General features: G+C 69.6%; 53 protein-coding genes and 1 tRNA gene (2 of these 54 running past the window's edge). 42 read left to right on the forward strand and 12 right to left on the reverse strand.

What is annotated here, in order from left to right:
• A protein-coding gene (locus tag ACGFU7_RS14020) for an SCO7613 C-terminal domain-containing membrane protein (protein WP_393695440.1) crosses the window boundary here: on the reverse strand, positions 1-1,503 show its 5' portion. It extends 1,053 nt beyond the left edge of the window; only the first 1,503 of its 2,556 coding nucleotides appear in the window; the start codon lies at positions 1,501-1,503; the stop codon falls past the left edge of the window.
• Between the two features lie 83 nt (positions 1,504-1,586).
• On the opposite strand from ACGFU7_RS14020, the gene ACGFU7_RS14025 reads away from it, so the two are divergent.
• Positions 1,587-2,033 (forward strand): SRPBCC family protein, encoded by a 447-nt coding sequence (locus ACGFU7_RS14025; RefSeq protein ID WP_393695442.1) that lies wholly within the window; start codon positions 1,587-1,589, stop codon positions 2,031-2,033.
• Between the two features lie 39 nt (positions 2,034-2,072).
• A tRNA-Val gene (locus tag ACGFU7_RS14030) sits at positions 2,073-2,144 on the forward strand.
• A 79-nt stretch (positions 2,145-2,223) separates the two neighbouring features.
• On the opposite strand, the gene ACGFU7_RS14035 is transcribed toward ACGFU7_RS14030, so the two are convergent.
• Complete coding sequence (locus ACGFU7_RS14035; RefSeq protein ID WP_393695444.1) at positions 2,224-2,949, reverse strand: 3'-5' exonuclease; 726 nt, start codon at positions 2,947-2,949, stop codon at positions 2,224-2,226.
• A gap of 192 nt (positions 2,950-3,141) precedes the next feature.
• Between ACGFU7_RS14035 and ACGFU7_RS14040 the strand changes: the two genes are divergently transcribed.
• The 3 genes from ACGFU7_RS14040 to thrS all read left to right on the forward strand — a co-directional run bounded on the left by ACGFU7_RS14040 (position 3,142) and on the right by thrS (position 7,119).
• Positions 3,142-3,708, forward strand: a complete 567-nt coding sequence (locus ACGFU7_RS14040) for a DUF4365 domain-containing protein (RefSeq protein ID WP_393695446.1) — start codon at positions 3,142-3,144, stop codon at positions 3,706-3,708.
• Positions 3,708-4,982, forward strand: a complete 1,275-nt coding sequence (locus ACGFU7_RS14045) for a hypothetical protein (protein WP_393695448.1) — start codon at positions 3,708-3,710, stop codon at positions 4,980-4,982. Before ACGFU7_RS14040 ends, ACGFU7_RS14045 begins: the two co-directional genes overlap by 1 nt.
• 160 nt (positions 4,983-5,142) lie before the next feature.
• Complete coding sequence (gene thrS, locus ACGFU7_RS14050) at positions 5,143-7,119, forward strand: threonine--tRNA ligase (protein WP_393695450.1); 1,977 nt, start codon at positions 5,143-5,145, stop codon at positions 7,117-7,119.
• Between the two features lie 29 nt (positions 7,120-7,148).
• Here thrS and ACGFU7_RS14055 read toward each other — a convergent pair whose 3' ends face one another.
• On the reverse strand, positions 7,149-7,826 hold the full coding sequence (locus ACGFU7_RS14055) for a potassium channel family protein (RefSeq protein ID WP_393695452.1): 678 nt from the start codon (positions 7,824-7,826) through the stop codon (positions 7,149-7,151).
• Positions 7,827-7,892: 66 nt separating this feature from the next.
• Here ACGFU7_RS14055 and ACGFU7_RS14060 point away from each other — a divergent pair, with 66 nt between their 5' ends.
• Positions 7,893-8,453: an HIT family protein gene (locus ACGFU7_RS14060; RefSeq protein WP_393695454.1), complete on the forward strand. Its 561-nt coding sequence runs from the start codon at positions 7,893-7,895 to the stop codon at positions 8,451-8,453.
• Between the two features lie 64 nt (positions 8,454-8,517).
• Here the strand turns inward: ACGFU7_RS14060 and ACGFU7_RS14065 are convergent, their stop codons facing one another.
• Both ACGFU7_RS14065 and ACGFU7_RS14070 read right to left on the reverse strand, forming a co-directional pair.
• Positions 8,518-10,188, reverse strand: coding sequence for a hypothetical protein (locus tag ACGFU7_RS14065; protein ID WP_393695456.1), 1,671 nt, complete (start codon positions 10,186-10,188; stop codon positions 8,518-8,520).
• Between the two features lie 147 nt (positions 10,189-10,335).
• Complete coding sequence (locus tag ACGFU7_RS14070) at positions 10,336-12,561, reverse strand: elongation factor G-like protein EF-G2 (RefSeq protein ID WP_393695458.1); 2,226 nt, start codon at positions 12,559-12,561, stop codon at positions 10,336-10,338.
• Between the two features lie 267 nt (positions 12,562-12,828).
• On the opposite strand from ACGFU7_RS14070, the gene pgsA reads away from it, so the two are divergent.
• The 15 genes from pgsA to ACGFU7_RS14145 all read left to right on the forward strand — a co-directional run bounded on the left by pgsA (position 12,829) and on the right by ACGFU7_RS14145 (position 28,284).
• Entirely contained in the window at positions 12,829-13,503 is a 675-nt protein-coding gene (gene pgsA / locus ACGFU7_RS14075) for a phosphatidylinositol phosphate synthase (RefSeq protein ID WP_393695460.1), read from the forward strand.
• On the forward strand, positions 13,500-14,435 hold the full coding sequence (locus tag ACGFU7_RS14080) for a phosphatidylinositol mannoside acyltransferase (protein ID WP_393695462.1): 936 nt from the start codon (positions 13,500-13,502) through the stop codon (positions 14,433-14,435). The genes pgsA and ACGFU7_RS14080 overlap by 4 nt, the downstream gene beginning before the upstream one ends.
• Positions 14,432-15,592: a glycosyltransferase family 4 protein gene (locus ACGFU7_RS14085; protein ID WP_393695464.1), complete on the forward strand. Its 1,161-nt coding sequence runs from the start codon at positions 14,432-14,434 to the stop codon at positions 15,590-15,592. The genes ACGFU7_RS14080 and ACGFU7_RS14085 overlap by 4 nt, the downstream gene beginning before the upstream one ends.
• A gap of 281 nt (positions 15,593-15,873) precedes the next feature.
• Complete coding sequence (locus ACGFU7_RS14090; protein WP_382901677.1) at positions 15,874-16,371, forward strand: hypothetical protein; 498 nt, start codon at positions 15,874-15,876, stop codon at positions 16,369-16,371.
• A 169-nt stretch (positions 16,372-16,540) separates the two neighbouring features.
• The gene (gene pdxS, locus ACGFU7_RS14095) at positions 16,541-17,461 is read left to right on the forward strand and encodes a pyridoxal 5'-phosphate synthase lyase subunit PdxS (protein WP_393695466.1); all 921 of its coding nucleotides are present in this window, start codon (positions 16,541-16,543) and stop codon (positions 17,459-17,461) included.
• A 6-nt stretch (positions 17,462-17,467) separates the two neighbouring features.
• Positions 17,468-18,061 carry a pyridoxal 5'-phosphate synthase glutaminase subunit PdxT gene (pdxT, locus tag ACGFU7_RS14100; protein WP_326764560.1) on the forward strand — a complete coding sequence of 198 codons (594 nt, stop codon included), beginning with the start codon at positions 17,468-17,470 and terminating at the stop codon, positions 18,059-18,061.
• 61 nt (positions 18,062-18,122) lie between these two features.
• On the forward strand, positions 18,123-18,875 hold the full coding sequence (locus ACGFU7_RS14105; protein ID WP_393695468.1) for a YebC/PmpR family DNA-binding transcriptional regulator: 753 nt from the start codon (positions 18,123-18,125) through the stop codon (positions 18,873-18,875).
• Positions 18,876-18,999: 124 nt separating this feature from the next.
• Positions 19,000-19,578 (forward strand): crossover junction endodeoxyribonuclease RuvC, encoded by a 579-nt coding sequence (ruvC, locus tag ACGFU7_RS14110; RefSeq protein ID WP_393695470.1) that lies wholly within the window; start codon positions 19,000-19,002, stop codon positions 19,576-19,578.
• Entirely contained in the window at positions 19,575-20,201 is a 627-nt protein-coding gene (ruvA, locus tag ACGFU7_RS14115) for a Holliday junction branch migration protein RuvA (protein ID WP_393695472.1), read from the forward strand. Before ruvC ends, ruvA begins: the two co-directional genes overlap by 4 nt.
• Before the next feature lie 83 nt (positions 20,202-20,284).
• The gene (ruvB, locus tag ACGFU7_RS14120; protein WP_393695474.1) at positions 20,285-21,346 is read left to right on the forward strand and encodes a Holliday junction branch migration DNA helicase RuvB; all 1,062 of its coding nucleotides are present in this window, start codon (positions 20,285-20,287) and stop codon (positions 21,344-21,346) included.
• A 164-nt stretch (positions 21,347-21,510) separates the two neighbouring features.
• The gene (gene yajC / locus ACGFU7_RS14125) at positions 21,511-22,002 is read left to right on the forward strand and encodes a preprotein translocase subunit YajC (protein ID WP_393695476.1); all 492 of its coding nucleotides are present in this window, start codon (positions 21,511-21,513) and stop codon (positions 22,000-22,002) included.
• 146 nt (positions 22,003-22,148) lie between these two features.
• Entirely contained in the window at positions 22,149-23,885 is a 1,737-nt protein-coding gene (secD, locus tag ACGFU7_RS14130; RefSeq protein WP_393695477.1) for a protein translocase subunit SecD, read from the forward strand.
• A gap of 1 nt (position 23,886) precedes the next feature.
• Positions 23,887-24,990: a protein translocase subunit SecF gene (gene secF, locus ACGFU7_RS14135; protein WP_393695479.1), complete on the forward strand. Its 1,104-nt coding sequence runs from the start codon at positions 23,887-23,889 to the stop codon at positions 24,988-24,990.
• Positions 24,987-25,541, forward strand: a complete 555-nt coding sequence (locus ACGFU7_RS14140; protein ID WP_393695481.1) for an adenine phosphoribosyltransferase — start codon at positions 24,987-24,989, stop codon at positions 25,539-25,541. Before secF ends, ACGFU7_RS14140 begins: the two co-directional genes overlap by 4 nt.
• 169 nt (positions 25,542-25,710) lie before the next feature.
• Positions 25,711-28,284, forward strand: coding sequence for a RelA/SpoT family protein (locus tag ACGFU7_RS14145; protein ID WP_393695482.1), 2,574 nt, complete (start codon positions 25,711-25,713; stop codon positions 28,282-28,284).
• An 85-nt stretch (positions 28,285-28,369) separates the two neighbouring features.
• Here ACGFU7_RS14145 and ACGFU7_RS14150 read toward each other — a convergent pair whose 3' ends face one another.
• Together ACGFU7_RS14150 and ACGFU7_RS14155 are read right to left on the reverse strand one after the other, a co-directional pair.
• Positions 28,370-29,599, reverse strand: coding sequence for a DUF349 domain-containing protein (locus ACGFU7_RS14150; protein ID WP_393695484.1), 1,230 nt, complete (start codon positions 29,597-29,599; stop codon positions 28,370-28,372).
• Positions 29,600-29,802: 203 nt separating this feature from the next.
• The gene (locus ACGFU7_RS14155; protein WP_393695486.1) at positions 29,803-30,585 is read right to left on the reverse strand and encodes a peptidylprolyl isomerase; all 783 of its coding nucleotides are present in this window, start codon (positions 30,583-30,585) and stop codon (positions 29,803-29,805) included.
• A gap of 149 nt (positions 30,586-30,734) precedes the next feature.
• Between ACGFU7_RS14155 and ACGFU7_RS14160 the strand changes: the two genes are divergently transcribed.
• On the forward strand, positions 30,735-31,421 hold the full coding sequence (locus ACGFU7_RS14160) for an MBL fold metallo-hydrolase (protein WP_393695488.1): 687 nt from the start codon (positions 30,735-30,737) through the stop codon (positions 31,419-31,421).
• A 13-nt stretch (positions 31,422-31,434) separates the two neighbouring features.
• Positions 31,435-32,697: a histidine--tRNA ligase gene (gene hisS / locus ACGFU7_RS14165; protein ID WP_393695490.1), complete on the forward strand. Its 1,263-nt coding sequence runs from the start codon at positions 31,435-31,437 to the stop codon at positions 32,695-32,697.
• A gap of 77 nt (positions 32,698-32,774) precedes the next feature.
• Here the strand turns inward: hisS and ACGFU7_RS14170 are convergent, their stop codons facing one another.
• Positions 32,775-33,248 carry an ABC transporter permease gene (locus ACGFU7_RS14170; RefSeq protein ID WP_393695621.1) on the reverse strand — a complete coding sequence of 158 codons (474 nt, stop codon included), beginning with the start codon at positions 33,246-33,248 and terminating at the stop codon, positions 32,775-32,777.
• Entirely contained in the window at positions 33,149-33,838 is a 690-nt protein-coding gene (locus ACGFU7_RS14175; protein ID WP_393695492.1) for an ABC transporter ATP-binding protein, read from the reverse strand. The genes ACGFU7_RS14170 and ACGFU7_RS14175 overlap by 100 nt, the downstream gene beginning before the upstream one ends.
• A gap of 148 nt (positions 33,839-33,986) precedes the next feature.
• On the opposite strand from ACGFU7_RS14175, the gene ACGFU7_RS14180 reads away from it, so the two are divergent.
• Together ACGFU7_RS14180 and ACGFU7_RS14185 are read left to right on the forward strand one after the other, a co-directional pair.
• Positions 33,987-34,622, forward strand: coding sequence for a vitamin K epoxide reductase family protein (locus tag ACGFU7_RS14180; protein WP_383975832.1), 636 nt, complete (start codon positions 33,987-33,989; stop codon positions 34,620-34,622).
• Between the two features lie 69 nt (positions 34,623-34,691).
• Positions 34,692-36,050 carry a replication-associated recombination protein A gene (locus tag ACGFU7_RS14185; protein ID WP_393695494.1) on the forward strand — a complete coding sequence of 453 codons (1,359 nt, stop codon included), beginning with the start codon at positions 34,692-34,694 and terminating at the stop codon, positions 36,048-36,050.
• Between the two features lie 28 nt (positions 36,051-36,078).
• Here the strand turns inward: ACGFU7_RS14185 and ACGFU7_RS14190 are convergent, their stop codons facing one another.
• Complete coding sequence (locus tag ACGFU7_RS14190; protein ID WP_393695495.1) at positions 36,079-36,780, reverse strand: DUF2470 domain-containing protein; 702 nt, start codon at positions 36,778-36,780, stop codon at positions 36,079-36,081.
• A gap of 188 nt (positions 36,781-36,968) precedes the next feature.
• Here ACGFU7_RS14190 and rpsD point away from each other — a divergent pair, with 188 nt between their 5' ends.
• Entirely contained in the window at positions 36,969-37,583 is a 615-nt protein-coding gene (gene rpsD, locus ACGFU7_RS14195; protein WP_389974217.1) for a 30S ribosomal protein S4, read from the forward strand.
• A gap of 17 nt (positions 37,584-37,600) precedes the next feature.
• Here the strand turns inward: rpsD and ACGFU7_RS14200 are convergent, their stop codons facing one another.
• Positions 37,601-39,802: an ATP-binding protein gene (locus ACGFU7_RS14200; protein WP_393695497.1), complete on the reverse strand. Its 2,202-nt coding sequence runs from the start codon at positions 39,800-39,802 to the stop codon at positions 37,601-37,603.
• A 218-nt stretch (positions 39,803-40,020) separates the two neighbouring features.
• Between ACGFU7_RS14200 and ACGFU7_RS14205 the strand changes: the two genes are divergently transcribed.
• The 13 genes from ACGFU7_RS14205 (at position 40,021) to nusB (ending at position 53,293) form a co-directional block, all read left to right on the forward strand.
• Entirely contained in the window at positions 40,021-40,470 is a 450-nt protein-coding gene (locus tag ACGFU7_RS14205) for a DUF948 domain-containing protein (RefSeq protein ID WP_393695499.1), read from the forward strand.
• Between the two features lie 7 nt (positions 40,471-40,477).
• On the forward strand, positions 40,478-40,840 hold the full coding sequence (locus ACGFU7_RS14210) for a DUF6167 family protein (RefSeq protein WP_393695501.1): 363 nt from the start codon (positions 40,478-40,480) through the stop codon (positions 40,838-40,840).
• Entirely contained in the window at positions 40,840-43,509 is a 2,670-nt protein-coding gene (gene alaS, locus ACGFU7_RS14215) for an alanine--tRNA ligase (RefSeq protein ID WP_393695503.1), read from the forward strand. The genes ACGFU7_RS14210 and alaS overlap by 1 nt, the downstream gene beginning before the upstream one ends.
• 8 nt (positions 43,510-43,517) lie before the next feature.
• Entirely contained in the window at positions 43,518-43,991 is a 474-nt protein-coding gene (ruvX, locus tag ACGFU7_RS14220) for a Holliday junction resolvase RuvX (protein WP_326769964.1), read from the forward strand.
• A 95-nt stretch (positions 43,992-44,086) separates the two neighbouring features.
• A complete protein-coding gene (gene mltG / locus ACGFU7_RS14225) occupies positions 44,087-45,844 on the forward strand; it encodes an endolytic transglycosylase MltG (RefSeq protein ID WP_393695505.1) in 1,758 nt (585 codons plus the stop codon).
• On the forward strand, positions 45,831-46,667 hold the full coding sequence (locus ACGFU7_RS14230) for a shikimate dehydrogenase (RefSeq protein ID WP_393695507.1): 837 nt from the start codon (positions 45,831-45,833) through the stop codon (positions 46,665-46,667). Before mltG ends, ACGFU7_RS14230 begins: the two co-directional genes overlap by 14 nt.
• 147 nt (positions 46,668-46,814) lie before the next feature.
• Positions 46,815-47,999: a chorismate synthase gene (aroC, locus tag ACGFU7_RS14235; protein WP_393695509.1), complete on the forward strand. Its 1,185-nt coding sequence runs from the start codon at positions 46,815-46,817 to the stop codon at positions 47,997-47,999.
• Positions 47,996-49,642 (forward strand): 3-dehydroquinate synthase, encoded by a 1,647-nt coding sequence (aroB, locus tag ACGFU7_RS14240; protein WP_393695511.1) that lies wholly within the window; start codon positions 47,996-47,998, stop codon positions 49,640-49,642. The genes aroC and aroB overlap by 4 nt, the downstream gene beginning before the upstream one ends.
• Positions 49,639-50,079: a type II 3-dehydroquinate dehydratase gene (gene aroQ / locus ACGFU7_RS14245; protein WP_393695513.1), complete on the forward strand. Its 441-nt coding sequence runs from the start codon at positions 49,639-49,641 to the stop codon at positions 50,077-50,079. Before aroB ends, aroQ begins: the two co-directional genes overlap by 4 nt.
• Before the next feature lie 138 nt (positions 50,080-50,217).
• Positions 50,218-51,030 carry a Pro-rich N-terminal domain-containing protein gene (locus ACGFU7_RS14250; protein ID WP_393695514.1) on the forward strand — a complete coding sequence of 271 codons (813 nt, stop codon included), beginning with the start codon at positions 50,218-50,220 and terminating at the stop codon, positions 51,028-51,030.
• A gap of 105 nt (positions 51,031-51,135) precedes the next feature.
• Positions 51,136-52,242: an aminopeptidase P family protein gene (locus tag ACGFU7_RS14255; protein WP_393695516.1), complete on the forward strand. Its 1,107-nt coding sequence runs from the start codon at positions 51,136-51,138 to the stop codon at positions 52,240-52,242.
• A 50-nt stretch (positions 52,243-52,292) separates the two neighbouring features.
• Positions 52,293-52,859, forward strand: a complete 567-nt coding sequence (gene efp / locus ACGFU7_RS14260) for an elongation factor P (RefSeq protein ID WP_393695517.1) — start codon at positions 52,293-52,295, stop codon at positions 52,857-52,859.
• Positions 52,860-52,861: 2 nt separating this feature from the next.
• Positions 52,862-53,293, forward strand: a complete 432-nt coding sequence (nusB, locus tag ACGFU7_RS14265; protein WP_393695518.1) for a transcription antitermination factor NusB — start codon at positions 52,862-52,864, stop codon at positions 53,291-53,293.
• A gap of 155 nt (positions 53,294-53,448) precedes the next feature.
• Here nusB and bldD read toward each other — a convergent pair whose 3' ends face one another.
• Positions 53,449-53,949 carry a transcriptional regulator BldD gene (bldD, locus tag ACGFU7_RS14270; protein WP_014157378.1) on the reverse strand — a complete coding sequence of 167 codons (501 nt, stop codon included), beginning with the start codon at positions 53,947-53,949 and terminating at the stop codon, positions 53,449-53,451.
• Between the two features lie 222 nt (positions 53,950-54,171).
• Here bldD and pyrR point away from each other — a divergent pair, with 222 nt between their 5' ends.
• The 3 genes from pyrR to ACGFU7_RS14285 form a co-directional block, all read left to right on the forward strand.
• A complete protein-coding gene (gene pyrR / locus ACGFU7_RS14275) occupies positions 54,172-54,756 on the forward strand; it encodes a bifunctional pyr operon transcriptional regulator/uracil phosphoribosyltransferase PyrR (RefSeq protein ID WP_393695520.1) in 585 nt (194 codons plus the stop codon).
• Between the two features lie 94 nt (positions 54,757-54,850).
• Positions 54,851-55,855 carry an aspartate carbamoyltransferase catalytic subunit gene (locus tag ACGFU7_RS14280; protein WP_393695522.1) on the forward strand — a complete coding sequence of 335 codons (1,005 nt, stop codon included), beginning with the start codon at positions 54,851-54,853 and terminating at the stop codon, positions 55,853-55,855.
• 2 nt (positions 55,856-55,857) lie between these two features.
• Positions 55,858-57,008, forward strand: the 5' portion of a protein-coding gene (locus ACGFU7_RS14285) for a dihydroorotase (RefSeq protein ID WP_393695523.1). 136 nt of this gene lie beyond the right edge of the window; the window shows 1,151 of its 1,287 coding nt (coding positions 1-1,151); the start codon lies at positions 55,858-55,860; its stop codon lies beyond the right edge, outside the window.

Consider the following 57,008-nt stretch of genomic DNA (forward strand, 5'->3'; position numbering starts at 1 on the left):
TCCCCGTACCGCCACCGCGAACACCCCGGCGACCAGTACCAACTGCACCGGCAGAGCCGCCGCGTACGACACCCCCAGTATCGCGGGCAACACGGTGAACCCCGCCCAGCCGAGCGCCACCGCACCCGCCCCCGCCGCGCCGCGCCACGCCGCGCCCGGCACCAGCACCGGCCCGGCCACCCGTACGAACCCCGTCCACCACCGGTACGCCGCCCCCAACAGCCCGGCCACCACCAGAAGCACCACCGGCGCCGCAGCCATCTGGGACCACGCCAGACTCTCCGCACCCAGCGCGCCCCGGACGCCATCGTCCGGCGTCCCCGACCACACCCGGGCCAGCTGCGACGCCGCCCCCATCAGCGACAGGCCGACCGGCGGCGCCGCGGCCAGCACCGCGCCGACGGTCACCGCCGACGAAGCCCACACCAGGCCCTGGCCGACCGGACGCGGCAGCGGAGCGCGCACTGCCACCAACAGCACCACACCGCACAGCAGATACACCGGCACCGACCAGTCCCAGGCCACCCCGGCACGCAGCACACCACCCACTGCGGCCACCCCGCACAACCCGGCCACGACACCACCGGCGACCGCAAGCCCCGCCGGCGCACGCCACGCCCCGAACACCGCGACTGCCGCACCCACGAGCAACAGCACACCCGGCGCCGGCGCGGCCGTCGCCGCATCGGCGGACACCGACTGTGCCAGGGCCACCAGCAGCCCCAGCAGCCCCGTCGCCCAGCAGCAGACGCAGGCCGTCACCCGTACCGCAACACCCTTGCCCCACAGCGCGATCGCACAGTCCAGCGCAGCCGTCACCAGCAACGCCCAGCCGAACACCGTGGCTCCCGCACCCGCCGCCCACGCCCACAGCACCAGCGGCAGTTGCGCACTTGCCACCGCCAGGGGCAGCGGCAGCCGCAGCCGGTCGAGCAGCAGCCCGTACGCACCCCAGAGCACGGCCAGCACCGCCGCGGCCACCGCGGCGAAACCGCGGCCGTCGGCCTCCGGCGCCGCCACCCGGTGCAGCGCATACGTGTCCAGGATCATCAGCACCGACGCCAGAGCGGAGAGCGACTCGGCCGTGGCGGGCAGCCCACGACGCAGCAGCACGGCAGGAGCACAAAGCGCCGCGACCGTCACCACCCCGAGCACCGCCGAGCGGCCACCGATGCCCATGTGACCCCAGCTGACCAGAGTGAACGCGATCGCCGCGATCGTCAGCAGCAGACCGCCCAGGGTGAGCAGCACATTCTGCGCACTGCGCGGCCCGGCCGGCGCGGCAGGAGGCCCGAACGGGGCCGAAGGCCGGACCGGCGACGGCGGCCCGAGCGGGGCGGCGAACGGCGGTGCGGGCGGCACGGCAGGGCGCGCGACAGGCGGCGTCAGCACACTCAGCAGCCAGGCACGACGAACCAGCAACTGGGACCGGCGGGCATCCAGCCGGGCCAGCTCGCGATCGAGGAGCGCCAATTCCTCGGCGGGCGGCGGCACATGTTCCATGGACGGGAGTGTGGCGCGAGCCACAGGATCGGACATGCGCTCGGATACTCAGTTCCCCGGCTGAGTACGCGCAGACTGGGGCCATGGACTGGAGTCACTACCGATTTGTGAGTATCTGGGATCTGCCGGGCCCACCCGACACCGTGTACGAGATCCTCGGACGCCCCGATGACTACCCGCGGTGGTGGCCGCAGATCCGCGAGGTCACCTCGGTCGACGACGCCACCGGCACCACCCGCATCCGCTCCCTCCTCCCGTACGACCTCGTCATGACCGTCCACGAACGCCGCCGCGACCCCCGGGCCAGGGTCCTCGAAGCCACCCTCAGCGGCGACCTCGACGGCTGGGCCCGGTGGACGGTCACCGCCCACGGCACCGGCAGCCGTGCCACCTACGAGCAGGAGGTCGAGGTGCACAGACGGCTGATGCGGCTCCTCGCGGTGCCCGGACGCGCCGTGTTCAAGGCCAACCACGCCCTGATGATGCGTGCCGGACGACGGGGCCTCACGGCCCGGCTGGAAGGAGTTTGAACCAGACCCTCCGAGCCCTGTATGGTTCAACCCGTTCCCGGGCGATTAGCTCAGTGGGAGAGCGCTTCGTTCACACCGAAGAGGTCACTGGTTCGAACCCAGTATCGCCCACCCGGGAGAGGCCGGTCCGTCAGCAGAATCGACGGACCGGCCTCTGCGTGTCCGGGAACAGACTCCGGGTCGTCACCGGTCACGCCGCAGCAGGAAGCTCCGGGCGCAGCGGCCACGCGGGATCCACCGCCTCCGCCGTGCCGTTCTTCGCGAACCACGCCTGCAGGCCACGCGCCTGTGCCGCATGCCATACGGCCTGCAAGGTGTGCAGCTCCGCCGGCGTCAGCCGCTCCAGACGGGACGAGAACCGCCGCCCCACCGCCCGTACCAGTTCCAGCGAGGCCGCGGCATCGGCCGCCGCGTCATGCGCACCGTCCAGCACCACCCCGTACAGCTCGCAGAGATCGGTGAGGGTCCGCCGGCCCTTGCGGTAACGGTCCAGATGCTTGTCGAGTACGCGTGGATCCAGCACACACAGTGGCGCGTTCTGCAGATACCCGGCGAGCGACGACGCCCGATGACGCTTCAGTTCCCGGTCCAGCAGCGTCAGATCGAACGGCGCGTTCATCACGACGAGCGGCCGGCCGGCCGCATTCTGCTCGGCCAGCGCCCGGGCTATCTCCTCCACCACAGGCGCCGGCCAGCGGCCGTTGCGCTGAAGATGATCGTCGGTCAGACCATGGATCTCGGTCGCCCCGGCGGGCACCGGCACCCCTGGATTCACCAGCCAGCGGGTGACGCGCACCCGCCCGCCTGTCGTGTCCTGGACGACCAGGGCGGCCGAAACGATCCGGTCCTCCTCGACGTCCACTCCCGTTGTCTCGGTGTCAAAAGCGGCCAGTGGCCCTTCGTACCAGTGAGTCATCCCCGAACTCCTCGTGCCCGAACGGCAGATGGCGTGATTCGCCTGCCCGGTTCGGTGATACCCGCACCCTTTGCCTGATACGCCGTTTGCGGGCCGCCCTGTGCGGTGACAACACAGGTGACGGGAAAGGAAGTTGTCCGTCACCCCTGTAACGAAGAACCGATCGGCACAGCCCGGAAGGCACACGCAGCCATGGCGCTCGCGCAGCCCGAACCGAGCGGGCTGCTGCCCCAGCGGATCGCACCGCTGCGCGGCACACTCGCCACCACCGCCTGCATGGAGACCCTCCAGGTGGGCTACTTGCACGCCGTCGCGGCCGCGGCGGGGTGCTCCCTGTCACAGCCCTTCCCCGACAACGGCATCGACTGGCACGTCAGCCACGGCGCACCCGGTCACACCGTGGACGACGAAGTGACCATAAAGGTGCAGCTCAAATGCACCTACCAGATCCCGCCGCACCCGCCCGGACCGACGTTCTCCTTCACGCTCGACAACGCACACCTCGTGAAGCTCGCCCGGACCCCCGTGTCGGTGCACAAGATCCTGGTCGTGATGATCGTGCCGCGCAGCCAGGACGACTGGCTGCGCGCCGGACACGACCGGCTCGACCTGCGGCACTGCTGCTACTGGATCAACCTGGCCGGCCACGCGGTGACAGGCCGGCACAGGACCACTGTGCGGATCCCGACCTCGCGCATATTCGACGACCGGGCGCTCTGCGAGATCATGACCCGCGTAGGGGCGGGAGGGAGACCCTGATGCACCGGCCGATGGACGAGTCCGTCAACGAAGTGATCCCGGCAGCCACACGCCCGCACCCCAGCGAATCCGCGGGACCGTGGCCCACCGCTCCCGAGCCGCTCGGGGACATCCCCGACCCCGCCCGTATCGACCCCGCGGTCCTCGGCGCCCTGCTCGACCGGCACGGCTGGCGGCGTCGCGGCGGGGCCGCCGGACGCTACAGCCGCTGGACCCCACCGGGACCACCGGCCCCGCCCGGCGGCGGTACGAGCCTCCTCGTGCCCGACACCACCGCCTTCCCCGACAGCGAGGACCTCCTCGGCGAGGCGCTGACCGCGCTCGCCCGCAGCGCCGCACCCTCCGCCCGCGAAGTCCTCGTCTCACTCGCCGTACCCAGCGACGAGATCCGCTGGTGGCGCGAGGTCCCCGAACCGGTCGCGGGAGTGGCCGGGGCCGCCAGCTGGACGGGCGCGGAGCAACTGCACACCGCCGCCCGGCAGATCCTGCTCGCCGGAGCCCTCGCCGTACGGGGGCGCACCGGCTACCACGGGGCACGCCACCGCCGCAGGGCCCTGGCAGCCCTCGAAGGCATCCTCGTCGGGCCCGCGCCCGGCGGCCGCGATCTCACCGCGTTCGTCCCCGTCGAACCGGGCCGTGCCGTAGCCGTACGGCTCTACCACGCCCTCCACGCCACCCGCGAGGCCGTGGACTACCAGCGGGCCACCGGCGGGCTCGAAGCCTTCGACACCGCGGTCGAGGCAGGCGTCAGCCGGGAGCTCACCGAGGCCGTCATCGCACTGGTCCGGGGCTCGGAAGGGGCCGGGATCGCCCTGGAGTGGGCGCCCGCCGCCGGGATCCCCGAGGGCTGCCCGGCCCGCCCCGAGCCGGTGGAATTCTCACCGGGTGACCTGCCCGCCCTGCGCCGGGCGGGCGCCCGCTACCTCCAGGACGAACCCGCCGTGACGGTACGGATCACCGGCGCCGTCGTCCGGCTGCGCCGCTCGGGACCGCGTGGCGCCGGGATCGTGCGGCTGCGGGTGCTGGCGGGCGCCGAGGTGCCGCACGTACGGCTGGAGCTGGACGAGGAGGCGTACCGGATCGCCGGCCATGCCCATCTGGTGGGGCTGCCGATACGGGTGGAGGGCAGGCTGGAGAGCCGCGGCGGCTTCCGGCGGCTGACCCGGACCTCGCAGGTGGTGCCCGTGCAGGTGGACGAGGCGGAACGGGACCGGCTGATGAAGTCGCTCCAGGAGAACGTCGACTATTTCGAGGAGGCGTGCACCGGCGAATAGAGGAGGCGTGCACCGGCGAATAGGGGCGCAGAGGGCGGGACGCGGGGAGCGGCGGGCCTTCGCGGCTCAACCGTTTCGCAGAGGGGGCCCACGGCTCGGTACGATTCGTATCGCACGTGCACCACGAATGCGTGCGTACCCCCTGAGTCAGGAGAGACCGGTGTCAGACGTCCGTGTGATCATCCAACGCGATTCCGAGCGGGAAGAGCGCGTGGTGACGACGGGCACTACGGCAGCCGAGCTCTTCCCCGGCGAGCGCACCGTTGTCGCCGCCCGGGTCGCCGGTGAGCTGAAGGACCTCGCGTACGCCGTCGCCGACGGCGAGGTCGTCGAGCCCGTCGAGATCTCCTCCGAGGACGGCCTGAACATCCTGCGGCACTCCACCGCGCACGTCATGGCGCAGGCGGTGCAGGAGCTCTTCCCCGAGGCCAAGCTGGGCATCGGTCCGCCGGTCAAGGACGGTTTCTACTACGACTTCGACGTCGAGAAGCCGTTCACGCCCGAGGACCTCAAGGCCATCGAGAAGAAGATGCAGGAGATCCAGAAGCGGGGGCAGAAGTTCTCCCGCCGGGTCGTGACGGACGAGGCAGCCCGTGAGGAGCTGGCCGACGAGCCGTACAAGCTGGAGCTCATCGGCATCAAGGGTGCCGCCTCCACGGACGACGGCGCGGATGTCGAGGTGGGCGGCGGTGAGCTGACCATCTACGACAACCTCGACCCGAAGACCGGCGACCTGTGCTGGAAGGACCTCTGCCGGGGCCCGCACCTGCCCACCACCCGGAACATCCCGGCGTTCAAGCTGATGCGGAACGCCGCGGCGTACTGGCGGGGCAGCGAGAAGAACCCGATGCTGCAGCGCATCTACGGCACGGCGTGGCCCACCAAGGACGAGCTCAAGGCGCACCTGGAGTTCCTGGAGGAGGCCGCCAAGCGCGACCACCGCAAGCTCGGCAACGAGCTGGACCTCTTCTCCTTCCCGGACGAGATCGGCCCCGGTCTCGCGGTCTTCCACCCCAAGGGCGGCATCATCCGCCGCGCCATGGAGGACTACTCGCGCCGGCGTCACGAGGAGGAGGGCTACGAGTTCGTCTACTCCCCGCACGCCACCAAGGGCAAGCTCTTCGAGAAGTCCGGCCACCTGGACTGGTACGCCGACGGCATGTACCCGCCCATGCAGCTCGACGACGGGGTGGACTACTACCTCAAGCCGATGAACTGCCCGATGCACAATCTGATCTTCGATGCGCGCGGGCGTTCGTACCGTGAACTGCCGCTGCGCCTCTTCGAGTTCGGCACGGTGTACCGGTACGAGAAGTCCGGCGTCGTACACGGTCTGACCCGCTCGCGCGGCTTCACGCAGGACGACGCGCACATCTACTGCACCAAGGAGCAGATGGCGGAGGAGCTCGACCGGACGCTCACCTTCGTCCTGAACCTGCTCCGCGACTACGGTCTGACCGACTTCTACCTGGAGCTCTCCACCAAGGACCCGGAGAAGTTCGTCGGCTCGGACGAGGTGTGGGAAGAGGCCACCGAGACGCTGCGCCAGGTCGCCGAGAAGCAGGGGCTGCCCCTGGTCCCGGACCCGGGCGGCGCCGCGTTCTACGGCCCGAAGATCTCGGTGCAGTGCAAGGACGCCATCGGCCGTACCTGGCAGATGTCGACCGTGCAGCTCGACTTCAACCTGCCGGAGCGCTTCGACCTGGAGTACACCGGCCCCGACGGCACCAAGCAGCGCCCGGTCATGATCCACCGTGCCCTGTTCGGTTCCATCGAGCGCTTCTTCGCGGTGCTCCTGGAGCACTACGCGGGTGCGTTCCCGGTGTGGCTGGCCCCGGTCCAGGCGGTCGGCATCCCGATCGGCGACGCGCACATCCCGTACCTCCAGGAGTTCGCGGCCAAGGCCCGGAAGAAGGGGCTGCGGGTCGAGGTGGACGCCTCGTCCGACCGGATGCAGAAGAAGATCCGGAACCAGCAGAAGGCCAAGGTGCCCTTCATGATCATTGCGGGCGACGAGGACATGGCCAACGGTGCCGTCTCCTTCCGCTACCGCGACGGATCGCAGGAGAACGGCATCCCCGTCGAGGATGCCATCGCCAAGATCCAGAAGGCTGTCGAGGACCGCGTCCAGGTCTGACAGGCACGGTGTGAGGGGCCTCCGGAGAGCTACCCGCTCTCCGGGGGCTTCTTCTCGTCCTCCCGTCTGAAAACCTGCAACAGCCACGACGAGAACGAACCCGTCACCGCTCCCAGCAGCGCCAGCCCGCAGGCCATCAGGCCCGACGCCACGACCCGGCCGCCCGGTGTGACCGGCACTGTATCCCCGTACCCCACCGTCGTGAGCGTCTCGCACGCCCACCACACCGCGTCACCGAAGGTACGGATCGAGGCCCCCTGCGCGGAGTGCTCCTGGTGGTAGACGGCGAGTGCGGCCGAGAAGCCCAGGAGCAGGGCGGTCGCACTCGCATAGGCAATCACGCGGGCGTACAGGCTCAGCCGTGGCTGCTCCCTGCGCCGCTGGACCGCGGTGTAGACCCGGATCAGGCGCAGCGGCCGCAGCAGGGGAAGCAGCAGTACCACCGTGTCCAGCCAGTGCACACGGATGAAGCGGTGGCCGAGGCCGCTGAGGCGGAGCCGTACGACGTAATCCGCGGCGAAGACCAGCCAGGTGACGCCGACCAGTGCGAGGGCGAGGCCGCGCCACAGCTCGGCGTCGTGGGGGGCGAGGACGCGGACCGCGTAACCGAGCAGGAAGAGCAGCGAGGCGCCGAGGAGCGGCACTTCTGTGCGCTGCTCCCAGCGCCTGAAACGAAGAGGGCTGGAGGCTGCGGGCTGGTCGCTCATCGCCTCAGCATCGTCGTGCGCCGACGGGTGCGGCCCCGGCGACACGCTGCCCGGGAGCGAAGCAATATGCTGATCGTCATGACGAGTGAGCCGCAGCAGCAGATCGGAGTGGGGACGCCCGACGCGTTCCAGCGCCTGTGGACGCCCCACCGGATGGCGTACATCCAGGGCGAGAACAAGCCGACCGGTCCGGAGGCCGGCGACGGCTGTCCGTTCTGTGCGATCCCGTCGAAATCGGACGAGGACGGGCTTGTCGTCGCGCGCGGCAGGAATGTCTACGCCGTGCTGAATCTGTACCCGTACAACGGTGGGCACCTGATGGTGGTGCCGTACCGCCATGTCGCCGACTACACGGAGCTGGACGGTCCGGAGACCATGGAGCTGGCCGATTTCACCAAGCGGGCGATGGTGGCTCTGCGGGCGGCGTCTGGGGCGCACGGGTTCAATATCGGTATGAACCAGGGGTCGGTGGCGGGGGCCGGTATCGCGGCCCATCTGCATCAGCATCTGGTGCCGCGCTGGGGTGGTGACACCAACTTCATGCCGGTGGTCGGGCATACGAAGGTGCTGCCGCAGTTGCTCGCCGATACGCGCAAGATGCTGGCCGACGCCTGGCCGGTGGACTGATCCGGGCTGTTGCTTCCGCTTGGGCCGCCCCGGCCTCTGCTTTGCCGGGGCGGCCTTCGCATGTCTATGCGTCGTACAGGTCGGCCTTGCGCGGGGTCGGGTCCTGAACCATCCCGCTCAGTATCATCGAGCGGTTGTCGAAGCGTTCGGTGTTGACGCCGTTCTCGTCCAGGACGCGCAGGGCGGCGCTGTGCACGGCGCGCAGGACGGGGGTGGCGGCGCGCATCGCGTCGTCGGCCATGAAGCGGTGACGCCATGGCTTCTCGGCCCAGGCGTGGCGCAGGCCGAACGGCTCGGGCAGGGCGATCTTGCCGCCCAGGTAGTCGAGGAGCGGCGGGTACCAGGTGAAGGGGGCGCGCAGGGCGAGCCGGACGACTTCGCGGGGTTCGACCAGTGCGAGGGTGATGTCTCGGGTCTCCCAGAACCGGACGGTCTTGTTGACCGTCTTGGTCCTGGCCGCCGGCTTGCTGGTGAAGAGCGAGTGGACGGGGCCGAGTGCGTGTCCGGTGATTTCGATGCGCAGGGTTTCGTAGAGCACCGTGACCGTGATCATCATGGTGATGACCAACTGGCCGTCCCAGAGGGTGAACTGGACGCCCAGGTAATGCCGGTCGCCGCCGCCGAACTGCTGGTGGTTGCAGATCCGCTGTATTTCGTGCGGCTTGACCTGGAAGGTGGCGACGTCCTCGCCGTCGGGCCGGGAGACCGAGTCGGCGTTCTCGCCGACGGGTGACACGATCCAGTGGGTGACCGACGGGGTGGGGAATCCTCCGGTGTTCAGCGGGCCGCGCTCCAGCACCTTGAGCTGGTCGTGGATGACTCGTATCAGGTCCCAGCTGCGGAACCGGTGGAATTCCTTGCCGGGGTCCTTGGAGACGAGTTCTTCGGCGAGCTGCCAGCTGCCCCATCGGGTTCCCATGCCGAGGATTCCCTTGGGGCCCGCGTAGAAGACCGAGTTGGACTGCTGCTCGGCGGAGAGTTTCTCCAGGCCCTGGCGGAGCGCCTCGCGGGAGGTCTCGTTGGGGTTCTTGGGTACGGCCTCGGGGATCTTGGCGATGACGCCGCCGCCGGAGAGCAGCCCATCCCAGCGGGCGCGCATGTCCTTGGCGGAGGACTCGGCGATCCGTTTGGCGATGAGCCAGCCGATGACGGGGGCGACGATCATCGCCCGTACATAGAGTGCGAGGAATCCGGTCAGAGGCAGCTTGATCAGGAAGAACAGGGCAACGATGCCGATGACCGGGAGCAGGGCGTTGCCCAGGGCGGCGAGGCCCTTGTCCTTGGTGTTGCCGAGCCCGTCGCGCAGTCGGAAGGCGATGACCCACAGGAGCATTCCGGGCAGGAAGAGAAAGCCGAACAGGGCGGTGACGGCGGTCAGTCTGGTGTCGCGTGCCCTGCGGAGGCGGGTCGCGGACAGGCAGTGTTCGACGACGGTCTGCGGGTCGGTTCCGAAGGACTGGATGAGGGCCTTCCGGGCGCCGCCCAGCATGCGTTCCTGAACGGCGCGGGAGAATGCCTCGCCGAGGTTGGGCTTGAAGTAGTCGGACTTGAAGATTTTGGAACGGCCCGCCTTCACTTCGGACTTGTGCCACTCGCTGTTGGCTTCAAGGATCTTCTCCACCGGGCTGTCGCGGTATGCGGCGGAGGCGAGGGCGTTCGTCGCCACCGCCTGTCCGCCCGAGCCCTGGAGCGGGATCTGCGCTCCAGGGGAGAAATCGAATCCGTCGTTGGCCACTGTCGCCCCCACTCGCCGCCAAGGATCTACTCCTGCGGCTGTTTCCCAACTGCCGTGCCCGGCACACCTTCTGAGCTGGGACCACAGCGTATCGTCCGGATCAATACGCCGCCCGCCCCTGTGGACAAGGGCGGGCGACACAGTCGATTACGCGTCATTCGGGTTGCTTTCCTGCTGTTCGCGGAGGCGTTCCGCGAGCTGTGGGGGCATGGCTTCGTGCCGGGCGTACGCCCGGTCGAAGCGGCCGGCGCCATGGGACAGGGAGCGCAGGTCGATCGCGTACCGGCCGATCTCCAGCTCCGGGACCTCGGCCCGTACGAGGGTGCGTCCCGCGCCGGACTGTTCGGTGCCGATCACCCTGCCGCGCCGCCCGGACAGATCGCTCATCACCGGCCCGACGTAGTCGTCGGGGACCAGGACCTGGATCTCGGCGACGGGTTCGAGAAGCTGGATACGGGTGTCCGCGGCGGCTTCGCGCAGGGCCAGTGCGCCTGCGGTCTGGAACGCGGCGTCGGAGGAGTCCACCGAGTGGGACTTCCCGTCCCGCAGGGTGATGCGTACGTCGACGAGCGGATGTCCGGCAGCGACTCCTCGGGCGGCCTGGGCGCGCACGCCCTTCTCGACGGACGGGATGAACTGGCGCGGTACCGATCCGCCGACCACCTTGTCGACGAATTCGATGCCCGAACCCGGTGGCAGCGGCTCCACGTCGATCTCGCAGATGGCGTACTGGCCGTGGCCGCCGGACTGTTTCACATGCCGGCCGCGCCCGGTCGACGGGCCGGCGAAGGTCTCGCGCAGCGACACCTTGTGCGGCACGGCGTCGACCTGGACGCCGTAGCGGCTGCGCAGCCGGTCCAGCGCCACATCCTGATGGGCCTCGCCGAGGCACCACAGGACCACCTGGTGGGTGTCCTGGTTCTGTTCGAGGCGCATGGTCGGGTCCTCGGCGACGAGCCGGGAGAGCCCCTGGGAGAGCTTGTCCTCGTCCGCCTTGCTGTGCGCCTCGATGGCGAGCGGCAGCAGTGGGTCCGGTGTGGTCCAGGGGTCCATCAGCAGCGGCTGGTCCTTGGCGGAGAGGGTGTCCCCGGTCTCGGCGCTGCCCAGTTTCGCGACGCAGGCCAGATCTCCCGCGATACATGCGGTGAGGGGGCGCTGCTGTTTGCCGAAGGGGGAGGAGAGCGCGCCGACGCGTACCTCCGCCTCATGGAAGGGGCGTGTCTCGTGGCAGGGGTCGGTGAGGCCGTGGCCGAAGACATGGACGGTGTCGTCGGGGCGCAGAGTGCCGGAGAAGACGCGTACGAGCGAGACCCGGCCGACGTACGGGTCGGAGGCCGTCTTGACGACCTCGGCGACGAGCGGGCCCTGCGGGTCACAGGTCAGGACCGGTCGCGGGGCCCCGTGCAGGGGGGTGACTTCGGGAAGCGGGCGCTCCAGCGGGGTGGGGAAGCCACCGGTGATCAGATCCAGGAGTTCGACGGTGCCGATGCCCTGGCGGGCGCCCTCGGTCGCGGGGGCCGCGGTGAGGACGGGGTGGAAGGCGCCTCGGGCGACGGCGCGCTCCAGGTCGTCGATGAGTGTCTTGATGTCGATCTCGGCACCGCCGAGGTAGCGGTCCATCAGGGTCTCGTCCTCGCTCTCGGCGATGATCCCCTCGATGAGCCGGTTGCGGGCCTCCCGGAGCGTGGTCTGCTGGGCGTCGGCGGGCGGGTTCTCCTGCCGCTCGCCCGAGGAGTAGTCGAAGATCCGCTGGGTGAGGAGTCCGGTGAGCCCGGTGAGCGGAGCGTGCCCGTCCGGGCCCTCGGGTCCGTGCACCGGCAGATAGAGCGGGAGTACGGCGTCGGGGTCGTCGCCGCCGAAGATCTCGCCGCAGATCCGGGTCATCTCGTCGAACGAGGTGCGCGCGGTGTCGAGGTGCGTGACGACGATGGCGCGCGGCATGCCGACGGCGGCGCACTCCTCCCACACGGCGCGGGTGGCGCCCGCCACGGCGTCGGCCTCCTGGGCCGCGGACACAATGAACAGGGCCGCGTCCGCTGCCCGCAGACCGGCCCTGAGCTCCCCGACGAAATCGGCATATCCGGGGGTGTCCAGCAGATTGATCTTGTACCCGCCCCATTCGACGGGGACGAGCGAGAGCTGTACGGAGCGTTGCTGGCGGTGTTCGATCTCGTCGTAGTCGGAGACCGTCGCGCCGTCCTCGACCCGGCCGGCCCGGTTGACCGCGCCCGCGGTCAGTGCGAGGGCCTCGACGAGGGTGGTCTTGCCGGAGCCGCTGTGGCCGACCAGCACCACATTCCGTATGGATGAGGGCTGGTCGGCCGTCGCTGCCCTGCCGGCGGCCCCGGTGTGTGCGTGTGCCTTGTCGCCCATGATGCGTGCCTCCCAGATAGTGGCGCGGAGCGGGAAGAAAAACCGGCGCGGTGTGGGGAGAAGGGTGCACGGGCACGAGGAGCCGCCGCGGCGGCTACGGCGACGCCCGCGGTAATTCGAGCTTTCCACTCAGGTCAGGTTGCGTCCATACGTCGTGCACCGCGGCGCGACGCCGGGTGCCCGGACGGTGGAGTCCCGCGGGCGTGACTACGATGGGCCAGCCGGTGGCCGTAGGGGCCGCTCGGCCCACCGACCCTCGGGAAGGCCATGCTGAACAAGTACGCGCGTGCATTTTTTACGCGTGTCCTCACACCGTTCGCCGCGCTGTTGCTCCGTCTCGGCGTGAGCCCTGACGCGGTCACTCTGATCGGTACGGCCGGGGTGATGGCAGGTGCGCTGGTCTTCTTCCCGATGGGGGAGTTCTTCTGGGGCACGATCGTCATCACGATCTTCGTCTTCTCCGACCTCGTCGACGGCAATATGGCCCGGCAGGCCGGTATCTCCAGCCGTTGGGGCGCGTTCCTGGACTCGACCCTGGACCGGGTCGCCGACGGGGCGATCTTCGGCGGGTTCGCGCTCTGGTACGCGGGCAACGGCGACGACAACGTGATGTGCGCGGTCGCGATCTTCTGCCTGGCGAGCGGCCAGGTGGTCTCGTACACGAAGGCGCGCGGTGAGTCGATCGGGCTGCCGGTCGCGGTCAACGGTCTCGTGGAGCGCGCCGAGCGGCTGGTCATCTCGCTGGTCGCGGCCGGATTGGCCGGTCTCCACAAGTTCGGTGTCCCCGGGATCCAGATCCTGCTGCCGATCGCGCTGTGGATCGTCGCGGTGGGCAGCCTGGTGACGCTCGTGCAGCGGGTCGTGACCGTGCGCCGCGAGTCCGCACAGGCCGACGCGGCCGAGGCCGCCGCTGCGGACCGGGGGAGCGGGGCCGCACAGTGAGCGGCGCACCGGGTGACACGCAGACCGGCCTGCGGGACCGGCTGACCGACGGGCTGTACGGGCTCGGCTGGACCGCTGTCAAAAAGCTCCCCGAACCGGTTGCCCGCGCCTTCTTCCGCACCATCGCCGACCAGGTGTGGAAGCGGCGGGGCAAGAGTGTGCTGCGGCTGGAGTCGAATCTGGCGCGGGTCGTGCCCGGGGCTTCCCCGGCCCGGCTCGCCGCGCTCTCCAAGGCCGGGATGCGCTCGTACATGCGCTACTGGATGGAGTCGTTCCGGCTGCCTACCTGGAGTCCGGCACGGATCAAGGCGTCCATAGACGTGACGGACGCGCACCGGCTGACCGACGGGCTGGACACCGGCCGCGGTGTCATCCTCGCCCTGCCGCACCTGGGGAACTGGGACCTGGCCGGAGCCTGGGTCACCACCGATCTCAGGGTGCCCTTCACCACGGTCGCCGAGCGGCTCAAGCCCGAGACGCTGTACGACCGGTTCGTGGCCTACCGCGAGGGTCTCGGCATGGAGGTCCTGCCGCACAGCGGCGGCGCCGCCTTCGGCACCCTGGCGCGGCGGCTGCGTGCGGGCGGCCTGGTCTGTCTGGTCGCCGACCGTGATCTGTCGGCCTCCGGCGTCGAGGTGAAGTTCTTCGGCGACACCGCGCGCATGCCCGCGGGACCGGCGCTGCTGGCCCAGCAGACCGGGGCGCTGCTGCTGCCGGTGACACTCTCGTACGACGACACGCCCGTGATGAAGGCGCGAATCCATCCGCCGGTCGAGGTGCCCGAGTCAGGCAGCCGTACGGAGAAGACGTCCTCGATGACACAGGCGCTGGCCGATGCCTTCGCCGTCGGGATCGCCGAGCATCCGGAGGACTGGCACATGCTGCAACGGCTCTGGCTGGCCGACCTGGAGAACCGGGAGGACCGGCCATGAAGATCGGCATCGTCTGCCCGTACTCCTGGGACGTACCCGGCGGTGTGCAGTTCCACATCCGGGACCTGGCCGAACACCTGATCCGTCTGGGGCATCAGGTGTCGGTGCTGGCGCCCGCCGACGACGAGACACCGCTGCCGCCGTACGTGGTCTCGGCGGGCCGGGCCGTGCCCGTCCCGTACAACGGCTCCGTGGCCCGGCTGAACTTCGGCTTCCTGTCGGCCGCCCGGGTGCGCCGCTGGCTGCACGACGGCACCTTCGACGTGATCCACATCCATGAGCCGACCTCGCCGTCGCTGGGGCTGCTCGCCTGCTGGGCCGCGCAGGGGCCGATCGTCGCCACGTTCCACACCTCCAACCCGCGCTCCCGGGCCATGATCGCCGCGTACCCGATCCTTCAGCCCGCGCTGGAGAAGATCAGCGCGCGCATCGCGGTGAGCGAGTACGCACGCCGGACCCTGGTCGAGCACCTGGGCGGCGACGCGGTCGTCATCCCGAACGGGGTCGACGTCGGTTTCTTCGCCGGAGCCGAGCCCAAGGCCGAGTGGCAGGGCGGCACCATCGGCTTCATCGGGCGCATCGACGAGCCCCGCAAGGGCCTGCCCGTCCTGATGAGGGCGCTGCCCGCGATCCTTGCCGCACGTCCGGACGCCAGGCTGCTGGTGGCGGGCCGCGGCGACGAGGTGGAGGCCGTTGCCTCCCTGCCCGAGGAGATGCGCGGGCGCGTCGAATTCCTCGGCATGGTGAGCGACGAGGACAAGGCGCGGCTGCTGCGCAGCGTCGATGTGTACGTCGCACCCAATACGGGCGGCGAGAGTTTCGGGATCATCCTGGTCGAGGCGATGTCGGCCGGCGCGCCGGTCCTGGCCAGCGATCTGGACGCGTTCGCGCAGGTCCTGGACCTGGGCGCGGCGGGCGAACTCTTCACCAACGAGGATGCCGACGCGCTGGCGTCGGCGGCGATCCGGCTGCTCGGCGACCCGGAGCGGCGTACGGAGCTGCGCGACCGGGGAACCGCGCACGTGCGGCGCTTCGACTGGTCGACGGTCGGGGCGGACATCCTTGCGGTGTACGAGACGGTGACGGACGGCGCGGCGTCGGTGGCGGCCGACGAACGCACGGGTCTGCGCGCACGCTTCGGACTGGCGCGGGACTAGGGCCCGTCCGGCGATCTGCGTTGCGCATCGAGCCGGTCGGGTGGTTCGGGCGGCAATTCGAGCCCGGGTGATGTGCGTTGTCCATCAAGCCCGGCCGGCGATTGAGGACCGGGGCCCGGGGCAGCGCCCCGGCGGCAACCGAGTCGGCCCGCCCTGGCCGGTAGCCCGCACCCGCCCCGTACCCCGGGCCGGACGGCCACACCACCTGTGCCCCGACGGTAGCCTTGCCGCCCGTGATCGAAACCCTCATCTGGATCGCCGTCGCGATTGTCGCGATCGGTATGTACCTCAGCTGGACCGCCGGCCGGCTGGACCGGCTGCACGCCCGCATCGACGCCGCCCGCGCCGCCCTCGACGCACAGCTCCTGCGCCGCGCCTCGGTCACCCAGGAACTGGCGACATCGGGTGTCCTCGACCCGGCCGCGTCCATCGTGCTGTACGAGGCCGCGCACGCCGCCCGCCAGGCGGAGGAGGAGAACCGCGAGGTCGCGGAGAGTGAGCTGAGCACCGCACTGCGGGCGGTGTTCGGTGAGACGGCGCAGGTGGAGTCCGTGAAGGAGATCCCCGGCGGCGAGGAGGCGGCGTTCGAACTCGCCGCAGCCGTGCGCCGGGTCCCGATGGCGCGGCGGTTCCACAACGACGCGGTGCGCGCGGCGCGTGCGCTGCGCCGGCACCGTACGGTGCGGTGGTTCAGGCTGGCCGGGCACGCCCCGTTCCCGCTCGCCTTCGAGATGGACGACGAACCACCGGTCGCCCTGGCGGACCGCCCCGTCAGCTGATCCGGCGGGCCGCTCTCGTACGTGACCGGGCTCACAACCTGTGCCGTACCCGTTCAAAATGATCCACCGGCCTTCCATTGGCCCTTGCTGTGGACTGGTCCCGGAGAGTTTGCTCAGCAGTGCACCAATCAGCGCTTTCAGCAACTTTTTCTCCGAGTGAGGTCGATCCGTGTCCACGCTTCCCACCACCCCGCAGTCCGCCGACTCCCCGGCCATCGGCACCGCCCGCGTCAAGCGCGGCATGGCCGAGCAGCTCAAGGGCGGCGTGATCATGGACGTCGTCAATGCCGAGCAGGCGAAGATCGCCGAGGACGCGGGCGCCGTGGCTGTCATGGCCCTGGAGCGGGTGCCGGCCGACATCCGCAAGGACGGCGGCGTGGCCCGGATGTCGGACCCGAACATGATCGAGGAGATCATCGAGGCCGTCTCCATCCCGGTGATGGCGAAGTCCCGCATCGGGCACTTCGTCGAGGCCCAGGTCCTGCAGTCCCTCGGTGTCGACTACATCGACGAGTCCGAGGTCCTCACCCCGGCCGACGAGGTCAACCACAGCGACAAGTTCGCCTTCACCACCCCGTTCGTCTGCGGCGCCACCAACCTGGGCGAGGCCCTGCGCCGTATCGCCGAGGGCGCGGCCATGATCCGTTCGAAGGGCGAGGCCGGCACCGGAAACGTCGTCGAGGCGGTCCGTCACCTGCGCCAGATCAAGAACGAGATCGCTCGCCTGCGCGGCTACGACAACAACGAGCTGTACGCCGCCGCCAAGGAGCTCCGCGCCCCGTACGAGCTGGTCAAGGAGGTCGCCGAGCTCGGCAAGCTGCCCGTCGTACTGTTCTCCGCGGGCGGCGTCGCCACCCCCGCCGACGCCGCGCTGATGCGCCAGCTCGGCGCCGAGGGCGTCTTCGTCGGCTCCGGCATCTTCAAGTCCGGCGACCCGGCCAAGCGCGCCGCCGCCATCGTGAAGGCCACCACCTTCTACGACGACCCGAAGATCATCGCGGACGCCTCCCGGAACCTGGGCGAGGCCATGGTCGGCATCAACTGCGACACCCTGCCCGAGGCCGAGCGCTACGCCAACCGTGGCTGGTAGTCACTGATGAGCGACACCCCTGTGATCGGAGTCCTGGCTCTCCAGGGCGACGTACGGGAACACCTGATCGCCCTGGCCTCGGCGGATGCCCTGGCCAGGCCGGTCCGGCGTCCCGAGGAACTCGCCGAGGTCGACGGCCTGGTCATACCCGGTGGCGAATCCACCACGATGTCCAAGCTGGCCTCCCTGTTCGGCATGCTGGAACCTTTGCGCGAGCGAGTGCGGGACGGGATGCCGGTCTACGGCACCTGCGCCGGAATGATCCTGCTCGCCGACAAGATCCTCGACCCGCGCTCGGGCCAGGAGACGGTCGGCGGGATCGACATGATCGTGCGACGTAACGCCTTCGGGCGGCAGAACGAGTCCTTCGAGGCGGCCGTCGAGGTCGCCGGTATCGAGGACGGCCCGGTCGAGGGCGTGTTCATCCGCGCCCCGTGGGTGGAATCGGTCGGCGCGCAGGCCAAGGTGGTGGCGGAGCACGGTGGTCACATCGTCGCCGTACGTCAGGGAAACGCCCTGGCGACGTCCTTCCACCCGGAACTGACCGGGGACCATCGGGTTCACGCGTTGTTCGTGGACATGGTGCGCGCCGTCGGCTGACTCGATCCCGGTAGGATCTCTCGGGTTCGGATCGTTTTTGGTGACGCGAAGGAGAAGGCAGATGTCCGGCCACTCTAAATGGGCTACGACGAAGCACAAGAAGGCCGTGATTGATGCCAAGCGCGGCAAGCTCTTCGCGAAGCTGATCAAGAACATCGAGGTCGCGGCGCGCACCGGCGGTGTGGACCCCGAGGGAAACCCGACCCTCGTGGACGCGATCCAGAAGGCGAAGAAGAGCTCCGTACCGAACAAGAACATCGACTCCGCGGTCAAGCGCGGTGGCGGTCTCGAAGCGGGCGGCGTCGACTACCAGACGATCATGTACGAGGGTTACGGCCCGAACGGTGTCGCGGTGCTCATCGAGTGCCTCACCGACAACCGCAACCGTGCCGCATCCGACGTGCGTGTCGCGATGACCCGCAACGGCGGTTCGATGGCCGACCCGGGTTCGGTCTCGTACCTCTTCAACCGCAAGGGTGTCGTCATCGTCCCCAAGGGCGAGCTGACCGAGGACGACGTCCTGGGTGCCGTCCTCGACGCGGGCGCCGAGGAGGTCAACGACCTCGGTGACACCTACGAGGTCGTCAGCGAGGCCACCGACATGGTCGCGGTCCGTACCGCGCTCCAGCAGACCGGCATCGACTACGACTCCGCCGAGGCCAACTTCCTGCCGACCATGCAGGTCGAGCTGGACGAGGAGGGCGCGCGCAAGATCTTCAAGCTGATCGACGCGCTGGAGGACAGCGACGACGTGCAGAACGTCTTCGCCAACTTCGATGTCTCGGACGAGGTCATGGAGAAGGTCGACGCCTGAGCCGCGCTCAGCACAGCCTTCACGCACGGGCCGACGGGGACACACCCCGTCGGCCCGTCGCATTGTCAGTGCGAGCCGATAGCCTGCGGGAACAGTTGACCGATCGGTACGGAGGGGGCCTCCCATGCGGGTACTCGGCGTCGACCCGGGTCTGACCCGGTGCGGTGTCGGCGTCGTCGAAGGCGTCGTCGGCCGGCCTCTGACGATGCTCGGCGTCGGAGTCGTCCGCACCCCGGCCGATGCGGAGCTCGGCCACCGGCTGGTCGCCATCGAGCGCGGCATCGAGGAATGGCTCGACGAGTACCGGCCCGAATTCGTCGCCGTGGAGCGGGTGTTCAGCCAGCACAACGTCCGTACGGTGATGGGCACCGCCCAGGCCAGCGCGGTCGCCATGCTCTGCGCGTCCCGGCGCGGCATACCGGTTGCCCTGCACACCCCCAGTGAGGTCAAGGCGGCCGTCACCGGCAGCGGTCGTGCCGACAAGGCGCAGGTCGGCGCCATGGTCACCCGGCTGCTGCGGCTCGACGCCCCGCCGAAACCCGCCGACGCGGCCGACGCCCTCGCGCTTGCCATCTGCCACATCTGGCGCGCCCCCGCCGTCAACCGCCTCCAGCAGGCACACGCGGCAGCCGCCGCAGCACCAGCTCGTATCCCGCGCGTTCCCCGTACACCCGCAGTCCCCGTCCGGAAGGTCCCCCGATGATCGCCTTCGTCAGCGGCCCCGTGGCCGCACTCGCCCCGACCACGGCCGTGATCGAGGTCGGCGGCATCGGCATGGCCGTCCAGTGCACGCCGAACACCCTCGCCGGCCTCCGGATCGGCAAGGAGGCCAGGCTGGCCACCTCCCTCGTCGTACGGGAGGACTCGCTCACCCTCTACGGCTTCGCCGACGACGACGAGCGGCAGATCTTCGAGCTGCTCCAGACCGCCAGCGGAGTCGGACCCCGGCTCGCCCAGGCCATGCTCGCCACCCACAGTCCGGACGCCCTGCGGATCGCGGTCGCCACCGGCGACGAGAAGGCGCTCACCGCCGTCTCGGGCATCGGCAAGAAGGGCGCGCAGAAACTCCTCCTCGAACTGAAGGACAGACTCGGCGAGCCCGTCGGCGCCCACATCGGCCAGCAGGGCATCGGCACCGCCGTCACCTCCTCCTGGCGCGATCAGCTGCAGGCGGCTCTGATCGGTCTCGGCTACGCCACCCGAGAGGCCGACGAAGCGGTCACCGCTGTCGCCCCGCAGGCCGAGGCGGCCCTGGCCGATGGCGGGCAGGCCCCCGTGCCGCAGCTGCTGCGCGCCGCGCTGCAGACCCTCAACCGCGCGCGCTGACCGGAGCGCGTCACCCCGGGGGAGACCCCGACGCCGGGCCGGGCACCGCACGGCACCGAAACACCCGAGGCGGGACAGACTGAATGAACTGGGACGAGACCGGACCCGACACCGACGAGCGCCTCGTCGACGCCGACGCGGACGGCGAGGACACCGCGGTCGAAGCGGCGCTGCGGCCGAAGGACCTCGACGAATTCGTCGGCCAGGAAAAGGTGCGCGAACAGCTCGACCTGGTCCTCAAGGCGGCCAGGGCCCGCGGCGCCACCGCCGACCATGTCCTGCTCTCCGGCGCCCCCGGCCTCGGCAAGACCACCCTCTCCATGATCATTGCTGCCGAGATGGACGCACCGATCCGGATCACCTCGGGCCCCGCCATCCAGCATGCGGGTGATCTTGCCGCCATTCTCTCCTCACTCCAGGAGGGCGAGGTCCTCTTCCTCGACGAGATCCACCGCATGTCGCGGCCCGCCGAGGAGATGCTGTACATGGCGATGGAGGACTTCCGGGTCGACGTCATCGTCGGCAAGGGCCCCGGAGCCACCGCCATCCCGCTGGAACTGCCGCCCTTCACCCTGGTCGGCGCCACCACCAGGGCCGGACTTCTGCCGCCCCCGCTGCGCGACCGTTTCGGCTTCACCGGCCATATGGAGTTCTACGCCCCCACCGAGCTGGAACGCGTCATCCACCGCTCCGCCCGACTCCTCGACGTGGCGATAGACGTGGACGGCGCCGCCGAGATCGCCGGACGCTCCCGCGGCACCCCCCGTATCGCCAACCGGCTGCTGCGCCGCGTCCGGGACTACGCCCAGGTCAAGGCCGACGGACGGATCGACCGCGCCGTCGCCTCCGCCGCCCTCAGGGTGTACGAGGTCGACGCGCGCGGCCTGGACCGGCTGGACCGGGCGGTGCTCGGCGCCCTGCTGAAGCTCTTCGGCGGTGGACCCGTCGGGCTGTCCACCCTCGCGGTAGCCGTGGGCGAGGAGCGCGAGACGGTCGAGGAGGTCGCGGAGCCCTTCCTGGTGCGGGAAGGACTGCTGGCCAGGACGCCGAGGGGGCGCGTCGCGACACCCGCGGCCTGGGCCCACCTCGGCCTCGTACCTCCCCAGCAGGGCGGAAAGGGACAACAGGGCCTGTTCGGGGCGTGATGCGTCACAGGTTCACCCGGACAGGAACCACCGAGCGACGCCGGGCGTTGTTCCATCGATGCGGACTCGCTTAGACTCCGCCGATGCCGCCCGTACAGGTCGGTGAACCCACCCCCGTAGATCAGGCCGCCCTCCAGCGCGGTCGTGCGAAGGAAACTCGTCCCGTGAATCCCGTGACTCTCCTCCCCTTCATCGTGCTCATCGGGGCCATGTTCCTGATGACGCGGTCCGCCAAGAAGAAGCAGGCGGCCGCTGCCCAGATGCGCAACGATATGCAGCCCGGCACCGGCGTCCGGACGATCGGGGGCATGTACGCCACCGTCAAGGAGCTTCACGACGACACGGTTCTCCTTGAGATCGCGCCCGGCGTCCACGCCATCTACGCCAAGAACGCCATCGGCGCCGTCCTCGATGACGCGGAGTACAACCGCATCGTCCACGGCGACGGCGATGACGCCCTCGACATCGACGGCGCGGTCGTGCCGGACGACGCCTCCTCGCTGACCGAGGCCGACGCCGAGGCCGACGAGGACACTTCGGACGACGCCAAGATCGACCTGGGCAAGAAGGCCGAGGCCGACGACGCCGAGCCGACGGACGCCGAGTCCGACAAGAAGTCCGAGGGCAAGAACGACGGCGAGGCCGACGCGAAGTAACCCACGACCCGGGGATGCCGTGAGCCCACCGGCATCCGGCACTCCCCGGACCGTGCGATCCTCTGCGGGGGCGGGTCCCCACTACACTTCGTGGCCGCTCGGGCGCGTACCCGGCGCGGGGCGGTTGGACAGGGAGAAACGAGAAGGTGGCAGCACCGAAGAAGAGCCGAGGGCCGGCCGGCGGTCAGGGCAGGCCGGGGCGTTCCCTGGCTCTGATCCTGATCGCCATGGTCGCGCTCACCGGCGGGATGTTCCTGGCCGATCAGCCGACCCCACGACTGGGCATCGACCTGGCGGGTGGCACGTCCATCACGCTTGAGGCGAAGAGCGAGCCGGGCCAGGAATCGGCGATCAACAAGACCAACATGGACACCGCGGTCGAGATCATGAACCGCCGTGTCAATGGTCTGGGCGTCAGCGAGGCCGAGGTCCAGACACAGGGCGATCGCAACATCATCGTCAACATCCCCAAGGGCACGAACTCCGCCCAGGCCCGTGAGCAGGTCGGTACCACCGCCAAGCTCTACTTCCGGCCGGTGCTGACCGTCGCCCAGGGCACGCCCACCCCGACGCCCAGCGCCTCGTCGTCCGGCAAGCCCAGCCCGAGCGCCTCGGGATCGGACAAGGGGAAGGCGTCGGCGACGCCGAGCGCGAGTGCCTCCACGCAGGGCCGCGCGGTCACCGACGGCCTCAAGGCCGACACCACGCCGAGCCCCAAGGCGAGCGGCTCCGCCGCCGCTGCGCCGTCGCCCTCCGCGTCCGCTCCCTCCGCCGCGGACGAGGCGGCCGCCGCCAAGCTGCAGAAGCAGTTCGCGGCGCTCGACTGCTCCAAGAAGGCTTCCCGCGCCAAGGCGGCACTGGGCGCCAAGCCCACAGCCATGGTCGTCGCGTGCAGCTCCGAGGGCGACGCCAAGTACGTCCTCGGCCCGGCCGAGGTGTCCGGCACCGAGGTCGACAACGCCAAGGCCAACTTCGATCAGTCGCGTGGCATGTGGATCGTCAACATGGAGTTCTCCAAGAAGGGCTCCAAGCAGTTCCAGACGATCACCAAGAAGCTCTCCGCGCAGCAGCCCCCGCAGAACCAGTTCGCCATCGTTCTGGACGGCGATGTCGTCTCCGCGCCCCAGGTGAACACGACGCTCAGCGGCAGCGCCGAGATCTCCGGCAGCTTCACCCAGCAGTCCGCCGAGGACCTGGCCAACGTGCTCTCCTACGGTGCGCTCCCGCTCTCGTTCAAGGAGCAGAGCGCCACCACCGTCACCGCCGCGCTCGGTGGCGAGCAGCTCCAGGCGGGTCTGATCGCAGGCGCCATCGGTCTGTTCCTGGTGGTCATCTACCTGGTGGCCTACTACCGCGGACTGGCGCTCATCGCGCTCCTGAGCCTCCTGGCCTCCGGCATCCTGACCTACACGATCATGGCGCTGCTCGGCCCGGCCATCGGCTTCGCACTGAACCTCCCGGCGGTCTGTGGCGCCATCGTGGCCATCGGTATCACCGCGGACTCCTTCATCGTGTACTTCGAGAGAATCCGCGACGAGATCCGCGAGGGCCGTACGCTCCGCCCGGCCGTCGAGCGCGCCTGGCCGCGCGCCCGGCGCACCATCCTGGTCTCCGACTTCGTGTCGTTCCTCGCCGCGGCGGTGCTCTTCGTGGTCACCGTCGGCAAGGTCCAGGGCTTCGCCTTCACGCTGGGTCTCACCACCCTGCTCGACGTGGTCGTGGTGTTCCTCTTCACCAAGCCCGTCATGACGCTGATGGCCCGCACGAAGTTCTTCTCCAGCGGTCACCCGTGGTCCGGACTGGACCCGAAGCGGCTCGGCGCCAAGCCGCCGCTGCGCCGCTCGCGCCGTGTCAACGCCCCCACTGACCCGAAGGAGGCGTGAGATGTCGCGACTCGGCAGTCTCGGCGCCCGTCTCTACCGCGGCGAGGTCGGCTACGACTTCATCGGCAAGCGCAAGATCTGGTACGGGATCTCGATCCTGATCACCATCACGGCCATCGTCGGCCTGGCGGTCAGCGGCCTGAACATGGGCATCGAGTTCAAGGGCGGCGCGGTCTTCACCACCCCGAAGACAAGCGTCAGCGTCTCCCAGGCGGAGGACTTCGCGACGAAGGCCTCCGGCCACCAGGCGATCGTCCAGAAGCTCGGCAAGGGTGGTCTGCGTATTCAGATCACCGAGGTCGACACCGCGAAGTCCGACCAGATCAAGGACCAGCTCTCCAAGGACCTCAACGTTCCGGCGGAGAACATCGCCGCCGACCTGGTCGGCCCCAGCTGGGGTGAGCAGATCGCCAAGAAGGCCTGGACGGGCCTCGGGATCTTCATGGTCCTCGTGGTGATCTACCTGGCCATCGCCTTCGAGTGGCGCATGGCGATCGCGGCTCTGGTCGCGCTGATCCACGACATCACCATCACGGTCGGCATCTACGCCCTGGTCGGCTTCGAGGTCACCCCGGGCACCGTGATCGGTCTGCTGACCATCCTCGGTTACTCCCTCTACGACACGGTCGTCGTCTTCGACAGCCTCAAGGAGGGCACGAAGGGGATCACCAAGCAGACCCGGTGGACGTACAGCGAGATCGCCAACCGTTCCATCAACGGCACGCTGGTCCGTTCCATCAACACCACCGTCGTCGCCCTGCTGCCGGTCGCCGGTCTGCTGTTCATCGGTGGCGGTGTCCTCGGCGCCGGCATGCTGAACGACATCTCGCTGGCCCTGTTCGTCGGCCTCGCCGCCGGTGCGTACTCCTCGATCTTCATCGCCACTCCGCTGGTTGCCGACCTCAAGGAACGCGAGCCGCAGATGAAGGCCCTGAAGAAGCGGGTACTCGCCAAGCGCTCGGCTGCCGCCGCCAAGGGCGAGTCCGCCGAGGACGAGCCGTCGGACGACGACTTCCCGGAGGACGTCACGCCCGCCGCCGCGGTTGTCGGCCAGCGCCAGCAGCCCCCCAGGGGTCACGGCCGGACCCCGGGGAAGCGTCGATGACCAGCAGCACCACCGAGAGCACCCGCGAGCTCCTGCTCAGCCGGATCCGCGATGTGCCGGACTATCCGAAGCCGGGCGTGATGTTCAAGGACATCACCCCGCTGCTCGCGGACCCGACGGCGTTCGCGGCCCTCACGGAGACCCTCGCGGAACTGTGCGTACGGCACGGCGCCACGAAGATCGTCGGCCTTGAGGCGCGCGGCTTCATCCTGGCAGCCCCGGTCGCGGTCCGGGCCGGGCTCGGCTTCGTACCCGTCCGCAAGGCGGGGAAGCTGCCCGGAGCCACGCTCAGCCAGGCGTACGAGCTGGAGTACGGCACCGCCGAGATCGAGATCCACGCGGAGGATCTGTCCGCCGACGACCGGATCATGGTCATCGACGACATCCTCGCGACCGGTGGCACCGCCGAGGCCTCGCTGGAACTGATCCGGCGGGCCGGTGCCGAGGTCGCGGGCGTCGCGGTCCTCATGGAGCTCGGCTTCCTGCCCGGCCGCGCCCGTCTGGAGCAGGGCCTGCACGGCGCCCCGCTGGAGGTTCTGATCACGGTCTGAGCAGCAGCGGACCGTACGTGGCAACGGCTCATGCGCGAAAGACGGGCACCCGGGAACAAGCGGGTGCCCGTCCCGCGTTGTGAGGGCTCTCACGGTCCCCGGGGGAGGACCGGCCACAGGGTCGATACGATGGCCTTTCCGGGTATCCGGATCCGCATGAGGAGCGCTCTTGCCAGACGAGGCCCAGCCAGTCGCCGCCCCGCAGCCCGACAAGCCGGTGGCGGCCCCAGTCACGCCCGGGAAGAAGCAGGCCTCGGAGAAGCCGAAGCCCCCGGCCCCCGAGCCCGGTACGGGCCCGGAGCGGGCCGACGCCCCGGCGCTGCGGCCCGCGCCCGCTTCGTCCGCCCAGCCGGCCGTCCCCGCCTCCCCGGCCGCGTCCGCGCCGAAGCCCCCGGCGAAGCCCGCTGCGAAGCCGGTCACCCCGGCCGCTTCCACGACCCGCTCCGGCGGCTCCTCCAACCGGGTACGGGCCAGGCTCGCCCGCCTCGGTGGGCAGCGCTCCAGCCCGTACAACCCGGTGCTCGAACCGCTGCTGCGCATCGTCCGCAGCAACGACACCAAGATCGAGACCGCCACGCTGCGCCAGATCGAGCGCGCCTACCAGGTCGCCGAGCGCTGGCACCGCGGCCAGAAGCGCAAGAGCGGCGACCCGTACATCACGCACCCGCTCGCCGTCACGACGATCCTCGCCGAGCTGGGCATGGACCCGGCGACGCTGATGGCCGGACTGCTGCACGACACGGTCGAGGACACCGAGTACGGCCTGGACACCCTGCGCCGGGACTTCGGCGACCAGGTCGCCCTGCTCGTCGACGGTGTCACCAAGCTGGACAAGGTCAAGTTCGGCGAGGCCGCACAGGCCGAGACCGTACGCAAGATGGTCGTCGCCATGGCCAAGGACCCCAGGGTCCTCGTCATCAAGCTCGCCGACCGGCTGCACAACATGCGCACCATGCGCTACCTCAAGCGGGAGAAGCAGGAGAAGAAGGCCCGCGAGACGCTTGAGATCTACGCCCCCCTGGCACACCGCCTGGGCATGAACACCATCAAGTGGGAGCTGGAGGACCTCGCCTTCGCGATCCTCTACCCCAAGATGTACGACGAGATCGTCCGCCTCGTCGCCGAGCGGGCCCCCAAGCGCGACGAATACCTCGCCATAGTGACCGACGAGGTCCAGGCCGATCTGCGCGCCGCCCGGATCAAGGCCACCGTCACCGGCAGGCCGAAGCACTACTACAGCGTCTACCAGAAGATGATCGTGCGGGGCCGGGACTTCGCCGAGATCTACGACCTGGTGGGCATTCGGGTCCTCGTCGACACCGTCCGCGACTGTTACGCGGCGCTCGGCACCGTCCACGCGCGATGGAATCCGGTCCCCGGCCGGTTCAAGGACTACATCGCGATGCCCAAGTTCAACATGTACCAGTCGCTGCACACCACGGTGATCGGTCCCAGCGGCAAGCCCGTCGAGCTGCAGATCCGTACGTTCGACATGCACCGCCGCGCCGAGTACGGCATCGCCGCGCACTGGAAGTACAAGCAGGAGGCCGTCGCGGGCGCCTCCAAGGTGCGCACCGACGTACCCAAGAACACCGGCCGCGGCCAGGACACCGTCAACGACATGGCGTGGCTGCGCCAGCTCCTGGACTGGCAGAAGGAGACCGAGGACCCCAGCGAATTCCTGGAGTCGCTGCGTTTCGACCTCTCCCGCAACGAGGTCTTCGTCTTCACGCCCAAGGGCGACGTCATAGCGCTCCCCGCGGGTGCGACGTCGGTCGACTTCGCGTACGCCGTGCACACGGAGGTCGGCCACCGGACCATAGGGGCACGGGTCAACGGGCGGCTCGTACCGCTCGAATCGACTCTCGACAACGGCGACCTGGTGGAGGTCTTCACCTCCAAGGCGGCCGGAGCCGGGCCCTCCCGGGACTGGCTGGGCTTCGTCAAGTCGCCCCGCGCCCGCAACAAGATCCGCGCCTGGTTCTCCAAGGAGCGCCGCGACGAGGCGATCGAGCAGGGCAAGGACGCCATCGCGCGCGCCATGCGCAAGCAGAATCTGCCGATCCAGCGCATCCTGACCGGGGACTCCCTGGTCACCCTCGCCCATGAGATGCGCTACCCCGACATCTCGTCGCTGTACGCGGCGATCGGCGAGGGCCATGTGGCCGCGGCCGGTGTCGTACAGAAGCTGGTCCAGGCGCTCGGCGGCGAGGACGCCGCCAACGAGGACCTCGCGGAGAGCTCGCCGCCCTCGCGCAGCCGCGGCAAGCGCCGCTCCAACGCCGACCCCGGTGTCGTCGTCAAGGGTGTCGAGGACGTCTGGGTCAAACTGGCCCGGTGTTGTACGCCCGTCCCCGGCGACCCGATCATCGGCTTCGTCACCCGCGGCAGCGGTGTCTCCGTGCACCGCGCCGACTGCGTCAACGTCGACTCGTTGTCGCAGCAGCCGGAACGGATCCTGGAGGTCGAGTGGGCGCCCACCCAGTCCTCGGTCTTCCTGGTCGCCATCCAGGTCGAGGCCCTGGACCGGTCGCGGCTGCTCTCGGACGTCACCCGCGTCCTGTCCGACCAGCACGTCAACATCCTGTCGGCGGCCGTCCAGACCTCCCGGGACCGGGTGGCCACCTCGCGCTTCACCTTCGAGATGGGCGACCCGAAGCACCTCGGACACGTGCTGAAGGCGGTACGGGGCGTGGAGGGCGTCTACGACGTCTACCGCGTCACCTCGGCCCGCAGGCCCTGACCGACGGACTCCGCGCATACGAGAGGCCCCCTGTACACGTCCCTCGGGACGTGTACAGGGGGCCTTGTCACAGCGGCGGGTGCTGCTAGCCGCCGAACTCCTCCAGGCCCTTCAGCGCCTGGTCCAGCAGCGCCTGCCGGCCTTCGAGCTCCCTGGCCAGCTTGTCGGCCCGGGCGTTGTTGCCCGAGGCGCGGGCCGTGTCGATCTGCGTACGCAGCTTGTCCACGGCCGCCTGCAGCTGACCGGTCAGACCCGCGGCGCGCGCACGCGCCTCCGGGTTCGTCCGGCGCCACTCCGACTCCTCGGCCTCCTGGAGCGCCCGCTCCACCGTGTGCATCCGCCCCTCGACCTTCGGGCGGGCGTCACGCGGCACATGGCCGATGGCCTCCCAGCGCTCGTTGATGGCCCGGAACGCGGCCCTGGCCGCCTTCAGGTCCTGCACCGGCACCAGCTTCTCGGCCTCGACCGCGAGCTCCTCCTTGAGCTTGAGGTTCTCGCCCTGCTCCGCGTCCCGCTCGGCGAAGACCTCGCTGCGGGCGGCGAAGAAGACGTCCTGAGCGCCGCGGAACCGGTTCCACAGATCGTCCTCGGCCTCGCGCTGGGCGCGGCCCGCCGCCTTCCACTCCGTCATCAGGTCGCGATAGCGGGCGGCCGTCGTTCCCCAGTCCGTGGAGCCGGTGAGCGACTCGGCCTCGACGACCAGCTTCTCCTTGGCCTTGCGGGCCTCCTCGCGCTGGGCGTCCAGCGAGGCGAAGTGGGCCTTGCGGCGCTTGGAGAACGCCGAGCGGGCGTGCGAGAAACGGTGCCACAGCTCGTCGTCGGACTTGCGGTCGAGGCGCGGCAGACCCTTCCACGTGTCGACGAGCGCACGGAGCCGCTCGCCCGCGGAGCGCCACTGCTCGCTCTGCGCCAGCTCCTCGGCCTCAACGACCAGTGCCTCCTTGGCGTGCTTCGCCTCGTCGGTCTGCTTCGCCTTCTGGGCCTTGCGCTCCTCGCGCCGCGAGTCGACCGTCGCGACCAGCGCGTCGAGTCGCCCCCGCAGCGCTTCGAGGTCACCGACGGCGTGATGCTCGTCCACCTGCAGACGCAGATGCTCGATGGCGGTCGTGGCGTCCTTGGCCGACAGGTCGGTGGTCTTCACCCGCCGTTCGAGGAGGCCGATCTCGACCACAATGCCCTCGTACTTGCGCTCGAAGTAGGCCAGAGCCTCCTCGGGGGAACCCGCCTGCCACGATCCGACGACCTGCTCGCCATCGGCTGTACGCACGTACACGGTGCCTGTCTCATCGACACGGCCCCACGGGTCGCTGCTCACAGCGCCTCCTCCACCTGATGCCTGCGAGAGGGTTCGCCCCCCTGGCATCGTCCACAGTTTCCTGGGGCGGGCAGCGCCCGCCCTGCACAACGCCAATCTAGGCGACCGGCCGCCCGGCTGTCCGCACTCAGCGCGGCCGAAAATAATCCGGCCCGCCCTTCGTCGTCACCACCGGCCGGCCCGGTCCGGCCGCCCCGGCCGCGTCACGACTTGTCGACAGCGGCCTTCGAGATGTTCACGGCCTTCTTCGGCGCACCGTCAGCCGCACCGCCGGCCACACCCGCCGCGCCGATGTCCTTGACCGCCTTCAGCGAGGCATCGTCCATCGTGCCGAACGGGGTGTAGCTGGGCGGCAGTTTGCTGTCCTTGTACACCAGGAAGAACTGGCTGCCACCGGTGTGCGCCTGGCCGGTGTTCGCCATCGCCACCGTGCCCGCCGGATACGTCACCGTGCCGTCCTTGCCCGCCTTGCCCAGCGCGGTCAGGTTCTCGTCCGGGATCGTGTAGCCGGGGCCGCCCGTGCCGTCGCCCTTGGGGTCACCGCACTGCAGGACGGAAATGCCCTGCGTGGTCAGCCGGTGACACTTCGTACCGTCGAAGAAGCCCTTGTCGGCCAGCGACTTGAAGGAGTTCGTGGTGTGCGGGGTCTTCGCCGCGTCCATCTCGAACGCGATGTCGCCCTGGCTCGTCTTGAGCGACATCGTGTACTTCGCCTTTTTGTCGATCTTCAGCGCGGGCTCGGGCGCGCTGCTCTCGCTCGCCGACGGCGAGGCCGATGGGCTCGCGGCCGCATCGCTCTTGTCCTTCTTGCCGTCGCCGTCGAGGGCGAGATACGAGCCCACCCCGACGATCGCCGCCACGGCCACCACGGACGCGATGACGACCGTCAGACGCCTCGTCCTGCGGCGGGTCTCCTCCCGGCGCTGCTGCTGCCGCTCGAACTTCTCCCTGGCGAGCTGCCGCCGCCGCTGATCGCTGCTGACCACCGGGTGATCTCCTTGTAGGTCGTGTGATGAGGCCTGGGCTGCCCCGTACCGTATATGGGTTAGCTGTGGAATGAGGAGCGCCGGTAGGCTCTGAACTGCCGCGGCCTTCTCAGTCGCAATCCATCGTCGGACGACCATTAAGGACGATCGTGCTCATTGCCGGGTTCCCCGCCGGGGCCTGGGGGACCAACTGTTACCTGGTCGCCCCGGCCGCAGGCGAGGAGTGCGTGATCATCGACCCGGGCCATCAGGCCGCATCCGGAGTCGAGGAAGCGCTGAAGAAGCATCGGCTGAAGCCCGTCGCCGTCGTACTGACTCATGGCCACATCGACCATGTCGCCTCGGTCGTCCCGGTGTGCGGCGCGCACGACGTCCCTGCCTGGATCCACCCGGAGGACCGGTACATGATGAGCGACCCGGAGAAGGCCCTCGGCCGCTCCATCGGGATGCCGCTCATGGGCGAGCTGACGGTGGGGGAGCCGGACGACGTCAAGGAGCTGAGCGACGGCGCCCAGCTGTTGCTGGCCGGTCTGGAATTCGGTGTCGCGCATGCGCCCGGCCATACCAAGGGGTCGGTGACGTTCAGGATGCCCGAGGCCGCGGATGTTCCGCAGATCCTCTTCTCGGGCGACCTGCTCTTCGCCGGCTCCGTCGGACGCACCGACCTGCCCGGCGGCGACCACGCCGAGCTGCTCGAGTCGCTGGCCCGTGTGTGCCTGCCGCTCGACGACTCGACCGTGGTGCTGTCCGGCCACGGCCCCCAGACGACCATCGGCCGCGAGCGCGCCTCGAATCCGTATCTGCACGGTATGGACGCGCCCCGACGAGGAATGTGACGAGAGAAATTCCGTGAGCACCTTCAAGGCCCCCAAGGGCACGTACGACCTGACCCCGCCCGACTCCGCGAAGTACCTCGCGGTGCGCGAGGCGATCGCCGAACCCCTGAAGAACTCCGGCTACGGCTACATCGAGACGCCCGGCTTCGAGGACGTCGCCCTCTTCTCGCGCGGTGTCGGTGAGTCCACCGACATCGTGACCAAGGAGATGTACACCCTCACCACCAAGGGCGGCTCCCAGCTGGCGCTGCGCCCCGAGGGCACCGCGTCCGTGCTGCGCGCCGCGCTGGAGGCCAACCTCCACAAGCTCGGCAACCTGCCCGTGAAGCTCTGGTACTCCGGCTCGTACTACCGCTACGAGCGCCCGCAGAAGGGCCGCTACCGGCACTTCTCGCAGGTCGGTGCCGAGGCGATCGGCGCCGAGGATCCGGCGCTGGACGCCGAGCTGATCATCCTGGCCGACCAGGCGTACCGCACGCTGGGCCTGCGGAACTTCCGCATCCTGCTCAACTCGCTGGGCGACAAGGAGTGTCGCCCCGTCTACCGGGACGCGCTCCAGGGCTTCCTGCGCGAGCTCGACCTGGACGAGGAGACCCGTCGCCGCATCGAGATCAACCCGCTCCGGGTCCTCGACGACAAGCGGCCCGAGGTGCAGAAGCAGCTGACCGGCGCCCCGGTGCTGCGCGACTACCTGTGCGACGCCTGCAAGGCGTACCACGAGGAGGTGCGCGACCTGCTCTCCGCGGCAGGTGTGGTGTACGAGGACGACGAGAAGCTGGTCCGCGGCCTCGACTACTACACCCGCACCACCTTCGAGTTCGTCCACGACGGACTCGGCTCGCAGTCCGCGGTGGGCGGCGGCGGCCGCTACGACGGCCTGTCCGAGATGATCGGCGGTCCGGCGCTCCCGTCGGTCGGCTGGGCGCTCGGCGTGGACCGTACGGTGCTCGCGCTGGAGGCGGAGGGCATCGAGCTCGAACTGCCCGCGGCCACCAGCGTCTTCGCGGTACCGCTCGGCGAGGAGGCCCGGCGGGTGCTCTTCGGGATCGTCACGCAGTTGCGCCGCGAGGGTGTGGCGGCGGACTTCGCGTACGGAAACCGAGGCCTCAAGGGTGCGATGAAGAGCGCGAACCGGTCGGGGGCGCGGTTCACGATCGTCGCGGGCGAGCGGGACCTGGCCGAGGGCGTCGTCCAGCTCAAGGACATGGAGTCCGGCGAGCAGACGGCGCTGCCCCTGCCGGACGTGGCCGAGGCGATCCGCGGTCGCCTGGCCTAGAGCCTCCCGACTGCCGGGCGGGCCGGAACGCCGGCCCGCCCGGCAGTCGGGAGCGCAGGGCTCACGGGCCCACTCGCTCAGCCGTCGCGCCGGTCCTTCCAGCGGAAGGTCAGCAGGCACGGCACAAGACCACCTGCGCACCAGGCGCCCAGCACCAGCGCGACCTTCCCGTACTCCCAGCTCCCCGCCTGCTCGATCACGGCCGCCGACTGGGGCAGGAACACTCCGCGGAAGCCCTGGCACATCCACTTCAGCGGGAACAGCGCGCCGACGTTCAGCATCCGGTCGGGCAGCCCGTCGACCGGAATGCAGACACCGGAGATGAACTGCAGGACGAGGAAGGGCAGGACGACCACCGAGGTCGCACTCCGCCCCGGCCTCGGCACGTTGCTGATCGCCATACCCAGCAGCGCGCAGGCAGCGACCCCCAGAAGGAAGATCCACCCGAAGGTCAGCCACTTGAGGGCGCTCGTCGGCAGATCGACGTCGTACAGCGCGGTGCCGAACAGCAGCAGGACCGCTGCCTCCAGCAGACCGGTGACCAGCTCCAGCCAGACCTTGCCGAGGAAGTACGCGGCCGGGGGCGTGGGTGCCGGACTGCTCGCGCAGCGCGGCGGGTTCGCCCTCTCCCGGAACCGTCGGCGGGCCCCGGGTCGAAACCCGTGGTCGGTTCGTCGAGCAGCAGGAGTTCGGGGGAGCCGATCACGCCGAGCGCCACATCGAGACGGCGCCGCCGGCCGCCCGGGAGCTGCTTGATACGGGCGCCGGCCTTCTGCTCCAGCCCCACCAGCGCGATGACGTCCTTGCAGTCGCGCGGCCTCGGGCAGTAGCGGGCGAAGTGAGTCACCGTCTCGCGCACCGTCAACTCGGCGGGCGCGGATTCATCCTGCCAGGCGACTCCGACCCGGGAACGCCAACGGCGGTCGGCGGAAGCCGGGTCCATGCCGAGCACCGAAACGGTCCCTTCGTCGTGGCTGCGACGGCCGTGCAGGATTTCCACGGTCGTGCTCTTCCCGGCCCCGTTCGGCCCGAGGATTTTGAACACCTCGCCCTGCCGGATCCCCAGGTCCAGGCCGTCGACCGCGGTCACTTCGCCGTAGCGCTTGCGCAGGCCGCGTACCGCCACCGCAAGTTCGGTCATGGTTCAGAGCGTCTCGTGGACCCACGTGTTCCGTACCGTCCGTGCGCGGAGCTTTGCGTGCACCTTTATGTCCATCGAACGGAAGGCCGGCGGTGCGGTGCGGCACAATGACCGTGCCCAGCAGGCCACTCACTGATGGAACGGCGATATGACGACTGCAGCGGTTGACCATCCCTCCTCCGACCAGGACGAGGACGGCGGGAAGAGGACCATCGGCGGCAGTCGGGCGTTCGCACTGCTGCTGGTGATCACGGGCGCCGCCGGACTCCTCGCCGCCTGGGTCATCACCATCGACAAGTTCAAGTTGCTGGAAGACCCCAACTTCACACCGGGCTGCAGTCTCAATCCGGTCGTCGCATGCGGCAACATCATGAAGAGCGAGCAGGCGGCCGCCTTCGGCTTCCCGAACCCGATGCTCGGTCTGGTCACCTACTCCGTGATCATCGGCATCGGCCTGGCGCTGCTCGCGGGCGCCCGCTTCCGCAGCTGGTACTGGCTCGGGATGAACGCCGGCACGCTGTTCGGCGTCGGCTTCTGTACCTGGCTCCAGTACCAGTCGCTCTACAACATCAATTCGCTCTGTCTGTGGTGCTGCCTGGCCTGGGTCGCCACGATCTTCATGTTCTGCTACGTCACCACGCACAACATCAAGCACCGGATCCTGCCCGCGCCGAACTGGCTGCGCAACGGACTGACGGAGTTCCACTGGGTGCCGCCGGTCCTGTGGGTCGGCATCATCGGCATGCTGATCCTGACCCGCTGGTGGGACTTCTGGACCAGCTGACCGGCCCGCCGCTCCTGCCGGGCGACCGGCCCGGCAGGGATGTCAGTGCCGTGACATAGGCTTCAAAACGTGGAGCCCGACCTCTTTACCGCAGCAGCCGAAGATCGCCAGGAGAAGGACCCGTCCAGCAGCCCACTGGCTGTCCGGATGCGCCCGCGCACCCTTGACGAGGTCGCCGGCCAACAGCATCTGCTCAAGCCGGGCTCGCCGCTGCGCCGCCTCGTCGGCGAGGGGAACGGCGGGCCGGCGGGCCCGTCGTCGGTGATCCTCTGGGGCCCGCCCGGCATCGGGAAGACGACTCTGGCGTACGTGGTCAGCAAGGCCACCAACAAGCGCTTCGTCGAGCTCTCCGCGATCACCGCGGGCGTCAAGGAAGTGCGGGCCGTCATCGAGGGCGCCCGCCGCGCCACCGGCGGCTACGGCAAGGAGACCGTCCTCTTCCTCGACGAGATCCACCGCTTCTCCAAGGCGCAGCAGGACTCGCTGCTCCCGGCCGTGGAGAACCGCTGGGTGACGCTCATCGCCGCGACCACCGAGAATCCGTACTTCTCGATCATCTCGCCGCTGCTGTCGCGCTCGCTGCTGCTCACCCTGGAATCCCTCACCGACGACGATCTGCGCGGCCTGCTGCAGCGTGCCCTGACCGACGAGCGCGGACTCGGCGGCGCGGTGGCGCTGCAGGGGGACGCCGAGGCGCACCTGCTGCGCATCGCGGGCGGCGACGCCCGCCGGGCGCTCACGGCGCTGGAGGCCGCGGCCGGTGCGGCGCTGGCCAAGCAGGAGAAGGAGATCACCCTCCTGACTCTGGAGGAGACCGTCGACCGCGCGGCCGTCAAGTACGACCGGGACGGCGACCAGCACTACGACGTGGCGAGTGCGCTCATCAAGTCGATCCGCGGCTCCGATGTGGATGCCGCGCTGCACTATCTGGCCCGGATGATCGAGGCGGGGGAGGACCCCCGGTTCATCGCCCGGCGGCTGATGATCTCGGCCAGCGAGGACATCGGTCTCGCCGACCCCACGGCGCTGCCCACCGCCGTCGCGGCCGCCCAGGCGGTTGCCATGATCGGTTTCCCTGAGGCGGCGCTCACCCTGAGCCATGCCACGATCGCCCTGGCCCTCGCCCCCAAGTCCAATGCGGCGACGCTGGCGATCTTCGCCGCCCAGGAGGACGTACGGAAGGGACTCGCGGGCCCCGTCCCGGCCCATCTGCGCGACGGCCACTACAAGGGCGCCGCCAAGCTGGGCCACGCCCAGGGCTATGTGTATCCGCATGATGTCCCCGGCGGTATCGCCGCCCAGCAGTACGCCCCGGACGCCGTACGCGACAAGCACTACTACCAGCCCACGCGCTACGGCGCGGAGGCGCGCTACGCGGATGTGGTGGAACGGGTCCGCGAGCGGCTCGCAGGCCCGTCCGCCGACTGAGGGGGACGCGCGGGGGCCGTTCCCCCGTTCAGTGCGCGGCCGCCTCGAAGAGCGTGTGCATGGCGTGGCGCAGCTCGCCGATGTCCCGCACGGGCTCGGGGAATTCGAAGCGTGCGTCGAAGCACTGCCCGTGGTCCTCGCAGAAGCGCACCCGCAGCCCGTACCGGTCCAGCGCGAGCGGTACGACGGAGGGCCGGTGGGCTGCGCAGCGACGGGCCGAACGCTCGCCCAGCAGCCCGCACAGCGTGCCCAGCTGTTCGCCGTGTGCCGCGTGCAGATGCTGCAGCAGCTCCGCCTCGTGTCCGACGAGCGGATCGGGGGCCGCGTCCCGGAATCCGTCGGGCTCGACCTCCTCGGCGCCCCACAGATCGTCGACGTACGCCTCGCCCGTCTCCAGCCGAAGCGTCATCCGGCCGGGCCCCGACAAGCCGGGTACGGTGGTGAGCCAGCCCGAGACCCAGGCGCGGCCGCGGATGCGGTGCGGCACGGAGACCGGGGCGACGTCCGTGATCTCCAGCACAGCGGTCAGCTCGTCGTCCTCGGCGTGCGTCGCGGCCCGTACCGCCGGGGAATCAGCGGGGAGTTCGAGGAACAGATCCCCGTCGGGGCCCACGCTCCTGGTCAACGGCATCAGCTGATCGGAGCCGGGCGCGTTCAGCCCGGGGATGAGCAGTACCGATGAACAGGTACTCTGTACGAGAGTTCGTGTGCGCTCGGCTGCTGACGGCATCCGTGTGTTTTCAAGCCCGCTGGGACGCGGCTGACCACGATCTGATCGGTCCTCCGTCGTATCGACGCCCTCAGGTGCGTCGACGCTGTCAGTGCTGTCCGTGACGTGTGTGGTGTTCCCAGGGCGAGACATGCGATCTCCTTGAGTAAGGTGAGCCTAACCTAACCTACAACGGAGGTCTGGAGAACGTGCCTAATCAGTCGCGTCCCAAGGTCAAGAAGAGCCGCGCGCTCGGCATTGCGCTGACGCCGAAGGCCGTCAAGTACTTCGAGGCCCGCCCCTACCCGCCGGGCGAGCACGGCCGTGGCCGCAAGCAGAACTCGGACTACAAGGTCCGTCTGCTCGAGAAGCAGCGTCTGCGCGCGCAGTACGACATCAGCGAGCGCCAGATGGCGCGTGCCTACGACCGTGCCAAGAAGGCCGAGGGCAAGACGGGCGAGGCTCTCGTCGTCGAGCTCGAGCGCCGCCTCGACGCGCTGGTTCTGCGTTCGGGCATCGCCAAGACCATCTACCAGGCCCGCCAGATGGTCGTCCACGGTCACATCGAGGTCGACGGCCGCAAGGTCGACAAGCCGTCCTTCCGTGTCCGTCCCGACAACATCGTGATGGTCCGCGAGCGCAGCCGCGACAAGCACCCCTTCCAGGTTGCCAGCCAGGGTGGTTACGACACCGACGGTGAGACCCCGCGCTACCTGCAGGTGAACCTGAAGGCCCTGGCCTTCCGCCTTGACCGGGACCCGAACCGCAAGGAAATCCCCGTGATCTGCGACGAGCAGCTCGTCGTCGAGTACTACGCCCGCTGATCCAGGCGTAGCCGCTCTCACCAGCGCTCAGGCCCGCCCCTCCCCGATGTACGGGAGGCGGCGGGCCTGAGCGTTTTCCCGGGGCCCGGCAGGGGACCGGGCAGTCGCCCCGGCGTCCCCGGCCGGTCCGTGGGCCCGCTCGCCAGCGCCCTGGCCACCGCCGCGTCCAGATCCAGCCGGCCGCCCGCACGCAGCGCCGATTCATAGGGGCCGTCGCCCAGCTCCCGGCGGGCCAGCTCCTCGCACCGGGCACGCGGTTGCCCGTAGTACGCCGAACCGAACAGTGGCAGCCCCACCGACGGCCAGATCCGGTCGGCGGCCCCCTGCAGCACCGCCGCCTCCGCGGCGTCCCCCTCGACTGCCGTGACCAGTGCCAGCAGCTCCAGGACGAGCACCGAGCCGAGCAGGTCGTGGAAGGCATGGCCGATCGCCAGGGACTTCCCGAGCAGCTCCCGGGCCCGGGCCGGCCGGCCCCGTTGCAGCGCCGCGAAGGCCAGCACATACAGCGCGTACGAGAGGGCCCACCGCTCCCCGTGGTCCTCGCAGATCTCCTGGACCTCCTCGCAGATCGCGGCCGCGCCGTCCAGATCTCCGTGGAACCCGACCGCCATCGCCAGCTCGATCTGGGCCATCAGCACATTGCTGTTCAGCTCGCCGAGCTCCCGGTAGCGGCCGAGCGCGTCGTCCAGCAGTTCCTGCGCCCTGACCATGTCGTCCGTGACGAGCGCCAGACACCCCATCCGGTGCACCGCGTACGCGAGCGCCGTCGAGTCATCGGCCCGGTCGGCCTCGTCCCGGCACTCCTGCAGCGCGGAGATCGCACCGACCGGATCGCCCTGCAGCACGGCCACATGTCCGAGCACCCACAGCGCCTTCAGTCGCGAGGAGTCGTACGGTGTCTCCTCCTCCAGCACATGGTCCAGCCAGTGCCGGCCCTCCGAGAGGCGTCCGCAGCCCACCCAGAGGAACCAGAGGGTGCCCGCCAGATACTGCGCGAGATGCGCCTCGCCCGGGCTCTCCAGCGAACACTCCATCGCCTGCCGCAGATTCGGCAGCTCGCTCTCCACCCGCGCGGCCACCTCACCCTGCCGCGGGCTGAACCAGTCGAGCTCGCACCAGGTCGCAAGACCCAGGAACCAGTCCCGGTGGCGGCGTCGCAGCCGGTCCGTGTCACCGGTGGCCGCCAGCCACTCGGCCCCGTACTCCCGGACCGTGTCCAGCATCCGGTAGCGGGTGCCGGCCGGCGAGTCCTCGCGCACGACGACGGACTGTGTCAGCAGCCCGGAGAGCACATCGAGCACCGACTCGGCCGGCAGATCGACGCCGCTGCAGATGTATTCGACGGCCTCCAGATCGAACTGCCCGGCGAACACCGAGAGCCGCGCCCACAGCAGCCGCTGCTCCGGAGCGCAGAGTTCATGACTCCAGCCGATGGCCGTACGAAGCGTCTGATGGCGCGCCGGCGCACTCCGGCTGGAGCCGGTCAGCAGCCGGAAGCGGTCGTCCAGGCGCTGCAGCACCTGCTCGGTGGAGAGGGCGCGCAGCCGTCCGGCGGCCAGTTCCAGCGCGAGCGGGATCCCGTCCAGCCGGCGGCACAGCTCCCGCGCGGTCGCGCGATTGTGGTCGGTCAGCCGGAACTCCGGCCGCACCGCGGCGGCCCGCTCCGCGAAGAGCAGCATCGCGTCCTCGTCCGTCATCGGCGCGAGCGGGAACGTGAGCTCGCCGTCCAGCTCGAGGGGCAGCCGCCCGGCGGCCAGCACCCGCAGCTGCGGGGCCCGGCGCAGCAGTTCCCGTACCAGCTCGGCGCAGGCGTCCACGAGATGCTCGAAGCCGTCGATCACCAGGAGGAGTTGGCACCCGGCAAGATGTTCGAGGAGTGTCGTGCGGGGCGGTCTGCTGGTGTGATCGGTGAGTCCCAGGGCGTCGACCAGTGCGTGTTCCAGCAGCCCGGGATCGTGGATGGCGGACAGCTCCGCCATCCAGACCCCGTCGCAGTACCGTTTCTCCATGAGTGTCGCGATCTTCGTGGCGCAGCGGGTCTTGCCCACCCCGCCCACCCCGACCACGGTGACGAGCCTCGACTCGTTCAGCAGTTGACCGAGATCGGTCAGTTCGTCCTCCCGCCCCACGAATCTGTTCAGTTCCGCCGGGAGATTGCCGGGGGCGGCGGAGATACTCGGATCGCGGGGGGATGGAAAGGGGCGCTGGGGGCGTCGCATGAAACACGCAGAGTACTGGCACGGAAGCTCTCCGTACAATCTCCTTATGCCAACTGCGGTCCTTGCCGCCGGTAATGCGGTACAGGGCGCGACCACCGGCGCGATAGGCTCGGGAGACGACGATCGGCTGTTGCAGCAACGGTCGCCGGACCGAGCAGAGACAGACAGTACAGAGACAGCGACAAGCTAGAGAGCGGTGCACTGTGTCCGGTGGAGAGGTGGCCGGGATCCTGGTGGCCGTCTTCTGGGCGATCCTGGTTTCGTTCCTCGCCGTCGTACTGGTGAGGCTGGCCCAGACGCTCAGAGCGACCACCAAGCTCGTGGCGGACGTGACCGAGCAGGCGGTCCCGCTGCTTGCCGACGCCTCCGCCACCGTGCGTTCCGCGCAGACCCAGCTCGACAAGGTCGACGCGATCGCGACGGACGTCCAGGAAGTCACCTCGAACGCCTCGGCGCTCTCCACCACTGTCGCCTCCACATTCGGCGGCCCGCTCGTCAAGGTCGCCGCGTTCGGTTACGGGGTACGGCAGGCCATCGGCCGCAAGACCAACCCGGAACCGGAACCTGCCCGTCGGCCGGACCGTCGCGCAGTGATCGTCGGCCGCACCGTGCCGTCCGCGCGCGGCAGGAAGCGCAACGGCAGAAACTCCCGCGGATCGAAGGACTGACGCAGCGATGTTCCGCCGTACGTTCTGGTTCACCGCCGGCGCCGCCGCCGGTGTCTGGGCCACTGCCAAGGTCAACCGGAAGCTCAAGCAGCTGACCCCCGAGAGTCTCGCGGCGCAGGCCGCGGACAAGGCGATCGAGACGGGCCACAAGCTCAAGGACTTCGCTCTCGACGTCCGTGAGTCCATGGCCCGGCGCGAGGCCGAACTGGGCGAGGCACTGGGCCTGGAGGCACCGGTCGACCCCGACCTCCCCGTACAACGCCGTTTCGCGGTCGAGGCGGCCGAGCCCGTCGGACCGGACAGGTCCCTCGAAGCCTCCAACTACCGCAAGCTCCCCTACAAGTCGTACAACCGGAATGAGGACCACTGATGGAGTCGGCTGAAATTCGTCGCCGCTGGCTGAGCTTCTTCGAGGAGCGCGGTCACACCGTCGTCCCTTCGGCGTCGCTCATCGCGGACGACCCGACTCTGCTGCTCGTCAACGCGGGCATGGTCCCCTTCAAGCCGTACTTCCTCGGCGAGACCAAGCCGCCTGCCCCGCGCGCCACCAGCGTGCAGAAGTGCGTGCGTACGCCGGACATCGAAGAGGTCGGCAAGACCACCCGGCACGGCACGTTCTTCCAGATGTGCGGCAACTTCTCCTTCGGCGACTACTTCAAGGAAGGCGCCATCAGTTACGCCTGGGAGGCTCTGACGAGCCCCGTGGCGGACGGCGGCTTCGGTCTCGACCCCGAGCGGCTGTGGATCACGGTCTATCTGGACGACGACGAGGCCGAGCAGATCTGGCGCGACAAGATCGGTGTTCCGGCCGAGCGCATCCAGCGCCTGGGCAAGAAGGACAACTTCTGGTCCATGGGCGTCCCCGGTCCCTGTGGTCCCTGCTCCGAGATCAACTACGACCGCGGCCCCGAGTTCGGCGTCGAGGGCGGCCCGGCCGTCAACGACGAGCGCTACGTGGAGATCTGGAACCTGGTCTTCATGCAGTTCGAGCGGGGCGCCGGTGACGGCAAGGAGGACTTCCCGATCCTCGGCGACCTGCCGTCGAAGAACATCGACACGGGTCTGGGCCTGGAACGTCTCGCCATGATCCTGCAGGGCGTACAGAACCTGTACGAGACCGACACCCTGCGCGTCGTCATGGACAAGGCCACCGAGCTGACCGGCGTCCAGTACGGCGCCGACCACGGTTCGGACGTCTCTCTCCGCGTGGTCGCCGACCACATCCGTACCTCCGTGATGCTCATCGGTGACGGCGTCACTCCCGGCAACGAGGGCCGCGGCTATGTGCTGCGCCGCATCATGCGCCGCGCCATCCGCAACATGCGCCTGATGGGTGCCACCGGACCGGTCGTCAAGGATCTGGTCGACGTCGTGGTCAACACGATGGGGCAGCAGTACCCGGAGCTGATCACCGACCGCAAGCGCGTCGAGACCGTCGCCCTCGCCGAAGAGGCCGCCTTCCTCAAGGCCCTCAAGGGCGGCACCAACATCCTCGACACCGCCGTCACCGAGACCAAGGCCGCCGGTGGCAAGGTCCTCGCCGGCGACAAGGCGTTCCTGCTCCATGACACCTGGGGCTTCCCGATCGACCTCACCCTGGAGATGGCCGCCGAGCAGGGCCTCTCGGTGGACGAGGACGGCTTCCGCCGCCTGATGAGGGAACAGCGGGAGCGTGCCAAGGCCGACGCCAAGGCCAAGAAGACCGGTCATGCCGACCTGTCCGCCTACCGCGAGGTCGCCGACAACTCCGGCATCACCGAGTTCACCGGCTACACCGCCACCGAGGGCGAGTCGACCATCGTCGGCCTGCTCGTCGACGGTGTGCCCTCGCCCGCCGCCTCCGAGGGCGACGAGGTCGAAGTCGTCCTGGACCGCACCCCGTTCTACGCCGAGGGCGGCGGCCAGCTCGCCGACCAGGGCCGGATCCGGCTCGACAGCGGCGCCGTCATCCAGGTCCGCGACGTCCAGCAGCCCGTCCCCGGCGTATCCGTCCACAAGGGTTCGGTGCAGGTCGGCGAGGTGACCGTCGGCGCCTCCGTCCACGCCGCCATCGACACCTCCCGCCGCCGCGCCATCGCCCGCGCCCACAGCGCCACGCACCTCACGCACCAGGCGCTGCGCGACGCACTGGGCCCGACGGCCGCCCAGGCCGGTTCGGAGAACTCGCCGGGCCGCTTCCGCTTCGACTTCGGCTCGCCCGCCGCCGTACCCGGCACGGTCCTCACCGACGTCGAGCAGAAGATCAACGAGGTTCTTTCCCGCGAACTCGACGTCCAGGCCGAGGTCATGTCGATCGACGAGGCCAAGAAGCAGGGCGCCATCGCCGAGTTCGGCGAGAAGTACGGCGAGCGGGTCCGGGTCGTCACCATCGGCGACTTCTCCAAGGAGCTCTGCGGCGGTACGCACGTCCACAACACCGCCCAGCTGGGTCTGGTGAAGCTGCTCGGCGAATCGTCCATCGGTTCCGGTGTGCGCCGTATCGAGGCCCTCGTCGGCGTCGACGCGTACAACTTCCTCGCCAGGGAGCACACGGTCGTCGCCCAGCTCCAGGAGCTGGTCAAGGGCCGTCCCGAGGAGCTCCCGGAGAAGATCGCCGGAATGCTCGGCAAACTGAAGGACGCCGAGAAGGAGATCGAGAAGTTCCGCGCGGAGAAGGTCCTCCAGGCCGCCGCCGGACTGGCCGACTCCGCCAAGGACGTACGGGGCGTCGCCCTGGTCACCGGTCAGGTCCCGGACGGGACCTCGGCCGACGATCTGCGCAAGCTCGTCCTCGACGTCCGCGGCCGGATCCAGGGCGGCCGCCCGGCCGTCGTGGCCCTGTTCAGCACGGCGAACGGCCGCCCGCTGACCGTGATCGCCACCAACGAGGCGGCCCGTGAGCGCGGACTCAAGGCCGGTGACCTGGTGCGTACTGCCGCCAAGACCCTCGGCGGCGGTGGCGGCGGCAAGCCGGACGTCGCCCAGGGCGGCGGCCAGAACCCCGAGGCCATCGGCGCCGCCGTGGCCGCTGTCGAACGCCTCGTCACCGAGACGGCGTGACGGCGGGGATGACGCAGATGCGCCGCGGTCGTCGTCTCGCGATCGATGTCGGGGACGCCCGGATCGGGGTCGCCTCGTGCGACCCCGACGGGATCCTCGCCACGCCGGTGGAGACCGTTCCGGGACGCGATGTCCCGGCGGCCCACCGGCGGCTCGGGCAGATCGTCGAGGAGTACGAGCCGATCGAGATCATCATCGGTCTGCCGCGGTCCCTCGGCGGCGGTGAAGGCCCCGCCGCCGCCAAGATCCGGGTCTTCGCCCAGGAGGTCGCCCGCTCGGTCGCACCCATTCCGGTGCGGTTGGTGGACGAGAGGATGACCACAGTGACGGCCAGTCAGGGACTGCGTGCTTCGGGCGTGAAGTCCAAGAAAGGCCGTTCCGTCATCGATCAGGCTGCCGCTGTGGTGATCCTTCAGAACGCTCTGGAGTCCGAACGGGCGTCGGGTAAAGCCCCGGGCGAAGGCGTCGAAGTGGTTGTCTGATCGCGATACGGTAACGTTCCGCGCGATGCGGCGGTGTTCGAACAAACACCGCACAGCAAAGAGACGGAATGTCGTCTCGCGGCTCTAGGGGATCGATGACTGAGTATGGCCGGGGCCCCGGCTCCGAACCGTGGCATCCCGAGGACCCCTTGTACGGGGACCAGGGATGGGGAGGACAACAGTCTGCCCACGGCCAGAACCAGTACGGCGGCCAGCAGCAGCCCTACCCCCAGGATCCGTACGCGCAGCAACAGCCGCAGGACCCGTACGCGCAGCAGCAGCCGCAGGACCCGTACGCGCAGCAGTACTACCAGCAGCAGCCCGGGTACGGAGCCCCGCAGGACCCGTATGCGCAGCAACAGCAACAGCAACAGCAACAGCAACAGCAACAGCAGCAGCCCCAGCCCCAGCAGCCCCAGTACGACAACGGTGGCTGGGACACCGGGCAGCAGCCCGCCGCGATGCCCTACGACGCCCAGCAGGCGGATCCGTACGGCGGTCGGCAGGCCGGCTACGGCGAGACGCACGACTACTACGGCACGCCGGAGGCCTACCCGCCGCCGCAGCCCCCGGGCCGCCGCGAGGCCGTTGCCGAACAGGCCCCCACGCAGAATCCCGACTGGGCCCCGGAGGTCCAGCCGGAGGAGACCCACCCCTTCTTCACGGGCGCCGACGACCGCGACGACGACGAGTACGACGACGACGCGCGCGAGTCACGCCGTGGCGGTCGCGGCGGCAGCGAGCGCCGGGGCGGCAAGGGCAAGAAGAAGAGCCGCAGCGGCGTCGCCTGTCTGGTCGTCGCGGTGGTCCTGGTCGGCGGCCTCGGCGGAGTGGGCTACGTCGGTTACTCGTACTGGCAGGACAAGTTCGGCGCGGCGCCCGACTACACCGGAACGGGCACCGGCGAGGTCGAGGTCGAGATCGAAAAGGGCGCCTTCGGCTCCGACATCGGCAACGTCCTGAAGCAGAAGGGTGTCGTCAAGAGCGTCGACGCGTTCGTCTCCGCGCAGAACGAGAACCCCAAGGGCAAGTCGATCCAGGCAGGCGTCTATCTCCTCCACGAGAAGATGTCCGCGGCCGAGGCCCTGAAGATGATGATCGACCCGAACAGCCAGAATCTTTTGGTGATTCCCGAGGGTTACCGCAATGTCGTCATCTACGGGATGGTCGACAAGAAACTGGGCCTCAAAAAGGGAACGACCAAGGGAATTGCCACGTCCAAGGCGTCCGACCTCGGTTTGCCCGACTGGGCGATCAGCGACAAGGACGACAAGGACATCAAGGATCCGCTGGAAGGATTCCTTTACCCGGCCGCCTATCCGGTCACCAAGGAAACCAAGCCGGAGACGATCCTGAAGAAGATGGTCTCCCGTGCCAACGAGGAGTACGACAAGCTCGACCTCGAGGGAACGGCCAAGAAGTACAAGCTGGACGGACCGTGGCAGGTTCTCACTGTCGCCAGCCTGGTCCAGGCGGAGGGCCTCACGCACGACGACTTCCGCAAGATGGCTGAAGTCGCATACAACCGCTTGAAGCCGAACAATACGATCACGAACCGTAAGCTTGAATTCGACTCGGCATTCAATTACCTCACGAACCAGAGCAAGATCAAGATCAGCACGAGTGAGATCCGGACCAATCCGGACCCTTACAACACCTATTACCACGCGGGCCTGCCGCCGGGTCCGATCAGTAATCCGGGTGACGAAGCCCTGCGAGCAACGCTCAATCCCACTGGTGACGGGTGGATGTTCTTCATCTCGCTCGACGGCAAGAAGACCGAGTTCACCAAGACGGCCGCCGAGCACGAGAAGCTCAACAAGAAGTTCAGGGAACAGCATGGCCTTGACTGACGGGCGCCGCCGGGCAGCAGTCCTCGGCTCGCCCATCGCCCACTCGCTCTCCCCGGTGCTGCACCGGGCCGCGTACGCAGAACTCGGCCTCTCCCAATGGTCGTACGACCGCTTCGAAGTGGACGAGGCGGGGCTGCCCGGCTTCATCGAGGGGCTCGACGCCTCGTGGGCCGGCCTGTCGCTGACCATGCCGCTCAAGCGCGCGATCATCCCGCTGCTGGACTCCATCAGCGAGACGGCATCCTCGGTGGAGGCGGTCAACACGGTCGTCTTCACGGATGACGGCCGAAGGACCGGCGACAACACCGATATCCCCGGCATGATCGCCGCGCTGCGCGAACGCGGTGTGGATAAGACCGAATCCGCCGCCGTGCTCGGTGCCGGAGCGACCGCTTCCTCGGCGCTCGCCGCGCTGTCCGAGATCTGTACGGGACCGGTCACGGCGTACGTCCGCAGCCGGGATCGGGGTCAGGAGATGCGCGGCTGGGGCGAACGCCTCGGCGTCGACGTCCGGATCTCCGACTGGGCGGAGGCCGAGCAGGCGCTGCACGCCCCGCTGGTCATCGCCACCACCCCGGCAGGTGCCACGGACGTGCTGACCGATGCCGTACCGGATCGGCCCGGCACGCTCTTCGATGTGCTGTACGAGCCCTGGCCGACCGGACTGGCCGCCGCCTGGGCGGCCCGTAACGGCGCAGTCGTCGGAGGTCTCGACCTTCTGGTGCACCAGGCTGTCCTCCAGGTCGAGCAGATGACGGGCCGTGCGCCCGCGCCGCTCTCGGCCATGCGGCAGGCCGGGGAAGCGGCGCTCGCCGCCCGCTGACCCCTCGCGCCCGCCGGTGGGACGCGTCCGTCTGCTGGACCGGCGACCGGTTCACGTCCCCGGCCGTGGGAGGATCAAAGGCGGCGGGCCAGGGCCGCGCACCCGGTCGCGCCGTTGCAGTTCCAGGCGCGAGCATGAGGAGCACCGTTGAGCAGGTTGCGCTGGCTGACCGCGGGGGAGTCGCACGGCCCCGCACTCGTGGCGACGCTGGAGGGTCTTCCCGCCGGCGTCCCGATCACCACGGAGATGGTGGCGGACGCACTCGCCCGGCGGCGGCTCGGTTATGGCCGCGGTGCGCGGATGAAGTTCGAGAAGGACGAGGTCACCTTCCTCGGCGGGGTGCGCCACGGTCTCACCATGGGCTCTCCGGTCGCCGTGATGGTGGGCAACACCGAGTGGCCCAAGTGGGAGCAGGTCATGTCGGCCGACCCGGTCGACCCCGAGGTACTGGCCACGCTGGCCCGTAACGCCCCGCTGACCCGCCCGAGGCCCGGCCACGCCGACCTCGCGGGCATGCAGAAGTACGGCTTCGACGAGGCCCGGCCGATCCTGGAGCGCGCCAGCGCCCGGGAGACCGCGGCCCGGGTCGCGCTCGGTGCCGTCGCGCGGTCGTACCTCAAGGAGACCGCCGGTATCGAGATCGTCAGCCATGTCGTCGAGCTGGCCGCGGCCAAGGCGCCCTACGGCGTCTACCCGACGCCCGCCGACGTCGAGAGGCTCGACGCCGACCCGGTGCGCTGCCTGGACGCCGACGCGAGCAAGGAAATGGTCGCCGAGATCGACCAGGCCCACAAGGACGGCGACACCCTCGGCGGTGTGGTCGAGGTGCTGGCGTACGGCGTGCCCGTCGGCCTCGGCTCGCACGTCCACTGGGACCGACGTCTCGACGCCCGGCTCGCCGCGGCGCTCATGGGCATTCAGGCCATCAAGGGCGTCGAGGTCGGCGACGGCTTCGACCTGGCCCGGGTCCCCGGCTCCAAGGCGCACGACGAGATCCTGGTCACCGAGGACGGCATCAAGCGCGCCTCCGGCCGCTCCGGTGGCACCGAGGGCGGTCTGACCACCGGCGAGCTGCTGCGGGTCCGCGCCGCGATGAAGCCCATCGCGACCGTGCCGCGCGCGCTCGCCACCGTCGACGTCGTCACCGGCGAACCGGCCAAGGCGCACCACCAGCGCTCCGATGTCTGTGCCGTTCCGGCCGCGGGCATCGTCGCCGAGGCGATGGTCGCCCTGGTCCTCGCCGACGCCGTCGCGGAGAAGTTCGGCGGGGACAGCGTTCCCGAGACCCGCCGCAACGTGCAGTCGTACCTCGACCACCTGCAGATCCGATGAGCGGCCCGCTGATCGTCCTCGTCGGCCCGATGGGCGTCGGCAAGTCCACGGTCGGTGAACTGCTCGCCGACCGGCTCGGCACCACCTACCGGGACACCGACGCGGACGTGGTGGCCACGGCCGGCAAGCCGATCCCGGAGATCTTCTACGACGAGGGCGAGGAGCACTTCCGCGAGCTGGAGCGACAGGCGGTGCACACCGCCCTCGCCGGGCACACGGGTGTCCTCTCCCTCGGTGGCGGCGCCGTGCTCGACGAGACGACCCGCGTGCTGCTCGCCGACCACCCCGTCGTCTATCTCTCGATGGACGTGGAGGAGGCCGTCAAGCGGGTCGGCCTGAACACCGCCCGCCCGCTGCTCGCCGTCAACCCGCGCCGGCAGTGGCGCGAGCTGATGGACGCCCGCCGTCACCTGTACACCGAGGTGGCCCGGGCGACCGTCGCCACCGACGAGCGCACCCCCGAAGAGGTCGCCCAGGCGGTCCTCGACGCACTGGAACTGCCGGAGCGCACGGACGACCCCGTCACCCCCGGCGTGGAGAACACACGTATGACCGAGCAAGGCCCCACCCGTATCCAGATCGCCGGCAGCGCGGGCACCGACCCGTACGAGGTGCTGGTCGGCCGGCAGCTCCTCGGCGAGCTGCCCACGCTCATCGGCGACCGCGCCAAGCGGGTCGCCGTGCTGCACCCCGAGGCGCTCGCCGAGACCGGCGAGGCGGTCCGCCAGGACCTCGCCGAGCAGGGCTACGAGGCCATCGCGATCCAGCTGCCGAACGCCGAGGAGGCCAAGACCGTCGAGGTCGCGGCGTACTGCTGGAAGGCGCTGGGGCAGACCGGCTTCACCCGCACCGATGTCATCGTCGGCGTCGGCGGCGGAGCCACCACCGATGTGGCCGGGTTCGTCGCGGCGACCTGGCTGCGCGGGGTGCGCTGGATCGCCGTACCCACGACCGTGCTGGCCATGGTCGACGCGGCCGTCGGCGGGAAGACCGGCATCAACACCGCCGAGGGCAAGAACCTCGTCGGCGCCTTCCACCCGCCCGCCGGGGTCCTCTGCGACCTCGCCGCCCTGGACTCGCTGCCCGTTCACGACTACGTCAGCGGCATGGCCGAGATCATCAAGGCCGGCTTCATCGCCGACCCGGCGATCCTCGACCTCATCGAGGCGGACCCGGAAGGCGCCCGTACGCCCACCGGAGCGCACACCGCCGAGCTGATCGAACGCGCCATCCGGGTCAAGGCCGAGGTCGTCTCCAGCGACCTCAAGGAATCCGGGCTGCGCGAGATCCTCAACTACGGCCACACCCTCGCCCACGCCATCGAGAAGAACGAGCGCTACAAGTGGCGCCACGGCGCGGCCGTCTCCATCGGGATGGTCTTCGCCGCCGAGCTCGGCCGACTGGCCGGCCGCCTCGACGACGCCACCGCCGACCGGCACCGGGCGATCCTGGAGTCGGTCGGACTGCCGCTCACCTACCGCGGTGACCAGTGGCCCAAGCTGCTGGAGAACATGAAGGTCGACAAGAAGTCCCGTGGCGACCTGCTCCGCTTCATCGTCCTCGACGGCCTCGGCAAGCCCACCGTCCTGGAGGGCCCCGACCCGGCCGTGCTGCTCGCCGCGTACGGGGAGGTGTCGGCGTGACCCGCAGGGTCTTCGTGCTCAACGGGCCGAACCTCGGCCGGCTCGGATCCCGCGAGCCCGATGTGTACGGCGCCACGTCCTACGCCGGACTCGTCGAGACCTGCCAGGCGCTCGGCAAGGAGCTCGGCTTCGATGTCGACGTCCGGGAGACCAATGACGAGGGCGAGCTGATCCGCTGGCTCCACGAGGCTGCAGACGGTTCAATTCCGGTCGTTCTCAACCCGGGGGCCTTCACCCACTATTCGTACGGAATGCGGGATGCGGCGGCCCAGCGCACCGCCCCGCTGATCGAGGTGCACATCTCGAACCCGTACGCACGGGAGGAATTCCGCCACAACTCCGTGGTCGCGCCGGTCGCCACGGGGACCGTGGCCGGATTCGGCATCGGTTCCTACCGCCTCGCTCTGCGCGCCCTCGCGGACGAGTCGACCGACTGACGGACCGGTACACCGACCGGCCGACCGGCCGACCGGGCACTGTGGACCGTCCCCGGCCGTTGTCCCAGTGGCGGCCGGGGACGGTACGGTTACCGTTCCACCAGCGCCAGTTGCCTGTACGAGACGGAGTGGCACCGGATGCAGCACGCAGTGGGGGCCCCGCTGCCGCCGCCCCAAGGCCCCGGAAGCGGACCTGTTGGCTGGACGCACCAGGCCCAGCACCCGGGACCGCCGGGGCCGCCGCCCACCACCCCTCCCACGCCCCAGGGCTGGAACGGACCCGCCCCGCAGCACGCCCCGGCGCCTGCCTCCAGGGAGACCACCGGGCACATCCAGTTGCCGCCCGGCGGGCCCGTACCGCTGCCTGCGCCGCCCGCCGAGCCAGGCACCGGCAGCGCGACCCTCGCCGTTCTCCTGATCGGCCCCGCGGGCGCGGGCAAGACCACCGTGGCCAAGCTCTGGGCCAGTCGCCGCCGGGTTCCCACGGCCCACGTCAGCCTCGACGACGTCCGCGAATGGGTCTGCTCCGGCTTCGCCGACCCGCAGGCCGGGTGGAACGACCACTCCGAGGCCCAGTACCGGCTCGCCCGTCGCACCTGTGGCTTCGCCGCCCGCAACTTCCTCGCCAACGGCATCTCCTGCATCCTCGACGACGCCGTCTTCCCGGACCGTCCGGTCGTCGGCCTCGGCGGCTGGAAGCGCCATGTCGGCCCCGGGCTGCTGCCCGTCGTCCTGCTGCCCGGCCTGGAGATCGTGCTGGAGCGCAACGCCGCCCGCAGTGGGAACCGCCGCCTCTCGGACGAGGAGGTCGCCCGGATCCACGGCCGGATGGCCGGTTGGTACGGCTCCGGACTGCCGATCATCGACAACTCGACGTACGACGTGGAGACCACCGCCCGCGTCCTGGATGACATACTCGCCCGCTCCATAGCCAGCCCTCCGGCCTGGTGAACCGCCATCGGGCGGTGTTCCCGGTCCGGGGACGGGCCCGGCCGCGGCCCCCCGGTCGGATGCGCTGACCGAGCAGGCCCGCGCCACCGCTCGTAGGCTCGTGGCATGTCAGACGTGTACGCCGTCCGCCGTGGGCTGCTCCGCGACCGGTGCGCCGCCGTCGGATCCGCGGCCGCTCTGGTCTCCCGCCCCGCCAACGTCCGCTATCTGGCGGGCGGAGCGCCCCCGGGCGCCGTGCTGCTGCTCGGCCCCGGCGAGGACGTCCTGTTCTGCCCCCACGCCCCGAACGGCGATCCCGCCGACGGGCGCACCGACGATCAGCTGCGGGTGTCACTGATGCCGGCCACCGACGGCGATCCGGTGGTCGCGGCCGCCGGTCTGGCCACCTCTTCGGGTGCGGAGTCCCTGGCCGTCGAGGAACACCATCTGACGGTCTCCCGCCACCGGGCCATGGGCTCGGTCGCGCCACGGCTCCGGCTGGCAGATCTCGGTGCCACCGTCGAGCAGCTGCGGGTCGTCAAGGACGAGGAGGAGATCGCCTGTCTGCGGATCGCCGCCGAGATCACCGACCAGGCCCTGGGCGAACTCCTCGAATCCATCCTGGTGGGCCGCACCGAACGGCATCTCGCCCTGGAGCTGGAGCGGCGGCTGGTGGACCACGGCGCGGACGGCCCCGCCTTCGCCACCTCCGTGGCCACCGGGCCGAACTCGGGCCAGGGCCGCCACCGCCCCTCGGACCGGCGGGTGGAGGAGGGAGATTTCCTCTCCGTCTGCCTGGGCGCGAACTATCGCGGCTACCGCTGTGAGATCGGCCGTACGTTCGTCATCGGGACGACGCCCGCCGACTGGCAGATCGAGCTCTACGACCTGGTTTTCGCCGCTCAGCGGGCTGGGCGCGAGGCTCTCGTGCCCGGCGCCGCCTACCGTGATGTGGACCGCGCGGCCCGCTGTCTTCTGGACTCCGCGGGCCACGGCGGGGGCCTCGCACCATGGACCGGGCACGGGGTGGGGCTCGAAATCGACGAGGACCCGCAGCTGGCACCTGCAGCCATGGGTAAACTGGACGCTTGTGTGCCGGTCACCGTCGAACCGGGGGTCCACCTCCCGGGCCGGGGCGGGGTCCGGATCGATGACACGCTCGTCGTGCGCCCCGAGGCGGACGGCGGACCCGAGCTACTCACCATTACGACCAAGGAGCTGCTCGCGCTCTAGCGCGCATCCTCGGTCGTTCCACCAGCTTCAGTCCAGGAGATTCCGCAACCGTGGCTTCCACGAACGACCTCAAGAACGGCCTGGTGCTCAAGCTCGACGGAGGCCAGCTCTGGTCCGTCGTCGAGTTCCAGCACGTCAAGCCCGGCAAGGGCCCGGCCTTCGTGCGCACCAAGCTCAAGAACGTGCTGTCCGGCAAGGTCGTCGACAAGACGTTCAACGCCGGCGTGAAGGTCGAAACGGCCACCATCGACCGTCGCGACATGCAGTTCTCGTACATGGACGGCGAGTACTTCGTCTTCATGGACATGGACACGTACGACCAGCTCATGGTCGACCGCAAGTCTGTCGGCGACGCCGCCAACTTCCTGATCGAGGGCTTCACCGCCTCCGTCGCCCAGCACGAGGGCGAGGTGCTCTACGTCGAGCTGCCCGCCGCCGTCGAGCTGACCGTCCAGCACACCGACCCGGGCGTCCAGGGCGACCGCTCCACCGGTGGCACCAAGCCCGCCACGCTGGAGACCGGTTACGAGATCGGCGTCCCGCTCTTCATCACCACGGGTGAGAAGATCAAGGTCGACACCCGCACGGGCGACTACCTCGGCCGGGTGAACAGCTAACCGTGGCTGCCCGGAACAAGGCCCGCAAGCGCGCCTTCCAGATCCTCTTCGAGGCCGACCAGCGCGGTGAGTCCGTGCAGACGGTCCTCGCGGACTGGGTGCGGCACTCGCGGGCCGACACCCGTCAGCCGCCGGTCACCGAGTACACGATGGAGCTCGTCGAGGGGTACGCGCAGTACGCGGACCGGATCGACGACCTCATCGTTACCTACGCCGTGGACTGGGAGATCGACCGCATGCCGGTCGTCGACCGGAACATCCTGCGGCTCGGTGCGTACGAGCTGATCTGGGTGGACGGCACCCCGGACGCAGTGGTGATCGACGAGGCTGTCCAGCTCGCCAAGGAGTTCTCCACCGATGACTCCCCGGCCTTCGTGAACGGGCTCCTGGCCCGTTTCAAGGACCTCAAGCCGAACCTCCGCCGGGAGCAGTAGCCTCCGGCGGCGTTCAGCCAACGAAGGGCCCGCGGTCTTGTGACCGCGGGCCCTTCGGCGTGTGCGCGATCCGTTGTCGCGCAACGAAAACGCCGTGCTGACCGGGCACCCGAAAGGGTGCCCGGTCAGCACGGCGGCACGTTTCTGCGGGGGCCTCAGCCCTCGTCGTGGGCGACGGCGCGGCGCGCGTCCGCGTCCAGCACGCCCCAGCTGATCAGCTGTTCCGTGAGCACGGACGGCGACTGGTCGTAGATCACGGCCAGCGTGCGCAGGTCGTCCTGGCGGATCGAGAGCACCTTGCCGTTGTAGTCACCGCGCTGGCTCTGGATCGTCGCGGCATAGCGCTGCAGCGGTCCGGCCTTCTCCGGCGGGACGTGGGCGAGGCGCTCCAGGTCCAGGACAAGCTTCGGCGGCGGCTCGGCGGCCCCGCCAGGCGTCGTACCGGGCAGGAGCTCCTGCACCGGGACTCCGTAGAAGTCCGCAAGCTCGGCGAGGCGCTGAACGGTCACGGCACGGTCGCCGCGCTCGTACGAACCGACCACGACGGCCTTCCAGCGGCCCTGGGACTTCTCCTCCACGCCATGGAGGGAGAGGCCCTGCTGGGTGCGGATGGCACGGAGCTTGGCCCCGAGCTGCTTTGCGTATTCGCTGGACATAAGGCTCCCCGGACGCTGGAACATTCTGCGGCTCCGCCGCGTGGCTGGTAACTCAGTGTAAGGTTACGCAGCGTTACTTGGATGCGTCAAGCCGGAATGGTCCGGACCGGCACCACCCGGGGGTGCGACCAGGGCCTGGCACAAGCCCTGGTAACGTGGATGACGCAATTTCGACGTCCTTTAAGGTCCGTCCAGTGAGGCGGAGAAGGAGGTCCGTTTCTTATGGACGCACAGCACGACGCCACCGGCAATGCGGCACGCCCCGTTCTCGAGGCTCCCGACATCGCCCGAGTACTGACCCGAATCGCCCACGAGATCGTCGAACGCGCCAAGGGCGCCGACGACGTGGTGCTCCTCGGCATCCCGACGCGGGGAGTCTTCCTCGCCGACCGGCTCGCCGAAAAACTCGAAGAGATCACCGGCCGAAAGATGCCGGTCGGCTCACTCGACATCACCATGTACCGCGACGACCTGCGGCTGCGCCCTGCGCGCGCCCTGGCCCGCACCGAGATCCCCGGCGAGGGCATCGAGGGCCGCCTGGTCGTCCTGGTGGACGATGTCCTCTTCTCGGGCCGCACGATCCGCGCCGCGCTCGACGCGCTGGGCGACATCGGCCGGCCCCGCGCGGTGCAGCTCGCGGTGCTCGTCGACCGCGGTCACCGCGAACTCCCGATCCGTGCCGACTACGTCGGCAAGAACCTCCCCACGTCGCTGCGGGAGACGGTCAAGGTCCAGCTCGCCGAGGAAGACGGCCGCGACGCCGTGCTGCTCGGTGTCCAGCAGACCGCCCTGGCGGGCGAGAAGTAGCTGCACTTCACCCGTACGGCGTACCTCGAACCCGTACGGCAGCTTCCGTACGCCCGCATGCCTGAACCCTCCAGCCCACCCGGAGAACACCCAGATGAAGCGCCACCTCATCTCGGCCGCCGACCTCACCCGCGACGACGCCGTCCTGATCCTCGACACCGCCGAGGAGATGGCCCGGGTCGCGGACCGGCCGATCAAGAAGCTCCCCACCCTGCGCGGCCGTACCGTCGTCAACCTCTTCTTCGAGGACTCGACGCGTACCCGCATCTCCTTCGAGGCCGCCGCCAAGCGCCTCTCCGCCGACGTCATCAACTTCTCCGCGAAGGGCTCGTCCGTCTCCAAGGGCGAGTCGCTCAAGGACACCGCGCTGACCCTGGAGGCGATGGGCGCCGACGCCGTCGTCATCCGGCACGGCGCCTCCGGTGCCCCGTACCGCCTCGCCACCTCCGGCTGGATCGACGGCGCCGTCGTCAACGCCGGTGACGGCACTCACGAGCACCCCACCCAGGCCCTCCTGGACGCCTTCACCCTGCGCCGCCGCCTCGTCGGGGCCGACACCGGTCTCGGCCGGGACCTCGACGGCCGCCGGGTCACCATCGTCGGCGACATCCTGCACAGCCGGGTGGCCCGCTCCAACGTCCACCTGCTGACCACGCTCGGCGCCCACGTCACCCTGGTGGCCCCGCCCACTCTCGTCCCGGTCGGCGTCGAGCACTGGCCCTGCGACATCAGTTACAGCCTCGACGACGTGCTGCCGAAGTCCGACGCGGTGATGATGCTTCGTGTGCAGCGCGAACGGATGAACGCGGCGTACTTCCCGACCGAGCGCGAGTACTCCCGCCGCTACGGCCTGGACGCCGACCGCATGGCGAAGATGCCCCAGCACGCCATCGTCATGCACCCCGGCCCGATGGTCCGCGGCATGGAGATCACCGCCGAGGTCGCCGACTCCGACCGGTGCACGGTCGTCGAGCAGGTCGCCAACGGCGTCTCGATCCGCATGGCCGTCCTGTATTTGCTGCTGGGCGGCTCCGAGCCCGCCACCCCGTCGGCTCATCCGTCTCCCGCCACCCCCTCCCGTACCGAGGAGAACAAGTAACCATGAGCAAGATCCTTATCCGCGGCGCGAAGATCCTCGGCGGCGAGCCCCAGGACGTTCTGATCGACGGCGAGACCATCACCCAGGTCGGCACCGGCATCGAGGCCGCCGGCGCGACCGTCATCGAGGCCGAGGGCCAGATCCTGCTGCCCGGCCTGGTCGACCTCCACACCCATCTGCGCGAGCCCGGCCGAGAGGACTCCGAGACCGTCCTCACCGGGACGAAGGCCGCGGCCGTCGGCGGCTTCACCGCCGTGCACGCCATGGCCAACACCTTCCCGGTCGCCGACACCGCCGGTGTCGTCGAGCAGGTCTGGCGGCTCGGCAAGGAGTCCGGCTACTGCGACGTGCAGCCGATCGGCGCCGTCACCGTCGGCCTGGAGGGCAAGAAGCTCGCCGAGCTCGGCGCCATGCACGATTCGGCCGCCGGAGTGAAGGTCTTCTCCGACGACGGCAAGTGCGTCGACGACGCGGTGATCATGCGCCGCGCGCTGGAGTACGTGAAGGCCTTCGACGGCGTCGTCGCCCAGCACGCCCAGGAGCCCCGCCTCACCGAGGGCGCCCAGATGAACGAGGGCATCGTCTCCTCGGAACTCGGTCTCGGTGGCTGGCCCGCCGTCGCCGAGGAGTCGATCATCGCCCGCGACGTACTGCTCGCCGCCCACGTCGGCTCCCGGGTGCACATCTGCCACCTGTCGACCGCCGGCTCCGTCGAGATCGTCCGCTGGGCCAAGTCCAAGGGCTGGAACGTCACCGCCGAGGTCACCCCGCACCACCTGCTTCTCACGGACGAGCTCGTACGGTCCTACAACCCGGTCTACAAGGTGAACCCGCCGCTGCGCACCGAGGCCGACGTCATGGCCCTGCGCGAGGCGCTCGCCGACGGCACCATCGACTGCGTCGCCACCGACCACGCCCCGCACCCGCACGAGGACAAGGACTGCGAGTGGGCCGCCGCCGCCATGGGCATGGTGGGCCTGGAGACCGCGCTTTCCGTAGTCCAGCAGACGATGGTCGACACCGGCCTCATCGACTGGTCGGGTGTCGCCGACCGGATGTCGTTCCGTCCGGCCGCCATCGGCCGTCTCGAAGGACACGGCCGGCCTGTCTCGGCCGGTGAGCCTGCCAACCTCACGCTGGTCGATCCGGCATA

Source organism: Streptomyces sp. NPDC048473 (assembly GCF_043200155.1).
GTDB lineage: Bacteria > Actinomycetota > Actinomycetes > Streptomycetales > Streptomycetaceae > Streptomyces.

What these genes read in the sequence shown, in the direction of transcription:
- ACGFU7_RS14025 (WP_393695442.1), top strand. Translation starts at nt 1,587, where the DNA reads ATGGACTGGAGTCACTACCGATTTGTGAGTATCTGGGATCTGCCGGGC.
- ACGFU7_RS14035 (WP_393695444.1), bottom strand. Translation starts at nt 2,949, where the DNA reads ATGACTCACTGGTACGAAGGGCCACTGGCCGCTTTTGACACCGAGACA.
- ACGFU7_RS14040 (WP_393695446.1), top strand. Translation starts at nt 3,142, where the DNA reads ATGGCGCTCGCGCAGCCCGAACCGAGCGGGCTGCTGCCCCAGCGGATC.
- ACGFU7_RS14045 (WP_393695448.1), top strand. Translation starts at nt 3,708, where the DNA reads ATGCACCGGCCGATGGACGAGTCCGTCAACGAAGTGATCCCGGCAGCC.
- ACGFU7_RS14055 (WP_393695452.1), bottom strand. Translation starts at nt 7,826, where the DNA reads ATGAGCGACCAGCCCGCAGCCTCCAGCCCTCTTCGTTTCAGGCGCTGG.
- ACGFU7_RS14060 (WP_393695454.1), top strand. Translation starts at nt 7,893, where the DNA reads ATGCTGATCGTCATGACGAGTGAGCCGCAGCAGCAGATCGGAGTGGGG.
- ACGFU7_RS14070 (WP_393695458.1), bottom strand. Translation starts at nt 12,561, where the DNA reads ATGGGCGACAAGGCACACGCACACACCGGGGCCGCCGGCAGGGCAGCG.
- pgsA (WP_393695460.1), top strand. Translation starts at nt 12,829, where the DNA reads ATGCTGAACAAGTACGCGCGTGCATTTTTTACGCGTGTCCTCACACCG.
- ACGFU7_RS14085 (WP_393695464.1), top strand. Translation starts at nt 14,432, where the DNA reads ATGAAGATCGGCATCGTCTGCCCGTACTCCTGGGACGTACCCGGCGGT.
- ACGFU7_RS14090 (WP_382901677.1), top strand. Translation starts at nt 15,874, where the DNA reads ATGTACCTCAGCTGGACCGCCGGCCGGCTGGACCGGCTGCACGCCCGC.
- pdxT (WP_326764560.1), top strand. Translation starts at nt 17,468, where the DNA reads ATGAGCGACACCCCTGTGATCGGAGTCCTGGCTCTCCAGGGCGACGTA.
- ACGFU7_RS14105 (WP_393695468.1), top strand. Translation starts at nt 18,123, where the DNA reads ATGTCCGGCCACTCTAAATGGGCTACGACGAAGCACAAGAAGGCCGTG.
- ruvC (WP_393695470.1), top strand. Translation starts at nt 19,000, where the DNA reads ATGCGGGTACTCGGCGTCGACCCGGGTCTGACCCGGTGCGGTGTCGGC.
- ruvA (WP_393695472.1), top strand. Translation starts at nt 19,575, where the DNA reads ATGATCGCCTTCGTCAGCGGCCCCGTGGCCGCACTCGCCCCGACCACG.
- ruvB (WP_393695474.1), top strand. Translation starts at nt 20,285, where the DNA reads ATGAACTGGGACGAGACCGGACCCGACACCGACGAGCGCCTCGTCGAC.
- secF (WP_393695479.1), top strand. Translation starts at nt 23,887, where the DNA reads ATGTCGCGACTCGGCAGTCTCGGCGCCCGTCTCTACCGCGGCGAGGTC.
- ACGFU7_RS14140 (WP_393695481.1), top strand. Translation starts at nt 24,987, where the DNA reads ATGACCAGCAGCACCACCGAGAGCACCCGCGAGCTCCTGCTCAGCCGG.
- ACGFU7_RS14175 (WP_393695492.1), bottom strand. Translation starts at nt 33,838, where the DNA reads ATGACCGAACTTGCGGTGGCGGTACGCGGCCTGCGCAAGCGCTACGGC.
- ACGFU7_RS14180 (WP_383975832.1), top strand. Translation starts at nt 33,987, where the DNA reads ATGACGACTGCAGCGGTTGACCATCCCTCCTCCGACCAGGACGAGGAC.
- ACGFU7_RS14190 (WP_393695495.1), bottom strand. Translation starts at nt 36,780, where the DNA reads ATGCCGTCAGCAGCCGAGCGCACACGAACTCTCGTACAGAGTACCTGT.
- ACGFU7_RS14200 (WP_393695497.1), bottom strand. Translation starts at nt 39,802, where the DNA reads ATGCGACGCCCCCAGCGCCCCTTTCCATCCCCCCGCGATCCGAGTATC.
- ACGFU7_RS14210 (WP_393695501.1), top strand. Translation starts at nt 40,478, where the DNA reads ATGTTCCGCCGTACGTTCTGGTTCACCGCCGGCGCCGCCGCCGGTGTC.
- alaS (WP_393695503.1), top strand. Translation starts at nt 40,840, where the DNA reads ATGGAGTCGGCTGAAATTCGTCGCCGCTGGCTGAGCTTCTTCGAGGAG.
- ruvX (WP_326769964.1), top strand. Translation starts at nt 43,518, where the DNA reads ATGACGCAGATGCGCCGCGGTCGTCGTCTCGCGATCGATGTCGGGGAC.
- mltG (WP_393695505.1), top strand. Translation starts at nt 44,087, where the DNA reads ATGACTGAGTATGGCCGGGGCCCCGGCTCCGAACCGTGGCATCCCGAG.
- ACGFU7_RS14230 (WP_393695507.1), top strand. Translation starts at nt 45,831, where the DNA reads ATGGCCTTGACTGACGGGCGCCGCCGGGCAGCAGTCCTCGGCTCGCCC.
- aroB (WP_393695511.1), top strand. Translation starts at nt 47,996, where the DNA reads ATGAGCGGCCCGCTGATCGTCCTCGTCGGCCCGATGGGCGTCGGCAAG.
- ACGFU7_RS14250 (WP_393695514.1), top strand. Translation starts at nt 50,218, where the DNA reads ATGCAGCACGCAGTGGGGGCCCCGCTGCCGCCGCCCCAAGGCCCCGGA.
- ACGFU7_RS14255 (WP_393695516.1), top strand. Translation starts at nt 51,136, where the DNA reads ATGTCAGACGTGTACGCCGTCCGCCGTGGGCTGCTCCGCGACCGGTGC.
- bldD (WP_014157378.1), bottom strand. Translation starts at nt 53,949, where the DNA reads ATGTCCAGCGAATACGCAAAGCAGCTCGGGGCCAAGCTCCGTGCCATC.
- pyrR (WP_393695520.1), top strand. Translation starts at nt 54,172, where the DNA reads ATGGACGCACAGCACGACGCCACCGGCAATGCGGCACGCCCCGTTCTC.
- ACGFU7_RS14280 (WP_393695522.1), top strand. Translation starts at nt 54,851, where the DNA reads ATGAAGCGCCACCTCATCTCGGCCGCCGACCTCACCCGCGACGACGCC.